59 protein-coding genes and 1 pseudogene (1 of these 60 only partly in view) are annotated in these 54,666 nt (G+C 74.9%); 44 read left to right on the top strand and 16 right to left on the bottom strand.

Translation table 11 applies throughout. From position 1 onward, the window contains the following. From LPA42_RS26870 to LPA42_RS26850, 5 genes are all read left to right on the top strand, one after another. A protein-coding gene (locus LPA42_RS26870) for a primosomal protein N' (protein WP_077939416.1) crosses the window boundary here: on the top strand, positions 1-368 show its 3' portion. The gene continues 1,606 nt to the left of window position 1, outside the view; the window shows 368 of its 1,974 coding nt (coding positions 1,607-1,974); the start codon falls outside the window, past its left edge; the stop codon is at positions 366-368. Positions 369-505: 137 nt separating this feature from the next. Next, positions 506-1,489: an AAA family ATPase gene (locus LPA42_RS26865; protein WP_077939417.1), complete on the top strand. Its 984-nt coding sequence runs from the start codon at positions 506-508 to the stop codon at positions 1,487-1,489. Between the two features lie 87 nt (positions 1,490-1,576). Next, complete coding sequence (gene def, locus LPA42_RS26860) at positions 1,577-2,134, top strand: peptide deformylase (RefSeq protein WP_077939418.1); 558 nt, start codon at positions 1,577-1,579, stop codon at positions 2,132-2,134. 4 nt (positions 2,135-2,138) lie between these two features. Further along, positions 2,139-3,065, top strand: coding sequence for a methionyl-tRNA formyltransferase (fmt, locus tag LPA42_RS26855; RefSeq protein WP_077939419.1), 927 nt, complete (start codon positions 2,139-2,141; stop codon positions 3,063-3,065). Further along, positions 3,062-4,585 carry an RsmB/NOP family class I SAM-dependent RNA methyltransferase gene (locus tag LPA42_RS26850; RefSeq protein WP_077939420.1) on the top strand — a complete coding sequence of 508 codons (1,524 nt, stop codon included), beginning with the start codon at positions 3,062-3,064 and terminating at the stop codon, positions 4,583-4,585. Before fmt ends, LPA42_RS26850 begins: the two co-directional genes overlap by 4 nt. A 64-nt stretch (positions 4,586-4,649) precedes the next feature. Here LPA42_RS26850 and LPA42_RS26845 read toward each other — a convergent pair whose 3' ends face one another. Together LPA42_RS26845 and LPA42_RS26840 are read right to left on the bottom strand one after the other, a co-directional pair. Next, the gene (locus LPA42_RS26845; protein ID WP_077939429.1) at positions 4,650-5,537 is read right to left on the bottom strand and encodes a septum formation family protein; all 888 of its coding nucleotides are present in this window, start codon (positions 5,535-5,537) and stop codon (positions 4,650-4,652) included. Positions 5,538-5,624: 87 nt separating this feature from the next. After that, positions 5,625-6,515: a septum formation family protein gene (locus LPA42_RS26840; RefSeq protein WP_077939421.1), complete on the bottom strand. Its 891-nt coding sequence runs from the start codon at positions 6,513-6,515 to the stop codon at positions 5,625-5,627. Between the two features lie 257 nt (positions 6,516-6,772). Between LPA42_RS26840 and rpe the strand changes: the two genes are divergently transcribed. The 7 genes from rpe (at position 6,773) to ribH (ending at position 12,999) form a co-directional block, all read left to right on the top strand. Then, complete coding sequence (rpe, locus tag LPA42_RS26835) at positions 6,773-7,453, top strand: ribulose-phosphate 3-epimerase (RefSeq protein ID WP_043967995.1); 681 nt, start codon at positions 6,773-6,775, stop codon at positions 7,451-7,453. A gap of 1 nt (position 7,454) precedes the next feature. Continuing rightward, on the top strand, positions 7,455-8,411 hold the full coding sequence (locus LPA42_RS26830) for a response regulator (RefSeq protein WP_077939422.1): 957 nt from the start codon (positions 7,455-7,457) through the stop codon (positions 8,409-8,411). A gap of 403 nt (positions 8,412-8,814) precedes the next feature. Beyond that, complete coding sequence (gene ribD / locus LPA42_RS26825; RefSeq protein WP_077939423.1) at positions 8,815-9,876, top strand: bifunctional diaminohydroxyphosphoribosylaminopyrimidine deaminase/5-amino-6-(5-phosphoribosylamino)uracil reductase RibD; 1,062 nt, start codon at positions 8,815-8,817, stop codon at positions 9,874-9,876. A 1-nt stretch (position 9,877) separates the two neighbouring features. Next, on the top strand, positions 9,878-10,534 hold the full coding sequence (locus LPA42_RS26820; RefSeq protein WP_077939424.1) for a riboflavin synthase: 657 nt from the start codon (positions 9,878-9,880) through the stop codon (positions 10,532-10,534). Further along, a complete protein-coding gene (gene pnuC / locus LPA42_RS26815) occupies positions 10,531-11,232 on the top strand; it encodes a nicotinamide riboside transporter PnuC (RefSeq protein WP_077939425.1) in 702 nt (233 codons plus the stop codon). Before LPA42_RS26820 ends, pnuC begins: the two co-directional genes overlap by 4 nt. Further along, on the top strand, positions 11,229-12,494 hold the full coding sequence (locus LPA42_RS26810) for a bifunctional 3,4-dihydroxy-2-butanone-4-phosphate synthase/GTP cyclohydrolase II (RefSeq protein WP_077939426.1): 1,266 nt from the start codon (positions 11,229-11,231) through the stop codon (positions 12,492-12,494). Before pnuC ends, LPA42_RS26810 begins: the two co-directional genes overlap by 4 nt. Positions 12,495-12,498: 4 nt before the next feature. Further along, positions 12,499-12,999 (top strand): 6,7-dimethyl-8-ribityllumazine synthase, encoded by a 501-nt coding sequence (ribH, locus tag LPA42_RS26805; RefSeq protein WP_074478643.1) that lies wholly within the window; start codon positions 12,499-12,501, stop codon positions 12,997-12,999. 267 nt (positions 13,000-13,266) lie between these two features. Here the strand turns inward: ribH and LPA42_RS26800 are convergent. Together LPA42_RS26800 and LPA42_RS26795 are read right to left on the bottom strand one after the other, a co-directional pair. Continuing rightward, a pseudogene (locus tag LPA42_RS26800) lies at positions 13,267-13,476 on the bottom strand (helix-turn-helix domain-containing protein); the annotation flags it as partial. Positions 13,477-13,480: 4 nt separating this feature from the next. Continuing rightward, a complete protein-coding gene (locus LPA42_RS26795) occupies positions 13,481-13,648 on the bottom strand; it encodes a hypothetical protein (protein ID WP_228986936.1) in 168 nt (55 codons plus the stop codon). Between the two features lie 143 nt (positions 13,649-13,791). On the opposite strand from LPA42_RS26795, the gene LPA42_RS26790 reads away from it, so the two are divergent. Both LPA42_RS26790 and LPA42_RS26785 read left to right on the top strand, forming a co-directional pair. Next, complete coding sequence (locus LPA42_RS26790; protein WP_077936854.1) at positions 13,792-14,541, top strand: DNA-binding transcriptional regulator; 750 nt, start codon at positions 13,792-13,794, stop codon at positions 14,539-14,541. A 68-nt stretch (positions 14,542-14,609) separates the two neighbouring features. Further along, the gene (locus tag LPA42_RS26785) at positions 14,610-15,188 is read left to right on the top strand and encodes an HD family hydrolase (RefSeq protein ID WP_077936855.1); all 579 of its coding nucleotides are present in this window, start codon (positions 14,610-14,612) and stop codon (positions 15,186-15,188) included. Between the two features lie 96 nt (positions 15,189-15,284). Here the strand turns inward: LPA42_RS26785 and LPA42_RS26780 are convergent, their stop codons facing one another. Then, positions 15,285-15,617, bottom strand: a complete 333-nt coding sequence (locus tag LPA42_RS26780) for a hypothetical protein (RefSeq protein WP_144082583.1) — start codon at positions 15,615-15,617, stop codon at positions 15,285-15,287. A gap of 284 nt (positions 15,618-15,901) precedes the next feature. Here LPA42_RS26780 and LPA42_RS26775 point away from each other — a divergent pair, with 284 nt between their 5' ends. Then, entirely contained in the window at positions 15,902-16,243 is a 342-nt protein-coding gene (locus LPA42_RS26775) for a hypothetical protein (RefSeq protein ID WP_077936857.1), read from the top strand. Positions 16,244-16,434: 191 nt separating this feature from the next. Here the strand turns inward: LPA42_RS26775 and LPA42_RS26770 are convergent, their stop codons facing one another. The 3 genes from LPA42_RS26770 to LPA42_RS26760 are packed head-to-tail and all read right to left on the bottom strand — an operon-like array spanning position 16,435 to position 18,898. Then, complete coding sequence (locus LPA42_RS26770; RefSeq protein ID WP_077936858.1) at positions 16,435-17,178, bottom strand: amino acid ABC transporter ATP-binding protein; 744 nt, start codon at positions 17,176-17,178, stop codon at positions 16,435-16,437. 5 nt (positions 17,179-17,183) lie between these two features. Then, complete coding sequence (locus tag LPA42_RS26765) at positions 17,184-18,026, bottom strand: amino acid ABC transporter permease (RefSeq protein ID WP_077936859.1); 843 nt, start codon at positions 18,024-18,026, stop codon at positions 17,184-17,186. After that, on the bottom strand, positions 18,023-18,898 hold the full coding sequence (locus LPA42_RS26760) for an ABC transporter substrate-binding protein (RefSeq protein ID WP_077936860.1): 876 nt from the start codon (positions 18,896-18,898) through the stop codon (positions 18,023-18,025). The genes LPA42_RS26765 and LPA42_RS26760 overlap by 4 nt, the downstream gene beginning before the upstream one ends. A 131-nt stretch (positions 18,899-19,029) precedes the next feature. Between LPA42_RS26760 and LPA42_RS26755 the strand changes: the two genes are divergently transcribed. The 10 genes from LPA42_RS26755 to pheT all read left to right on the top strand — a co-directional run bounded on the left by LPA42_RS26755 (position 19,030) and on the right by pheT (position 28,031). Then, positions 19,030-19,293, top strand: coding sequence for a phosphoribosyl-ATP diphosphatase (locus tag LPA42_RS26755; RefSeq protein ID WP_036375234.1), 264 nt, complete (start codon positions 19,030-19,032; stop codon positions 19,291-19,293). 47 nt (positions 19,294-19,340) lie between these two features. Further along, on the top strand, positions 19,341-20,186 hold the full coding sequence (hisG, locus tag LPA42_RS26750; RefSeq protein ID WP_043968014.1) for an ATP phosphoribosyltransferase: 846 nt from the start codon (positions 19,341-19,343) through the stop codon (positions 20,184-20,186). Beyond that, positions 20,183-21,160: a DMT family transporter gene (locus LPA42_RS26745; protein ID WP_077936861.1), complete on the top strand. Its 978-nt coding sequence runs from the start codon at positions 20,183-20,185 to the stop codon at positions 21,158-21,160. Before hisG ends, LPA42_RS26745 begins: the two co-directional genes overlap by 4 nt. Further along, positions 21,157-21,630, top strand: coding sequence for a PH domain-containing protein (locus tag LPA42_RS26740; protein WP_077936862.1), 474 nt, complete (start codon positions 21,157-21,159; stop codon positions 21,628-21,630). Before LPA42_RS26745 ends, LPA42_RS26740 begins: the two co-directional genes overlap by 4 nt. 343 nt (positions 21,631-21,973) lie before the next feature. Then, positions 21,974-22,621, top strand: a complete 648-nt coding sequence (gene infC, locus LPA42_RS26735) for a translation initiation factor IF-3 (RefSeq protein WP_077936863.1) — start codon at positions 21,974-21,976, stop codon at positions 22,619-22,621. Positions 22,622-22,640: 19 nt separating this feature from the next. After that, the gene (gene rpmI, locus LPA42_RS26730) at positions 22,641-22,835 is read left to right on the top strand and encodes a 50S ribosomal protein L35 (RefSeq protein WP_043968020.1); all 195 of its coding nucleotides are present in this window, start codon (positions 22,641-22,643) and stop codon (positions 22,833-22,835) included. 32 nt (positions 22,836-22,867) lie between these two features. Further along, positions 22,868-23,260 (top strand): 50S ribosomal protein L20, encoded by a 393-nt coding sequence (gene rplT / locus LPA42_RS26725; protein WP_007075852.1) that lies wholly within the window; start codon positions 22,868-22,870, stop codon positions 23,258-23,260. Between the two features lie 83 nt (positions 23,261-23,343). Further along, positions 23,344-24,150: an RNA methyltransferase gene (locus tag LPA42_RS26720; protein WP_077936878.1), complete on the top strand. Its 807-nt coding sequence runs from the start codon at positions 23,344-23,346 to the stop codon at positions 24,148-24,150. A 213-nt stretch (positions 24,151-24,363) separates the two neighbouring features. Beyond that, positions 24,364-25,443 carry a phenylalanine--tRNA ligase subunit alpha gene (gene pheS / locus LPA42_RS26715; protein WP_077936864.1) on the top strand — a complete coding sequence of 360 codons (1,080 nt, stop codon included), beginning with the start codon at positions 24,364-24,366 and terminating at the stop codon, positions 25,441-25,443. Positions 25,444-25,484: 41 nt separating this feature from the next. Continuing rightward, entirely contained in the window at positions 25,485-28,031 is a 2,547-nt protein-coding gene (pheT, locus tag LPA42_RS26710) for a phenylalanine--tRNA ligase subunit beta (RefSeq protein WP_077936865.1), read from the top strand. An 83-nt stretch (positions 28,032-28,114) separates the two neighbouring features. Here the strand turns inward: pheT and LPA42_RS26705 are convergent, their stop codons facing one another. After that, positions 28,115-28,999: a Crp/Fnr family transcriptional regulator gene (locus tag LPA42_RS26705; RefSeq protein ID WP_228986935.1), complete on the bottom strand. Its 885-nt coding sequence runs from the start codon at positions 28,997-28,999 to the stop codon at positions 28,115-28,117. Positions 29,000-29,174: 175 nt separating this feature from the next. On the opposite strand from LPA42_RS26705, the gene LPA42_RS26700 reads away from it, so the two are divergent. The 12 genes from LPA42_RS26700 (at position 29,175) to LPA42_RS26645 (ending at position 42,257) form a co-directional block, all read left to right on the top strand. Next, complete coding sequence (locus LPA42_RS26700; RefSeq protein WP_077936880.1) at positions 29,175-29,990, top strand: hypothetical protein; 816 nt, start codon at positions 29,175-29,177, stop codon at positions 29,988-29,990. Between the two features lie 188 nt (positions 29,991-30,178). Further along, positions 30,179-32,392: a hypothetical protein gene (locus LPA42_RS26695; protein WP_077936866.1), complete on the top strand. Its 2,214-nt coding sequence runs from the start codon at positions 30,179-30,181 to the stop codon at positions 32,390-32,392. Continuing rightward, the gene (locus LPA42_RS26690; RefSeq protein ID WP_077936867.1) at positions 32,389-33,207 is read left to right on the top strand and encodes a hypothetical protein; all 819 of its coding nucleotides are present in this window, start codon (positions 32,389-32,391) and stop codon (positions 33,205-33,207) included. The genes LPA42_RS26695 and LPA42_RS26690 overlap by 4 nt, the downstream gene beginning before the upstream one ends. 148 nt (positions 33,208-33,355) lie before the next feature. Beyond that, a complete protein-coding gene (argC, locus tag LPA42_RS26685) occupies positions 33,356-34,357 on the top strand; it encodes an N-acetyl-gamma-glutamyl-phosphate reductase (RefSeq protein ID WP_077936868.1) in 1,002 nt (333 codons plus the stop codon). Beyond that, positions 34,354-35,526, top strand: coding sequence for a bifunctional glutamate N-acetyltransferase/amino-acid acetyltransferase ArgJ (gene argJ, locus LPA42_RS26680; RefSeq protein ID WP_043968034.1), 1,173 nt, complete (start codon positions 34,354-34,356; stop codon positions 35,524-35,526). Before argC ends, argJ begins: the two co-directional genes overlap by 4 nt. Next, the gene (argB, locus tag LPA42_RS26675; protein WP_077936869.1) at positions 35,523-36,410 is read left to right on the top strand and encodes an acetylglutamate kinase; all 888 of its coding nucleotides are present in this window, start codon (positions 35,523-35,525) and stop codon (positions 36,408-36,410) included. Before argJ ends, argB begins: the two co-directional genes overlap by 4 nt. Beyond that, a complete protein-coding gene (locus LPA42_RS26670; RefSeq protein ID WP_077936870.1) occupies positions 36,407-37,588 on the top strand; it encodes an acetylornithine transaminase in 1,182 nt (393 codons plus the stop codon). The genes argB and LPA42_RS26670 overlap by 4 nt, the downstream gene beginning before the upstream one ends. Continuing rightward, complete coding sequence (gene argF / locus LPA42_RS26665) at positions 37,585-38,511, top strand: ornithine carbamoyltransferase (RefSeq protein ID WP_077936871.1); 927 nt, start codon at positions 37,585-37,587, stop codon at positions 38,509-38,511. Before LPA42_RS26670 ends, argF begins: the two co-directional genes overlap by 4 nt. Beyond that, entirely contained in the window at positions 38,508-39,023 is a 516-nt protein-coding gene (locus LPA42_RS26660) for an arginine repressor (RefSeq protein ID WP_043968040.1), read from the top strand. Before argF ends, LPA42_RS26660 begins: the two co-directional genes overlap by 4 nt. Next, positions 39,020-40,225, top strand: a complete 1,206-nt coding sequence (locus LPA42_RS26655) for an argininosuccinate synthase (protein ID WP_077936872.1) — start codon at positions 39,020-39,022, stop codon at positions 40,223-40,225. The genes LPA42_RS26660 and LPA42_RS26655 overlap by 4 nt, the downstream gene beginning before the upstream one ends. Positions 40,226-40,239: 14 nt before the next feature. After that, complete coding sequence (gene argH, locus LPA42_RS26650; RefSeq protein ID WP_077936873.1) at positions 40,240-41,703, top strand: argininosuccinate lyase; 1,464 nt, start codon at positions 40,240-40,242, stop codon at positions 41,701-41,703. 389 nt (positions 41,704-42,092) lie between these two features. Next, a complete protein-coding gene (locus LPA42_RS26645) occupies positions 42,093-42,257 on the top strand; it encodes a hypothetical protein (protein WP_158229463.1) in 165 nt (54 codons plus the stop codon). Positions 42,258-42,276: 19 nt separating this feature from the next. On the opposite strand, the gene LPA42_RS26640 is transcribed toward LPA42_RS26645, so the two are convergent. Next, positions 42,277-42,633: an MmcQ/YjbR family DNA-binding protein gene (locus LPA42_RS26640; RefSeq protein ID WP_077939430.1), complete on the bottom strand. Its 357-nt coding sequence runs from the start codon at positions 42,631-42,633 to the stop codon at positions 42,277-42,279. Beyond that, a complete protein-coding gene (locus LPA42_RS26635) occupies positions 42,633-43,091 on the bottom strand; it encodes a DNA-binding protein (protein ID WP_077939431.1) in 459 nt (152 codons plus the stop codon). The genes LPA42_RS26640 and LPA42_RS26635 overlap by 1 nt, the downstream gene beginning before the upstream one ends. A gap of 211 nt (positions 43,092-43,302) precedes the next feature. Here LPA42_RS26635 and LPA42_RS26630 point away from each other — a divergent pair, with 211 nt between their 5' ends. The 5 genes from LPA42_RS26630 to LPA42_RS26610 all read left to right on the top strand — a co-directional run bounded on the left by LPA42_RS26630 (position 43,303) and on the right by LPA42_RS26610 (position 47,369). After that, the gene (locus tag LPA42_RS26630; RefSeq protein ID WP_077939432.1) at positions 43,303-43,926 is read left to right on the top strand and encodes a DNA-3-methyladenine glycosylase; all 624 of its coding nucleotides are present in this window, start codon (positions 43,303-43,305) and stop codon (positions 43,924-43,926) included. 124 nt (positions 43,927-44,050) lie between these two features. Next, entirely contained in the window at positions 44,051-45,136 is a 1,086-nt protein-coding gene (locus LPA42_RS26625; protein ID WP_077939433.1) for a glycosyl hydrolase, read from the top strand. After that, the gene (locus LPA42_RS26620) at positions 45,137-45,412 is read left to right on the top strand and encodes a ubiquitin-like small modifier protein 1 (protein WP_198956703.1); all 276 of its coding nucleotides are present in this window, start codon (positions 45,137-45,139) and stop codon (positions 45,410-45,412) included. It abuts the gene before it with no gap. 185 nt (positions 45,413-45,597) lie between these two features. Then, positions 45,598-46,749 carry an LLM class flavin-dependent oxidoreductase gene (locus LPA42_RS26615; RefSeq protein ID WP_077939435.1) on the top strand — a complete coding sequence of 384 codons (1,152 nt, stop codon included), beginning with the start codon at positions 45,598-45,600 and terminating at the stop codon, positions 46,747-46,749. Continuing rightward, positions 46,746-47,369, top strand: a complete 624-nt coding sequence (locus LPA42_RS26610) for an FMN reductase (RefSeq protein ID WP_077939436.1) — start codon at positions 46,746-46,748, stop codon at positions 47,367-47,369. Before LPA42_RS26615 ends, LPA42_RS26610 begins: the two co-directional genes overlap by 4 nt. A gap of 39 nt (positions 47,370-47,408) precedes the next feature. On the opposite strand, the gene LPA42_RS26605 is transcribed toward LPA42_RS26610, so the two are convergent. The 3 genes from LPA42_RS26605 to LPA42_RS26595 all read right to left on the bottom strand — a co-directional run bounded on the left by LPA42_RS26605 (position 47,409) and on the right by LPA42_RS26595 (position 51,990). Beyond that, on the bottom strand, positions 47,409-48,293 hold the full coding sequence (locus tag LPA42_RS26605; RefSeq protein ID WP_077939437.1) for a universal stress protein: 885 nt from the start codon (positions 48,291-48,293) through the stop codon (positions 47,409-47,411). Between the two features lie 102 nt (positions 48,294-48,395). Beyond that, positions 48,396-49,277, bottom strand: coding sequence for a universal stress protein (locus LPA42_RS26600; RefSeq protein ID WP_077939438.1), 882 nt, complete (start codon positions 49,275-49,277; stop codon positions 48,396-48,398). Between the two features lie 49 nt (positions 49,278-49,326). After that, complete coding sequence (locus tag LPA42_RS26595; RefSeq protein WP_077939439.1) at positions 49,327-51,990, bottom strand: cation-transporting P-type ATPase; 2,664 nt, start codon at positions 51,988-51,990, stop codon at positions 49,327-49,329. A gap of 210 nt (positions 51,991-52,200) precedes the next feature. Here LPA42_RS26595 and LPA42_RS26590 point away from each other — a divergent pair, with 210 nt between their 5' ends. Together LPA42_RS26590 and LPA42_RS26585 are read left to right on the top strand one after the other, a co-directional pair. Beyond that, positions 52,201-52,620, top strand: coding sequence for an Hsp20/alpha crystallin family protein (locus LPA42_RS26590; RefSeq protein ID WP_091283338.1), 420 nt, complete (start codon positions 52,201-52,203; stop codon positions 52,618-52,620). Between the two features lie 57 nt (positions 52,621-52,677). Beyond that, positions 52,678-53,154: a cyclic nucleotide-binding domain-containing protein gene (locus tag LPA42_RS26585; RefSeq protein ID WP_043968061.1), complete on the top strand. Its 477-nt coding sequence runs from the start codon at positions 52,678-52,680 to the stop codon at positions 53,152-53,154. A 352-nt stretch (positions 53,155-53,506) separates the two neighbouring features. Here the strand turns inward: LPA42_RS26585 and LPA42_RS26580 are convergent, their stop codons facing one another. Further along, positions 53,507-53,812 (bottom strand): hypothetical protein, encoded by a 306-nt coding sequence (locus LPA42_RS26580; protein WP_082106624.1) that lies wholly within the window; start codon positions 53,810-53,812, stop codon positions 53,507-53,509. A gap of 62 nt (positions 53,813-53,874) precedes the next feature. Beyond that, positions 53,875-54,648, bottom strand: a complete 774-nt coding sequence (gene pflA / locus LPA42_RS26575) for a pyruvate formate-lyase-activating protein (protein WP_198956704.1) — start codon at positions 54,646-54,648, stop codon at positions 53,875-53,877. Positions 54,649-54,666 lie beyond the last annotated feature (18 nt).

Raw genomic sequence — 54,666 nt, 5'->3', positions numbered from 1 at the left:
TGGTGGTGGTCGCCGACGGCGCCCTCGCGCCGGTGCAGGCGCTGCTGCGCTGGGACGCCGCCTGGTTCGCCGCCCGGGAGCTGGCCGAGCGCCGCGAGCTGGGGTTCCCGCCGGCGGTGCGGATGGCCAGCGTCACCGGCCCGCCCGACGCGGTGGCCGACCTGCTGGCCGCCGCCCGGCTGCCCGAGGCGGCCGAGGTGCTGGGCCCGGTCCCCGCCGACGGCGAGAAGGAGCGGATGCTCGTCCGGGTGCCCCGGGCCCGGGCGGCGGCCCTCGCCGAGGCGCTGCACGCAGCCGCCGGGGCGCGCACTCTCCGTAAGGCCGCCGATCCGGTCCGCGTCCAGATCGACCCTCTTTCGCTGTTCTAGTCGATCGGAGTGGCGGTCACGATCCGTGGTCGCCGCTGCGTGATAGCATCGCCCGTCATGCCCGGGCGCACGACGGCGTGTCGGTACGACGCCACGTCGACGACGCCAGTCAGCCGGTGATCAGGGGTGGACCAGTCGTGACCGTTCGTCAATCGATCGTCTTCAACGGTGACCTCGGCAGCGGCAAGAGCACCGTGTCCGTCGAGATCGCCAAGCGGCTCGGGCTGCGCCGGGTCAGCGTCGGCGACCTCTACCGCCAGATGGCGCAGGAGCGGCAGATGACCGCGCTCCAGCTCAACCTGCACGCCGAGCTGGACCAGGCCGTCGACGGCTACGTCGACCAGCTCCAGCAGGACATCGCGGCCTCCGGCGAGAGCCTGGTCATGGACTCCCGGCTCGCCTGGCACTTCTTCACCGACGCGCTCAAGGTGCACATGATCACCGAGCCGACCGAGGCGGCCCGCCGGGTCCTGGCCCGCCCCTCCGGCCCGGCCGAGAGCTACACCTCGCTGGAGGAGGCCAGGGCCAAGCTGCGCGAGCGCAGCGAGAGCGAGCGGGGCCGGTTCATCGTCCGCTACGGCGTCGACAAGGCCCGGCTGCGCAACTACGACCTGATCTGCGACTCCACCCGGGCCAACCCGGAGCAGGTGATCGGCCACATCATCGACGTCTACGAGGGGCGGCTCGGCGCGGACGTGCTGCGCGACGCCCCGCCGCTGCTGCTGCTCGACCCGACCCGGGTCTACCCGACCGAGGACATCGGTGCCCTGCGCGGCCTGTGGGACGCGGGCTTCGTCGACGAGGTCGCCGCCGCCGGCGACGAGGCGCTGGAGCCCCTGACCATCGGCTTCACCGGGGAATACTTCTTCGTCGTCGACGGCCACCGGCGGCTCAGCGCGGCCATCCGCAACGGCTTCCCGCTGGTGCCCGCCCGCCTGGTCGCCGAGGTCGACGAGCCGGTGGTGGGCGGGACGAGCGCGGCGGACTACTTCGCCGCCCAGGTCCGCCCCGGCACCGTGTACGACTGGGAGGCCGCCCACGGCATCACCCTGCCGTTGCCGGCGCACTGCCTGCTGGCCGGCGACGCCGTGCTCGCCGGCGATCCGGCGCCCGGCGCCTGACCCGTCCCGGTCGCGGGCGGGGGAGGCCCCCGGGCAGTCCGTAGACTGGTACGGCCCTGACCCGCCCGACCGAAGGAGCCATCCCGCGTGACCGTCCAGCCCATCCGTCTGTTCGGGGATCCGGTGTTGCGCACGCCGGCCGATCCGGTGGTCGACTTCGACGCCGAGCTGCGCAGGCTCGTTGCCGACCTCACCGACACGATGCGTGAGCAGAGCGGCGCGGGTCTCGCCGCGCCGCAGCTCGGAGTGGGCCTGCGGGTGTTCACCTTCGACGTCGACGACGTGCTCGGCCACCTGGTCAACCCGGTGCTGGAGTTCCCCGACGCCGAGGAGCAGGACGGCCCCGAGGGCTGCCTGTCCATCCCCGGGCTCTACTTCGACACCAAGCGCCGGCAGAACGTCGTCGCCAAGGGCTTCAACAGCTACGGCGACCCGGTCCAGATCGTCGGCACGGGCCTGATGGCCCGCTGCGTGCAGCACGAGACCGACCACCTCGACGGCGTGCTCTTCGTCGACCGGCTGGACCCGGCCGGCCGCAAGGAGGCGATGAAGGCGATCCGCCAGGCCGAGTGGTATGACGCGGCGGCCCCGCCGACGGTCAAGCTCGACCCGCACGCCGGCAGCCCCTTCGGCCTGGGGCGGTGACCCGGTGCGCCTGATCTTCGCCGGCACGCCGGCCGTCGCCCTGCCCGCCCTGGACGCCATCGCGGCCTCCGGCCACGACCTCGTCGCCGTCGTCACCCGCCCCGACGCCCCCGCCGGCCGGGGCCGGGGCCTGGTCCGCTCGCCCGTCGGGGCCTGGGCCGACGAGCGCGGCGTCGAGGTGCTCACCCCGGCCCGCCCGCGCGAGCCGGAGTTCCTCGACCGGCTGCGCGCGCTGGCCCCCGACTGCGTCCCGGTGGTCGCCTACGGCGCGCTGGTGCCCCCGGTCGCGCTGGAGATCCCCCGGCACGGCTGGATCAACCTGCACTTCTCGCTGCTGCCCGCGTGGCGGGGCGCGGCCCCCGTCCAGCAGGCCGTGCTGCACGGCGACGAGCTGACCGGGGCGAGCGTCTTCGCGCTGGAGGAGGGGCTGGACACCGGCCCGGTCTACGGCACTGTCACCGACGAGATCCGCCCCACCGACACCTCCGGCGACCTGCTGGAGCGGCTCGCCCACTCCGGTTCCGGCCTGCTGGTGGCCGTCCTCGACGCGCTCGACGCGGGCACCGCCCGCGCCGAGCCGCAGCCGGCCGACGGGGTGTCGCTCGCGCCGAAGCTGACCGTCGACGACGCCCGGGTGCGCTGGGGCGACCCCGCGTTCGCGGTGGACCGGCGGATCCGGGCGTGCACCCCCGCGCCCGGCCCGTGGACCACGTTCCGGGGCGAGCGGGTCAAGCTCGGCCCGGTCGTCCCGGTGCCCGACGGCCCCGACCTGAAGCCCGGCGAGCTGCTGGCGGAGAAGTCCCGCGTGCTGGCCGGCACGGCCACCACCCCGGTGGCCCTCGGCGAGGTGCGGGCCGCGGGCAAGAAGGCCATGGCGGCGAGCGACTGGGCGCGCGGCGCCCGGGTCGGCGCGGGGGAGGAGCTCGCGTGACCGGGCCCACGGAGCGACGGTACGACGAGCAGCGCGCCCCCCGCACCGACCGGCGGCCCGACCGGTCGACCGGCGGCCCCCGGGGCGACCGCCCGGCCTTCGGCGACCGCCCGGCCCGGGGCGGCCGGGGCGACGACCGGCGCGGCGCGCGGCCGGCGCGGCCCGCCGTCGACCTGCCCCGGCACGTCGCCTACCAGGCGGTCGCGGCGGTGCACCGCGACGACGCGTACGCCAACCTGGTGCTGCCGGCGTTGCTGCGGCAGGAGCGGCTGACCGGCCGGGACGCCGCCTTCGCCACCGAGCTGACGTACGGCACGCTGCGCCACATCGGCACCCTCGACGCGATCCTCACCGACGCGGCCGGCCGGGACGTGGCCCGGATCGACCCGCCCGTGCGCGACGCGCTGCGGCTGGGCGCCTACCAGCTGCTGCACACGCGGGTGCCGGCGCACGCGGCGGTCTCCTCGACCGTCGACCTGGTGCGCGCGGTCGGCATCGGGGCGACGGGCTTCGCCAACGCGGTGCTGCGCGAGGTGGCGGGGCGCGACGCCGACGCCTGGGTGGCGAAGCTCGCCCCGGCCTTCGAGACGGACCCGATCGGGCACCTGGCCCTGGCGTACAGCCACCCCCAGTGGATCGTGCGGTCCTTCGCCGAGGCGCTCGGCGGCGACCTCGGCGAGACCACCCGGCTGCTGCTCGAGGACAACGAGCGCCCGCCGGTGCACCTGTGTGCCCGGCCCGGCCTGGCCGACCCGGTCGTCCTGGCCGACGAGGTGGGCGGCGCACCGGGGGCGTTCTCCCCGTACGCGGTCTATCTCGCCGGCGGTGCCCCGGGCGACCTGCCGGCGCTGGCCGAGGGGCGGGCGCACGTGCAGGACGAGGGCTCCCAGCTGGTGGCCAACGCCCTCGCGGTCGCCCCGCTCGACGGCCCGGACGCCCACTGGCTGGACCTGTGCGCCGGGCCGGGCGGCAAGTCCGGCCTGCTCGGGGCGATCGCCGCCCAGCGGGGGGCCCGGCTGACCGCGGTGGAGGTCTCCGAGCACCGGGCCCGGCTCGTCGGCCAGGCCACGCGGGGACTGCCGGTGACGGTGCTGCACACCGACGGCCGCACCGTGGGGGCCGACCCGGAGCTGCCGGAGGGGCACTTCGACCGGGTCCTGGTCGACGCCCCGTGCACCGGGCTGGGCGCGCTGCGTCGCCGGCCGGAGGCCCGCTGGCGCAAGCAGCCGTCGGACCTGCCGCCGCTGACCCGCCTGCAGCGGGAGCTGCTGTCGGCGGCGCTGCGGGCGGCCCGGCCGGGCGGCCTGGTGGCCTACGTGACGTGTTCCCCGCACACCGTGGAGACGCACGTGACGGTGACCGAGGCGGCGCGGCGGGCCGGGGTGCCGGCGGACTTCGTCGACGCCCGGCCGCTGCTGCCGGCCGGCATGCCGGGGCTGGGCGACGGGCCGTCGGTGCAGTTGTGGCCGCACCGGCACGGCACCGACGCCATGTTCCTGGCGGTCCTGCGCCGGGGCTGAGCCGAAACCGCGGTGGGGCGGCCCTTCCGGGCCGCCCCACCGCGTCAGCCGTCCGCCGGGTGGGTCACTGCACCGGCAGGCCCTTGGTGCCGACGCCCTTCACCGAGCGGGTGAGGTCGCGGTCGACCCAGAGGAAGCACTGCACGCCCCGGTTGCCGTCCTTCCACTCCTGCTCGAAGGGGTGGTAGAAGATGGTGCCCGCCCGATACTCCAGGTCGCCGTTGTTCGGCACCTTCGCGTACGAGGCGATCAGCGTCCGGCAGCCCTTGTGGATGCGCATCCGGTTCTTGTCGACCTGGGCGAAGGAGATGTCGGGGGCCTGGTAGACGCCGACGAACTCGACGCGGTGCTTCCTGGTGCAGGCGACGGGGGTCATCTCCTGCACGTCGTCCTTCTTGATCTTCGGGTTGAAGCAGCGGTGGGCCAGCGCCGAGGCGCCCTTCAACGCGCCGGCGAGGCTGCCGGTGCGGGGCACGGCGCTGGGGTCGTCGACGCTCTCCACCTCGCTCACGTCGCAGCGGAACCAGCGGGCCCCGCCCGACCAGGCCTGCCGGGACGGGAAGACCGGGGACAGGAACAGCCGCCCCGCGCGCCAGTCGGCCCCGAGGGCCTTGTTGACCTCCCGGTCGCACTCGGCGCGGACGGCCTTCATCCCGGCCGAGCCGGCGGCCGGTGGCGCGCTCAGCTCGGCGGCGGCGCCGGTCAGCGTGCCGACGTGCAGGGTCTCCACCCGGTGCGACGTCGCGCAGTCCACGGGGTTGTAGCCGCTGAGGTAGCCGACGTCGGCGAAGACGGTGTGGCATGTTCCGGCGGCGGGCACGAACTGCGTCGGCGCCGCCATCGTCCGCCAGTCGTCGGCGAGGTCACCGTCCAGCCCGGCCGGCGTGCCGCAGCCGGCCAGCGCAAGCGCCGCCCCCGCCGACACGGCGACCGCCGTCCACCATCGCCGCATCAGTCCGACCTCCCCGTCGCCGGTGGTCGCGAACACCAGCCTCCGTCGCCGGGCGCGCCACGGAGCGGCACTTTACGCCACCGGCGCTCAGCTCGCGGGTAGTCCCTTCGGCCCAGCGCCGCGCATCGACCGGGTGAGCTTGCGGTCGTCGCTCCACAGGAAACACCGCACCCCGCGGTCGCCCTCGTCCCACTCCCGCTGCGACGGGGGATAGAAGATCGACCCCGCCCGGTACGGCAACTCGCTGTTGTTGGGCACCTTGGCGAACTCGGCGATCAGCCCCATGCAGCGGCGGTGCACCTTCTGGTTGGACCGGATGAACTCGGCCCAGGTCATGTCGCGTTCGGTGTAGACCCCGACGAACTCGGCGCGGTGCGGCTCGGTGCACAGCACGGGCGCCATGTAGTTCAGGTTCGCCCCGATCAGCTTCGGGTCGAAGCAGCGGTGGGTCAGCGGCGAGTCGCCGACCATCGCGCCGCGCAGGCTGCCGACGCGGTTGACCGGCCGGGTGTTGTCGATGCTGTCGGTCTCGCTGAGGTCGCAGCGGTACCAGCGGGCCCCGCTCGCCCAGGCCGACGTCGACGGCAGGGCGATGGTGAGGCTCAGCCGGGCCGAGTGCCAGTCGCCGCCGAGCACCTCCCGGGCCCGCTGGTCGCACTCGGCGCGGGCGACACGCAGGACGGGCGTGCCCGCCTCGGGGCGCGGGCCCGCGTCGATGGCCGGGTCGGTGAAGATGCCGACGTGGATCGTCTCGGCCAGGTGGCTGCGGGCGCAGTCCACCGTCTCGTACGTGCCGGCCTGCACGACCGCCGTGATCCGGGGCAGGCACGCGTCGGTGGCCGGGATGAACATCTTCGGTTCCCGCAGCGTCGGCCAGTCGTCGGTGAGGTCGCCGTCTGCCCCGTGCGGGCGGGCGCAGCCGCCCAGCAGCATCACCACCGTGCCGGCCAGCGCCAGCGCCACAAGCCACCGTCGCATCGTCCGCCCTTTCCGGGAGCTGACGGTCGGGCGCCACGGCCCGTGGGGCGTTTCCGCCACCGGGCGTGCAGCTTACGTGACCGTCCTGCATGGAGTCTTGCCGCGTTTCCCTCGATCGGCCAGTCGCGGCTGACTTTTCGTCCGGGATTCCCATCCGGACCGGTTTATCTTGCACCACCGGTCACGGCTGGGTCACAGCGCGTCCGGGAAGGTGCCGCGATGCGGGCGGCTGATGGCCGCATTCGTACACTGACCTCGTGACCGTACCGCCGCCGATCATCGCGCCCAGCATCCTCGCCGCCGACTTCGCCCGCCTCGCCGAGGAGGTCCGTGCCGTCGAGGGCGCCGCGGACTGGTTGCACGTGGACGTCATGGACAACCACTTCGTGCCGAACCTGACCATCGGGCTGCCCGTCGTGCAGAGCCTGCGCGCCGCGACCGAGCTGCCGTTCGACGTACACCTGATGATCACCGACCCGCGCCGGTGGGCCCCCGGGTACGCCGACGCCGGGGCGCACAACGTCACCTTCCACGCCGAGGCGTGCGACAACCCGGTGTCACTGGCCAAGGACCTGCGGGCGGCCGGGGCGAAGGCCGGGCTGGCGATCGACCGGGACACCCCGATCGAGCCCTACCTGGAGCTGCTGCCCAGCTTCGACACGCTGCTGATCATGACGATCAAGGCCGGCTTCGGCGGGCAGCGGTTCATCCCCGAGCTGCTCGACAAGGTGCGCGCCGCCCGCCGGCACGTCGACGCCGGCCACCTGGAGCTGCGCATCGAGGTCGACGGCGGGATCGCCGCCGACACCATCGAGCAGGCGGCCGCCGCGGGCGCGGACGCGTTCGTGGCCGGCACCGCCGTCTACGGCGCCGAGGACCCCGCCGAGGCGGTCCGCCGCCTGCGGGGCCTGGCGGAGCGCGCGACCGCCGGGGCCTGAGGTGGACCCGGCCGACGAGCGACCCGACCTCATCCTCGTCGTCGACGACGACGCCGACATCGCCCGGTTCGTCGAGTTCAACCTGCGGCTGCACGGCTTCGAGGTGATCCACGCCGGCGACGGCCAGGAGGCCCTCGAGATGATCGAGCGGCAGCGGCCCGACCTGGCGGTCGTCGACCTGATGATGCCGCGCGTCGACGGGCTGGAGCTGACCCGGCGGCTGCGCGCCAACCCGATGACCTCCGCCCTGCCGGTGATCATGCTGACGGCCAAGGGGATGACCGTGGACAAGGTCCACGGGCTCAGCGCCGGCGCGGACGACTACCTGGTCAAGCCCTTCGACACCGCCGAGCTGGTCGCCCGGGTCAGCTCCACGCTGCGCCGCAACAAGGAGTTCCGGGAGGTCTCCCCGCTGACCGGCCTGCCCGGCAACTCCCGCATCCGGCGGGAGATCAGCGACCGGGTCCGCAGCGGCGTCGACTACGCCGTCGGCTACGTCGACATCGACCGGTTCAAGAGCGTCAACGACCGGTACGGCTTCGTCCGGGGCGACGAGTTCATCTCCGCCCTGGCCCGCAGCCTGCACCGGGCGGTCGTGGCGATCGGGCTGCCGCCGGCCTTCCTCGGCCACGTCGGCGGCGACGACTTCGTCATCGTCTGCGCCCCCGACCAGGTGCGCCCGCTCACCTCCCGGGCCGTGGTCGACTTCGAGACCGCCGCCGACAAGCTCTACGACCCCTCCGACGCCGCGCGCGGCTACGTCGAGCTGAAGGACCGGCGGGGCAACATCCGGCGGGCCGCCCTGGTCACCCTGTCGATCGGGGTGTCCGTCTCCGACGCCGGCAAGCGCCTGACCAACCCGCTGGACGCGATCGCGGTCGCCTCGGAGATGAAATCCGTGGCCAAGAGCCAACCCGGCTCGTACGTGGCGGTCGACCGGCGACGCAGCCTTTCTTGAATCTTGCCCACCTGTGTGAGGTAGCTCCCCGAGGGCAGACGCGCGGCGGGTGCCGTGCCACACTTCTCGCAGTACCCACCACGCGCTGGCGGGACTCGGTGTAATTCCGAACCGGCGGTGATCCACGGCTGCGGCCGTGGTAAGCCCGCGACCCGGACGGCCCTGCCGCCCGGTGGACCTGGTGAGACTCCGGGGCCGACGGTTGGGGGCGGGCCAACCCACCCCCAGACAGTCCGGATGGGAGACAGCGCGCGGGACGGGGCGGGCCCTGTGCCGACGGCTGTCCTCGGCCGCCGCGTGGGCTCCCCGGGGTCGGCTCTGCCGTCCCCGGACCGCCGCCGCCTGCCCGCGGCCTCCCGTGTTCGCCCGCGCGGACCGGCGAGTGAGAGGGCAGGACAGGGCGATGGCCAGCGTCTCCGTGGACGACGCGATGCGTCGGGCGATCGCGCTCGCGGCCCGTGGCCTCGGCACCACCAGCCCCAACCCCGTGGTCGGCTGCGTGCTGCTCGACCCGGACGGCGAGGTCGTCGGTGAGGGATTCCACGCGTACGCGGGCGGACCGCACGCCGAGATCGTCGCGCTCGCCCAGGCCGGCCGGCGGGCCCGGGGCGGCACCGCCGTCGTCACCCTGGAGCCCTGCGACCACACCGGCCGCACCGGCCCCTGCAGCCACGCCCTCCTCGCCGCCGGCGTCGCCCGGGTGGTGATCGCCGTGCCCGACCCGAACCCGGTCGCCTCCGGCGGCGCCGCCACCCTGCGGGCCGGCGGCGTCGACGTCGAGCTGGGGGTGCGCGCCGCCGAGGCCGAGGCGGGCAACGTCGCCTGGCTGACCTCGATGCGCCGGGGCTGGCCGTACGTCGTCTGGAAGTACGCCGCCACCCTCGACGGGCGCTCCGCCGCCGCCGACGGCACCAGCATGTGGATCACCTCCGAGGCCGCCCGGACCGACGTGCACGCCCTGCGCGGCACCGTCGACGCGGTCATCGCCGGGGTCGGCACCGTGCTCGCCGACGACCCCCGGCTCACCGCCCGCAACCTGCGCGACGGCACCCTGGCCATCCGGCAGCCGCTGCGGGTGGTCGTGGACACGTTCGGGCGTACCCCCGCCGACGCCCGGGTCCGCGACGGCGCCGCCCGGACGTGGGTCGCCACCGCCGCCGAGGTCGGCACCGGCCCGGACGGCCGGGTCGACCTGCCGGCGCTGCTCGCGGAGCTGCACCACCGGGGGGTCCGGGCCGCGCTGCTGGAGGGCGGCCCGAAGCTGGCCGGCGCGTTCCTCGCCGCCGGCCTGGTCGACCGGGTCGTCGGCTACGTCGCGCCGAAGCTGCTCGGCGCCGGGCCGACCGCGCTGACCGACGCCGGCGTGGGCACCATCGCCGACGCCATCGACCTGGAGATCACCGACGTTACGCAGGTCGGTCCGGACCTGCGCATCACCGCGCTGCCCCGGAAGAGGGAGGGCTGACATGTTCACCGGCATCGTCGAAGAGCTGGGCGAGGTCGTCCGGACGGCCGAGACCGGGGGCGACTCCGCGCTGGTCGCCATCCGGGGGCCGCTGGTCACCAGCGACGCCCGGCACGGCGACTCCATCGCCGTCAACGGGGTCTGCCTCACCGTGGTCGACGTCGACGGCGACGTCTTCACCGCCGACGTGATGGGCGAGACGCTGCGCCGCTCCGCCCTCGGCGCGCTGCGCCCCGGCGCGCCGGTCAACCTGGAACGCGCCGCCGCGCTGGGCAGCCGCCTCGGCGGGCACCTCGTGCAGGGCCACGTCGACGGCGTCGGCGCGGTGCTGTCCCGCCAGCCGGCGCAGCAGTGGGAGACGGTCCGCTTCCGGCTCCCCGCCGCCCTGTCCCGGTACGTGGTGGAGAAGGGCTCGATCACCGTCGACGGGGTGTCGCTGACCGTGGCCGACGTCGGGCCCGACTGGTTCAGCGTCGGGCTGATCCCCACCACCCTCAAGCTGACCACCCTCGGCGAGCGCGCGGTCGGCGACGCGGTCAACCTGGAGGTCGACGTGCTCGCCAAGTACGTCGAGCGGCTCCTCGGCGACCGGCTGCCCGGTGGAAGCGACCTGCCGCCCGGTGAAGGCGGGCACACTCCCGGCGGGGGCGGGCGGTGAGCGGCCCGCTCGGCTGGCTGCTGGAGGCCCAGGTGCACGTCGCCGGCTCGCCCGTGCTGGTCCGCGAGATCGTCGGCAACGCCTTCGGCCTCGCCTCCGCCCTGCTCGGGCTGCGCCGGCTGGTCTGGGCCTGGCCCGTCGGCATGGTCGGCAACGCGCTGCTGCTCACCGTCTTCCTCGGCGGGGCGTTCGCCACCCCGCAGGCCCACGACCTCTACGGCCAGGCCGGCCGGCAGGTGTTCTTCTTCGCCGTGAGCGTCTACGGCTGGTGGCGCTGGACGCGCAACCGCCGCGCGGGCTCCGGCGGCGACGACGCGGCGGTCGCCCCGCGCTGGGCCACCCGGCGGGAGCGCCTCGGCCTGCTGCTGGCCGCCGGGGCGGGCACCGCCGCCGCGTACCCCGTGCTGGCCGCGCTCGGCTCGTGGGGGCCGCTCCCCGACGCGTGGATCCTCACCGGCAGCCTGCTGGCCACCTACGGCATGGCCCGCGGCTGGGTCGAGTTCTGGCTGGTCTGGATCGCCGTGGACGCCGTCGGCGTGCCGCTGCTGCTGCGCGGCGGGTTCTACCCGTCGGCGGCCATGTACCTCGTCTACGGGGCGCTCTGCGTCTGGGGCTTCGTCTCCTGGTGGCGCACCTCGCGCGCCGCCCGCCCGGCCCCCGCCACCCTGTCACCCACCTACTCGGAGGTCGTGGCATGACCACCTTCGCCAGCATCGAGCAGGCCGTCGCGGACATCGCCGCCGGCCGGCCCGTCGTCGTGGTTGACGACGCCGACCGGGAGAACGAGGGAGACCTGATCTTCGCGGCCGAGCTGGCCACCCCGGAACTGGTCGCGTTCATGGTCCGCTACACCTCCGGCTACGTCTGCGTGCCGCTGACCGAGGACGAGTGCGACCGGCTGGACCTGCCGCCCATGCACCACACCAACCAGGACCGCCGGGGCACCGCGTACACGGTGACGGTGGACGCCCGGGAGGGCGTCGACACCGGCATCTCGGCGGCCGACCGGGCGCACACCATCCGGCTGCTCGCCGCCGCCTCCACCGACCCCACCGACCTGGCCCGGCCGGGGCACGTGGTGCCGCTGCGCGCCCGCGCCGGCGGGGTGCTGCGCCGCCCCGGGCACACCGAGGCGGCCGTCGACCTGACCCGGCTGGCCGGCCTGCGCCCGGCCGGCGTGCTCTGCGAGCTGGTCAACGACGACGGCACCATGATGCGCCTGCCGGACCTGGAGAAGTTCTGCGCCGAGCACGGCCTGACCCTGGTCACCATCGCCGACCTGATCACCTACCGGCGGCGCACCGAGAAGCAGGTCGAGCAGGTCGCGGCAGCCCGGATGCCCACCCCGCACGGCGTGTTCACGGCCTTCGGCTACCGCGCCGAGCACGACCCGGCCGAGCACGTCGCCCTGGTCATGGGCGACCTCGGCGACGGGCAGGACGTGCTGGTGCGGGTGCACTCCGAGTGCCTCACCGGCGACACGTTCGGCTCGCTGCGCTGCGACTGCGGCCCGCAGTTGCAGGCCGCGCTGGCCCGCGTCGCCGCAGAGGGGCGCGGGGTGGTGCTCTACGTGCGCGGGCACGAGGGGCGGGGGATCGGCCTGCTGCACAAGCTGCGGGCGTACCAGCTGCAGGACCTCGGCCGCGACACCGTGGACGCGAACCTCGACCTGGGGCTGCCGGCCGACGCCCGCGACTACGGCACCGGCGCGCAGATCCTGCACGACCTGGGCGTGCGGTCGATGCGGCTGCTGACGAACAACCCGGCCAAGCGGGCCGGGCTGGAGGGGTACGGCCTGACCGTCACCGGCCGCGAGTCGCTGCCGATCCGGCCGCACCCGGAGAACGTGCGCTACCTGCGCACCAAGCGGGACCGCATGGGCCACCTGCTGGACGAGTTGGACGAGACGCCCGAGGCGCCGCTGGGCCGCCCGGTGGCGAACGACGAGATCGGAGCGTAGGGCGATGGCGGGTTTCGGTGAGCCGGGGGTGGCGGCGGTCGACGCCGCCGGGATGACGGTCGGCGTCGTCGCCGCCCGCTGGCACGGGGAGCTGACCGACCACATGCTCGACCGGGCGGTGGCCGCCGCGCAGGCGTGCGGGGCGCGGGCCGTGGTCGCCCGGGTCGCCGGCTCGGTGGAGCTGCCGGTGGTGGCGCAGGCGATGGCCCGCCGCTTCGACGTGGTCGTCGCCCTCGGCGTGGTGGTGCGCGGGGCCACCGCCCACTTCGACTACGTGTGCAAGTCGGTCACGGAGGGGCTGACCCGGGTCGCCCTCGACGAGGGCAAGCCGGTCGCGCACGGGGTGCTCACGGTGGACACGATCGAGCAGGCCCGGGACCGGGCCGGGCTGCCCGGCTCCGCCGAGGACAAGGGCTGGTCGGCGACGGTGGCGGCGCTGGACGCGGCGCTGGCGGTACGCGGCCTGGACGCGGCGGCGGCTCACCGGGTCGGCTTCGGCCACTGACCCGCCTCGGCCCGGCCCGCCCGTCCCGCCCGCTGGCTGGGCTGGGCGGGGGCAGCCTGGCTGGGCTGGGCTGGGCGGGCGTTTGGGCGTCGGGCTGGGCGGGCGTTTGGGCGTCGCCATGTCGGCGACATGGCGGTATCCCGGGCCGGCTGATACCGCCATGTCGCCGACATGACGCGGGCGTCGGGCGGCGCGGGGCGGCCCGGCGGGTGGCCGGGGTCGTTTGAGCGGCTGGCGGCCCCGAGATGTGCCCGCTCGATCACGCCGGCGGGCTTGGACGTCGCGACCGATCAGCACCGCCGCGTCGATCCGCAGGACCGTGGCGATCTCCTGGAGGGTCGACACCCGGTCCAGCGCGCGGACGCCCCGCTCGACCTTGTCCACCCAGCTCTTCGACTTCCCCAACCGGTCGGCGAACACCTGCTGAGACAGCCTTCGTCGCCCCCGCCAGTACGCCACCCGCCGCCCGACCGGCAGCCGATCACCGTCCACGCCGCCACCGCCGGTCCGGCACCGCCCGGGTCGTCTCCTCGACCGGTATCCGATCCGCCTCGGCCTGGGCGAGGATCCGCCGCCTCGCCGCCTCCCGCTCGGCGGCCTCCGCCTGCTCTCCTCGACTCGTTGTCGGCTCGTCGTCGTGACTGCGCATCGCCACCTCCGTCGGTGCGGCGGCAACATGCCGGCGCGCCATCAACGATGACGCCGCAAGGTCGCCGGACGCGACGGCACACGCCGCGACAATCCAGACACATGAGGGGCGACATTCTGGCGACATGCCGCTATCGTGGCGTCATGACCACCCCGAACACCGCGCTCCGCGCCGTTCGCACCGGGATGCGCATGAGCCAGGACGACTTCGCCCGCGCGCTCCAGGGCGCCGGCCACCGCGTCGGCGAGCCCAACGACGCCAACAAGCGACTCGTCCAACGCTGGGAATCCGGCGCGATCGCCGCACCACGCCCCGTCTACGCCCGCGCGCTGGAGGTCGTCACCGGCCTGCCCATCTCGCTGCTCGGCTTTGCGGCGGTGCCGGGCGAACATGTCGCCCAGGACCAGCACGGCGGCCACGACCTGACCTCACCCATGTCCAGCCTGGCCACGCCGACGCCGAGGTCCAGCCCAGCCGCAGCCCACAGGTCGTACGAGGGTGTGTGGCTCAGCCGCTACCAGTACCACTCCAGCGGTCGCGGCGACTCCTTCGCCGGGCAGCACTTCGTCGTGGTCCTCCAGCACGGCGACCGGTTGACCGCGCGCAGCCTGCCCGGCTCGGCGGCATCGTCGCTCTCCCTGGACCTCACCGTGGACGGTGCCGTCGTCACCGGCACGTGGGTGGAGCAGCCCGACCCGACGGGCTACTACCGGGGCGCCCGATACCACGGCGCGATCCAGTTGCTGGCCGAGCCCACGGGGCGTCGGATGGCCGGAAAGTGGGTCGGGTTCGGCAAGGACATGGACGTCAACACCGGCCCGTGGGAACTCGTCTTCCGCGATGCCTCGACATCCAAGGCGACGCTCGAGCGCTACAACACGTCACCGGCGTAGCGCATCGAATGCTTGTTTGTCGTCTATGCCCTGAAGAGGCAGGGCATCACCGGCACGGGGAGGGACAGATGAGCGAGGACCAGCACGCCGCCGCGATGAGGTTCGTCTTCGAGGCCGGCGTCCTCAAACGCGCCGCCCGGACCGGCTGGTGGTTCGCCGGGGTCAAGCACCCCGAGACCATCGCCGAACACTCCCACCGCACCGCCCTCATCGGCATGATCCTCGCCGCCATGGAAGGCGCCGACCCCGCCCGCGTCACCATGCTCTGCGTCCTGCACGACACCCAGGAAACCCGCACCACCGACCTGCCCCACATCGCCAAGCGCTACCTCACCGCCGCCCCCAACACCACCATCACCGCAGACCAGGTCGCCGGCTGCCCGCCCGCCGTCACCGACACCATCACCGCCGCCGTCACCGAATACGAAGCCGGCGAAACCCTCGAGGCCATCGTCGCCCGCGACGCCGACAAACTCGAGTGCCTTGTCCAAGCCGTCGAATACCGCCACCAGGGCATCGACAACGTCCAACGCTGGATCGACAGCAGCCGCGCCGCACTCCGGACCAACTCCGCCCACCGCCTCGCAGACGCCGCGCTCGCAGGTCAGCCCTTGGCCTGGCTCACACCGCCCCCGAAGCCGGCGTAGCTGACCCGCGCCCATCTGGCGTCCCGCCGCGGTGTCGAGCTCGTCCAGCCTGGCTTGATGCCGACCACCCACATGACGAACCCATGGCGGGCACCGCTATCGGGCAGCCTCGTCGCGGATGGACCCCCTGTACGGGAAGGCAACCAGTAGGGCGGTGACGAGGCTGACCGCGAGCAGGATGCGTATCACGTTGAACAGCACCGTGTCGCCGGTGGACTGGGGTGGGAAGATGTCCTTGACGAGCCAGCCGACGCCCAACCCCAGCCCCAGACAGGCGTGCATCGCGGCCCGCAGGCGCGGGGAGGGCTGCGGGCGGCCGAAGATCCGGGGCACTGCCGTGCCGCCACGGCTTCTGGCGAGCAGTGCGGCGGCGACGGCCAGGTTGGCCACGGCGACCGCGAGGGCCATGACCGGGTCCACGAATCGCATGGCCAGACGCTAGCGCTAGCGTCTGGCTGCCTGCGGCCTGGGACCAGCAGCGTCGTACGGGTGCCAACGCGCAGCCACGCATGCCAGATGTGCCGGGGCCGGGATGTCTACCGCTTCGGCTCCCGCGGTGACTGCGGACGCAGTGGCCGCCCTACGCTGCTCACGCTGGGTTACCAGAAGAGTTGCGCGGTGGTGTTCGTGGCCATGCTGCTACCTCGCCTTCATGAGGAGTTGGTGAGCAACGGCCGTGGTGAATCGAACTAACAAGGTGCCATGATCGACTTATGCCGCTGTGGGAGGCCATCTGGCGCATCGGGGTACCGATGATCGTCGTCATCGGCGCCGCAGTCGCTGTCACCCTCGCCTTCTCCGAGCCGCCGGGCAGGTTCTCCCGGCCACGCGGCTGGCAGTGGGCGTGGGCGGGGCTATGGCTGATGACGGCCGGTGATGCGGCCTTTGGCGACGCCAGATCGCCCTTCGAGCGCGCCTGGAAGGGTGCCACCGCGCTGCTCGTTGCCGTGGCCGTCATCGTCGCTGCGTGGCGCCACTACCGGTGGCGGAAGCGTGCCCGGCTTGCGGACGGATCGCCTCCGCTCGTCGGTCGGCCACCTCGGTCGGCTTCGTAGCCTTCGGCGCAACTGTCTGCTGGTACCGCAGCACCGCGAACGGCCTGGCATTCGCCTGCGCCTTCGTGCCCGATCTCCCGAGGACGCGGGGTCTCGCGTCGTCGAGGAAGTACGGGGATGGCCACGTCATCTCGCTGTGGAACGAGGAGGACGCCGCGAAGCCGCGATAGGAGAGCGTGTCTCTGCAACCGTCAGAGTCGTCCCGCTTCGATGATGCGGCGCAGGAACTGTCGGGTGCGGGGCTCGGTCGGGTCACCGAGCACCCGTTCCGGCGGCCCCGACTCGACGACCCGCCCGCCGTCGAGGAAGCACACCTGGTCGGCGACCTCGCGGGCGAAGCCCATCTCGTGGGTGGCCAGCACCATCGTCATCCCGTCGGCCTTCAGCTCGCGGATCAGGGCCAGCACCTCGCCGACCAGCTCCGGGTCCAGCGCCGAGGTGACCTCGTCGAGCAGCATCAGCCGGGGCGAGTTGGCCAGCGCCCGTACGATCGCCACCCGCTGCTGCTGCCCGCCGGAGAGTCGGTCGGGGTAGGCGTTCGCCTTGGCCCCCAGCCCGACCCGGTCGAGCAGCTCCCGGGCCTGCGCCTCGGCCTCGGCGCGGGGCCGCCGGTGCACCCGCACCGGGGCGAGGGTGACGTTGTCCAGCACGCTCAGGTGCGGGAACAGGTTGTACGCCTGGAAGACCATCCCGATGCGCCGGCGCACCCGGTCGGGGTCGACCCGGGGGTCGGAGATGTCCTGGCCGTCCAGCTCGATCGTGCCGTCGTCCAGCTCTTCGAGCAGGTTGACGCAGCGCAGCAGCGTGGACTTGCCCGACCCGGACGCGCCGATCAGCGCCACCACCCGGTGCTCGTCGACGCTGAGGTCGAGCCCGTCGAGCACCACGTGACCGCCGAAGGTCTTGCGCAGCCCCCGGCACCGCAGCAGGCTCATCGTCGTCACCTTTCCTGCCGGCGGGCCGCGCGCAGCGTCACCCAGTCGGTGACGGCGATCAGCGGGATCGCGAGCAGCACGAACAGCGCCCCGGCCACGATGTACGGGGTGTAGTTGAACGTCTCGGCGGTGGCGATCTGCGCGGCGCGTACCGCGTCGATCGGCCCGGCGAGGGAGACCAGCCCGACGTCCTTCTGCAGCGCGACCACGTCGTTGAGCAGGGGCGGGGCCACCCGGCGGACGGCCTGCGGCAGCACCACGTGCCGCATCGTCTGCCGGTAGGTCAGCCCGAGCGACCGGGCCGCCGCGAGCTGGCTGGGGTGCACGGATTCGATGCCGGCCCGGAACACCTCGGCCAGGTAGCCGCCGTAGGTGAACACCAGCGCCAGCCCGCCGAGCACCAGCACCGGCGGCATGCCCTGCAACCGCAGGCCGGGCACGCCGAGGGTGAGCACGTACAGCACGATGATCAGGGGCAGGCCCCGGAACGTGTACGTGTAGCCCGCCGCGAGGGCCCGGACCGGGAAGAAGACCGGGCCCCGCAGCGTGCGCAGGATCGCCACGAGCAGACCGAGCAGCAGCGCGCCGGCCGCGCAGCAGACCAGCAGCCGCACGTTGAGCCAGAGCCCGGCGAGCACCTCGGGCAGCGCGTCCCGGGCGATCGCCGGGTCGGCGAAGGAGGCGCGGACCCGGTCCCAGCCGGGCGCGCCGGTGACCGCGACGACGAGCAGCGTGCCGAGCGCGGCCGTGGAGGCGGCGGCGACCAGCACGCTGGTGACGGTCTGCCGGCGGCGGTACGCCTGCCGCCGCCGCTGCGCCGCGGAGGGTTCGTGCGGTGCGAGGATCACTTCAGCTCGTACGCCCCCGCGACCTGGGTCAGCCACTTCTGCTCCAGCTTCTTGAGCGTGCCGTCGGCGGTGAGCTGGCCGACCGCGCCGCTGAGGCAGGGGGTGAGGGGCGAGTTGTGGTCCAGCAGCAGCCCGAACACCTCGGGCGTGCCGACCTGCGGCAGCTGCCCGACGACCGTCGCGTCGGTGATCTCCGCGCCGGTGATGTAGAAGGCGGTCGGCAGGTCCACCACGAGGCCGTCGATCTGCCCGTTCTGCAGCGCCTTCTTGGCGTCGTCGTTGCTGTTGTAGACCTGCGGCTTGGTCTTCGGCTTGATGACGTCGGTGATCGCCTGGTAGCTGGTGGTGCCGACCTGCGCGCCGAGCTTCGCGTCCCGCAGGTCGGCCAGCGTCGTCTTCCCGGCGATCTTCGCGGACTTCCGCGCGATCACGGCCTGCCGGACCAGGTAGTACGGCCCGGTGAAGTCGACGGCCTTCTTGCGCTCCTCGGTGATGGAGAACTGGTTGATGTCGAAGTCGAACTCCTTGGGGCCGGGGGCGACGGCGACGTCGAACTTCACCCGGGTCCAGGTGACGTCGGCGCGGGCGTACCCGAGCTTCTCGGCCACCGCATAGGCCACCGCGGCCTCGAAGCCCTCGCCGGTCTCCGGCTTGTTGCCGACGAACCACGGCGCGTACGCCGGCTCGTCGGTGGCGATGGTGAGCTTGCCCTGGGTCCGGGTGGGCAGCTTGTCCTTCAGGCAGTCCGGGCCGGCGGTGGCGGCGGGGGTGAGTGCGGTGACGGGGGTGGCGTCGTCCTGGGGCGCGCAGGCGGCCACCGCGACGAGGACGGTGCCGGCGGCGGCGAGCGCGACGGTACGGGAGCTGAGCATGGCGGACAGCGTAGAGCCATCGACGCCCGTCGCGCAGGTGCGTCCCGCCGCCGTGCTGCCGGATCCGGGCCGGTGGGACCGGCGGACCCGCCGCGCGCCGGGCCGGGCGGGTGCTGGAAGAATCGCACCCCGTGAAGACGTTCGAGGAGTTGTTCGCCGAGCTGCAGGCCAAGGCCGCTGCCGGCACCCCCGGCTCGGGCACGGTGGCCGCGCTGGAGAAGGGGGTGCACTTCATCGGCAAGAAGGTCGTCGAGGAGGCGGCCGAGTCGTGGATGGCGGCCGAGCACGAGGGCCCGGAGCGGGCGGCCGAGGAGATCTCCCAGCTGCTCTACCAGGCGCAGGTGCTGATGCTGGCCACCGGGCTGGAGCTGAAGGACGTCTACCGACATCTGTGAGTGCGCCGTCCGCTGATCATCTCCACCGATCGAGGGAGCACTCCGTCATGCTGCGTGTCGCCGTACCCAACAAGGGCGCCCTGGCCGAGAAGGCCGCCCAGATGCTGCGCGAGGCGGGCTACCGCCAGCGCACCGACCCCAAGGACCTGGTCTGCCCGGACGAGGCCAACGACATCGAGTTCTTCTACCTGCGGCCGAAGGACATCGCGACCTACGTCGGCTCGGGTGACCTCGACGTCGGCATCACCGGCCGGGACCTGCTGATCGACTCCGGCGCGCCCGCCGAGGAGGTGGTCGACCTGGCGTTCGGCCGGGCCACCTTCCGGTTCGCCGCCCGGCCGCAGGACGTCGCGGGCGTCCAGGAGCTGGGCGGGCACCGGATCGCCACCGCGTACCCGGGGCTGGTCGAGCGGTACCTCGCGGAACTCGGCATCAAGGCCGAGGTGATCCGGCTCGACGGCGCGGTGGAGAACGCCATCCGGCTCGGCGTCGCCGACGTCGTCGCCGACGTGGTGGAGACCGGCGCCACGCTGCGCCAGGCCGGGCTGGTCGTCTTCGGTGACCCGCTGCTGCGCTCCTCGGCGGTGCTGGTGCGCCGGGTCGACGCCCCCGAGCACCCGCAGGCCGCGCAGCTGCTGCGCCGGCTGCACGGGGTGCTGGTCGCCCGCCGCTACGTGATGCTCGCCTACGACGTGCCGGCCGGGCTGCTGGACCGGGCCAGCTCGCTGACCCCCGGCATCGAGTCGCCGACCGTCTCGCCCCTGCACCGCGAGGGCTGGGTGGCGGTGCAGGCGATGGTCCAGCGCGACGACGTGCACCGGATCATGGACGAGTTGTACGAGCTGGGCGCCCGCGCCATCCTGGTCACCAACATCCACGCCTGTCGGCTGTGAGGCCGCTGCCGCCGGCCGCCGCCCTCGCGACCGTGGTGCTGGGCGGGGCGGCGTCGGCGGCTCAGGCGGCGGGTAACGCGGTGCTGGGGGAGCGGGCCGGCGACCCGATCCTCGGCGCGCTGGCGAACAACCTCGGCGGCTGCCTGGTGGTCCTCGTCGGCCTGTCGGGCCTGCCGTCGACCCGGGCCGGGCTGGACGCGCTGCGCCGGGCCCGGCTGCCGTGGTGGTCGTACCTGGGCGGGCTCGGCGGGGCGGCGATCGTCACCGTCGCCACGTACGTCGTCCCGGTGCTCGGGATCGCGGTCTTCACCATCGCCCAGGTGGCCGGGGGCAGCCTCGGCGGGCTCGCGGCGGACCGGGCGGGCCTGGCCCCGCTGGGCCGGCTGCGGCTGACCGGGCCCCGGGTGGCCGGCGCGCTGCTCGGCGTCCTCGCCGTGGCCCTGGCCCAGCTCGGCCGGCCGGTCGGCGGCGTCGCGGTCGGCGGGGTGCTGATCGCCGTCGCGGGCGGGGCGGCGGTGGCCGTGCAGTCGGCCCTCAACGGGCGGGTGTCGGCGGCGGGCACCACCACCGCCGCGATCGCGGTCAACTTCGCCGTCGGCACCCCCGTCGTCGTGCTGGTGGCCGCGTTCGTCGGGGCCTTCTCCGGCCCGGCGCCGACCTGGCCGCACGAGTGGTTCCTCTATCTCGGCGGCCTGTACGGCGTCGGCATCGTCCTCGCCCTGATGCTCGGCGTGCGCGCCGTGGGGGTGCTGCGCACCGGGCTGGCCCTGGTCGCCGGGCAGCTCGGCGGCGCACTGCTGCTGGACGTGCTCCTGCCCGGCGGGGCCGGGCTGCGCTGGCCGGTGCTGGTCGGCGCGTTGCTGACCCTGCTGGCGGTGGTCGTCGCCGGCCGTGGCCCCGGCTTGCGGCGGGTCGGCGACACGGTGGGACCGCGCACCGGCCCCGCGCCGGTGGGTGGCAGACTGGGCGGGTGAGCGAAACCGCACCGGTGACCCTGCGTCCCCGCCGGATCCGGCTGGTCTGCTGGGCGTCGGCCGCCGCGCTGCTGGTCGTGTTCAGCCTGGTGGCCACGTCGCTGGCCGGCCCCACCGGCAACGGCTACGGCACCTTCCAGCGTGGCGACCAGCTCGCCATGGTCGGCCTGGGCGTCCTCGGGGCGCTCGGCATCCTGCTGTTCACCCGGCCCCGCGTCGAGGCCGATGCGCTGGGCGTGCGGGTGCGCAACGTGCTCGGCTCGTACGAGCTGCCCTGGGAGGTCGTGCGGGGGGTGCGCTTCGACCGGGGCGCGCCGTGGGCGAGCCTGGAGCTGCACGACGACGACCTGGTGCCGATGGTGGCGCTCCAGGCGGCCGACAAAGAGCTGGCGGTGGACGGCGTGCGCGCCCTGCGCCGGCTGCACCAGGCCCACCTCGCGGCGCTGGCCGAGGGCGCGGCCGGGCGCTGACCCGCCGCGCCGGGCCCGACGCCCGGTTTGGGGGCCGGCCCGGTGACGGTGTAGTGTTGCTGAGTCGACCAGACTGCCCCCGTGTCCCACGTGTGGGTGGTCCTGAAGCGGAGCGCCCTGCTCCCACCCGAGTCGCCCCAGTTGGTGGCCGGGTCCCGGTCACCGGTTCCGGGCACGTCCCGGTTTCGGATGCGCGATCCTGTGATCGTGCCGACCGGTCGAGCGGGCCCTGGCATGCGCCGGGGCCTTCTGCTTTCCGGGTCGGCCCCCGCCACGGGGGCCGCGGGAGTCGGCCACCGCAGAGCACTCGACTCGAGGAGGCCCCATCAGCGTCGAACCACGCGTGAACGAGCAGATCCGGGCACGTGAGGTCCGACTGGTCGGTCCCGAGGGTGAGCAGGTGGGCATCGTCCCGCTTGAGCGCGCCCTTCAGCTGGCCGCGGACGTCGACCTGGACCTGGTCGAGGTTGCGCCGATGGCGCGCCCGCCGGTGTGCAAGCTCATGGACTTCGGCAAGTTCAAGTACGAGAGCGCACTCAAGGCGCGCGAAGCGCGGCGTAACCAGCAGCAGACCGTCATCAAGGAAATGAAGCTCCGACCGAAGATCGACCCGCACGACTACGAGACCAAGAAGGGTCACGTGGTGCGGTTCCTCAAGGCCGGCGACAAGGTCAAGGTGACGATCATGTTCCGCGGTCGGGAGCAGAGCCGCCCGGAGCTGGGTTACCGGCTCCTGCGTCGCCTCGAGTCCGAGATCACGGAGCTGGGCTACGTGGAGGCCGCCCCGAAGCAGGACGGCCGAAACATGATCATGGTTCTCGCTCCGCACCGGGCCGTCAAGGCCTCCGCGGTCGCCGCCACGGCGTCCCGCGGCGCCGGCCGGGAGCGTCCCGCGGAGGAGTCCGCGGCGCCGGCGGTGGGCGAGACCCCGGCGGGCGAGACCGCAGCAGCCGGTGAGACCGGCACGACCGCCGACACCGGCGGTCAGTAACAGGGGAGAGACGTTCCACATGCCGAAGATGAAGAGCCACACGGGTATGGGCAAGCGGGTCAAGGTGACCGGCAAGGGCAAGATCGTCGCCGAGCAGGCCGGCAAGCGCCACCTGCTGGAGAAGAAGTCCTCCACCCGGACCCGTCGGCTGACCGGCACGGTCGAGCTGGCCAAGGCCGACACCAAGCGCATCAAGAAGCTGCTCGGCCGCTGACGCGCGCCACCTGAACCGAAGAAGGAGTTGAGATGGCACGCGTCAAGCGGGCTGTGAACGCCCAGAAGAAGCGTCGTACCCTGCTGGAGACCGCGAGCGGCTACCGCGGTCAGCGCTCCCGGCTCTACCGCAAGGCCAAGGAGCAGGTGCTGCACTCGATGCAGTACGCCTACCGGGACCGTCGCGACCGCAAGGGCGACTTCCGGCAGCTGTGGATCACCCGGATCAACGCGGGCGCCCGCGCCAACGGGATGACCTACAACCGGCTGATCCAGGGCCTGCGCCTGGCCGGCGTCGAGGTCGACCGCAAGATCCTCGCCGACCTGGCCGTCAACGACGCGGCGGCCTTCGCCGCGATCGTCGAGGTCGCCCGCGCCGCCGTGGCGGCCGAGGGCACCGGTGGCGCGGCGGCCCAGGCCGCCTGATCCGCCAGCACCCGACCGAGGCGCCTCCCGTGTCGTCCACGACGCGCGGCGGGCGCCTCGGTCGCGCTGTGGAGCCGCACACCATGCCCTTCACCCCGCGTACGCCCCGGGTCGTCGCCGCCCGCCGGCTGCACCGCCGCCGTGACCGCGACGCCACCGGCCGGTTCCTCGCCGAGGGCCCGCAGGCCGTCCGGGAGGCTTTGGCCCGCCCCGGCACGGTCGCCGAGCTGTTCGGCACCCCGGCCGCCCTCGACCGGCACGCCGACCTGGCCGCCCGCGCCGCCGCCGCCGACGTGCCGGTCTCCGACGTCACCGACGACGCCCTCGCCGCGCTCGCCGAGACCGTCGCGCCGCAGGGCCTCGTCGCCGTCTGCCGGCACCTCGACGTGCCGCTGTCCGAGGCCCTCGCCGCCGGCCCGCGCCTCGTGGCGGTGCTCGCCGAGATCCGCGACCCGGGCAACGCCGGCACGGTGCTGCGCACCGCCGACGCCGCCGGGGCCGGGGCGGTCGTCTTCGCCGGCGACGCCGTCGACCCGTACAACGGCAAGTGCGTGCGGGCCTCCGCCGGCAGCCTCTTCCACGTCGACGTGGTCCGGGCCGGCGATCCCCTCGCGGTCGTCGCCGCGTTGCGCGCCGCCGGGCTGGCGGTCCTCGCCACCACGGGGTACGGCGACCGCGACCTCGACGACCTCGCCGACGCCGGGGCGCTGGCGACGCCGACCGCCTGGCTGTTCGGCTCCGAGGCGCACGGGCTGCCCGACGGGCTGACCGCCGCCGCCGACGCCCGGGTCCGGGTGCCCCTGCACGGGCGCGCCGAGAGCCTCAACCTGGCTGCGGCCGCCGCCGTGTGCCTGTACGCTTCAGCCAGAGCACTGCGCCGCCGCCCCTGACGGGTGCGGTGCGGCCGTCCAGCAGGGAGTCGCCCGAGATGATGAACGCGCCACGGCGTTCGTTTAGCCAGCCCGCCGGTGTCGGCGGGCGGCGGGCCTGACCCTTCCCCTGCACGAACTCCCCACCGGCGGGCTGCGGCGAAGCCGCGCGTCCGTAGACTCGCCTCGCCGCCCGCGCAGGGCCGGCGCCGCCGTGAGGAGTGCCCGTACGCCATGACCTACCGCAACGATCCGTACGACCCGAAGCAGGTCGCCCTGCTCGACCCGGACGCCCTGGCCGGTGCCGTGGCCGACGCCGAGCAGGCGTTCGCCGCCGCCGCCGACCCGGACGCGCTGACCGCGCTGCGCCCCGCGCACCTCGGTGACCGGTCCCCGGTCGCCCTGGCCCGCCGGGAGATCGGCGCCCTGCCGCCGGCCGCGAAGGCCGACGCCGGCAAGCGGGTCAACGAGGCCCGCCGCGCGATCGAGGCCGCCTACGCCGCCCGCGCCGAGATCCTCGACCGCGAGCAGGCGCAGCGGGTGCTGGCCACCGAGCGGGTCGACGTCACCCTGCCCTACGACCGCCGCCCGCGCGGCGCCCGGCACCCGCTGAGCACCCTGATGGAGCAGATCAGCGACCTGTTCGTCGGGATGGGCTACGAGGTGGCCGAGGGGCCCGAGGTCGAGCTGGAGTGGACCAACTTCGACGCCCTCAACATCCCCGTCGACCACCCGGCGCGGGGTCTGATGGACACCTTCCACATCGCCCCGCCGGCCGGCGCGGACAGCTCCGGGCTGGTGCTGCGCACCCACACCTCCCCGGTGCAGGCGCGCACCATGCTGGCCCGCAAGCCGCCGATCTACGTCGTCGTGCCCGGCCGGGTCTACCGCACCGACGAGCTGGACGCCACCCACGCGCCCGTCTTCCACCAGGTCGAGGGCCTCGTGGTCGACAAGGGCATCACGATGGCCCACCTGCGCGGCACCCTCGACCACTTCGCCCGCGCCATGTTCGGCGAGGGCGCGAAGACCCGCTGGCGGCCGCACTACTTCCCGTTCACCGAGCCGTCGGCCGAGTTCGACGTGTGGTTCCCCGAGCACCGCGACGGGCCGCGCTGGGTCGAGTGGGGCGGCTGCGGCATGGTCAACCCCCGGGTGCTGCGCGCCTGCGGGATCGACCCGGAGGTCTACTCCGGATTCGCGTTCGGCATGGGCATCGACCGCACCGTGATGTTCCGCCACGGGGTCAGCGACATGCGGGACATGGCCGAGGGCGACGTGCGGTTCACCCGCGCGTTCGGGGCCGGGGCGTAGACGGTGCGGGCACGAGACAACGAGACGGTGGTCTGAGAGTCATGCGAGTTTCTGTCAGCTGGCTGCGGGAGTACCTCGACCTCCCCGCCGACCTGCCCGCCGCCGACCTGGAGCAGGCGCTGGTCGACCTCGGCATCGAGGTCGAGTCGATCGTGGACCTGCGGTCGACGGTCACCGGCGCGCTCGTCGTCGGCGAGGTCCTCGACATCGAGGAACTGACCGGCTTCAAGAAGCCGATCCGGTTCTGCCGGGTCGACGTGGGCGCCGCCAACGGCACCGGCGAGCCGCAGGAGATCGTCTGCGGGGCGCGCAACTTCGCCCCCGGCGACCGGGTCGTGGTGATCCTCCCCGGCGGCGTGCTGCCCGGCGGCTTCGCCATCGGCGCGCGCAAGACGTACGGGCGCAACTCCCACGGCATGATCTGCTCCGCCAAGGAGCTGGGCCTGGGCGACGACCACTCGGGCATCATCGTGCTGCCCGAGGACACCCCCGCCAAGCCCGGCGACGACGCCCGCCCGGTCGTCGGCCTCGACGACGTGGTCGTCGAGGTGGAGATCACCCCCGACCGGGGGTACGCGCTCAGCGTCCGGGGCATCGCCCGGGAGTTGGCCCACGCCCTCGGCGTGCCGTTCCGCGACCCGGGTCTGGCCCCGGCCCCCGGCGCGACGGCCGAGCCGGCGTACCCGGTGGAGGTCCGCGACACCGTCGGCTGCGACCGGTTCGCCGCCCGGATGGTGCGCGGCATCGACCCGACCGCGCAGACGCCCGGCTGGATGCGGCAGCGGCTCACCGTCGCCGGGGTGCGCAGCATCTCGCTGCCGGTCGACATCACCAACTACGTGATGCTCGAACTGGGCCAGCCGATGCACGCCTTCGACGCCGCCCGGATCACCGGCACCCTCGTGGTGCGCCGCGCCGCGGCGGGGGAGAAGGTCACCACCCTGGACGGGGTGGCCCGCACCCTCACCGCCGAGGACATGGTCATCTGCGACGACACCGGCCCGGTCTCGCTCGCCGCCGTGATGGGCGGCGAGACCAGCGAGGTCGTCGCGTCCACCACCGACGTGCTCTTCGAGGCCGCCCACTGGGACCCGGTGATGGTGGGCCGCACCGCCCGCCGGCACAAGCTGTTCAGCGAGGCGGCGAAGCGCTGGGAGCGGGGCGTCGACCCCGCCCTGCCGCTGGTCGCCATCGAGCGGGCCGTCGGGCTGCTCACCGCCCACGCGGGCGGCACCGCCGGGGCCGAGATCCTCGACCTCGACCACGTCCGGCCGCGTACCCCGGTCAGCCTGCCGGTGGACCTGCCGGGCCGGCGGGTCGGCGTCGCCTACTCCCCGGAGCGGGTGGTCTCCCTGCTGGAGCAGGTCGGCTGCCACGTCACCCGGGGCGTCGACCGGCTCGGCGAGGACCCGGGCACGGCCGGCGTGCCGGCCGGCGGCGCGGACGTGCTCACCGTCGTCCCGCCGAGCTGGCGTCCGGACCTCACCGACCCGGCCGACCTGGTCGAGGAGGTGGTCCGCCTCGACGGGTACGACCGGGTGCCGTCGGTGCTGCCCACCGCGCCCCCCGGGCGGGGCCTGACCTGGCAGCAGCGCCGCCGCCGGGCGGTGGCCCGCTCGCTGGCCGAACGCGGCTACGTGGAGGTGCTGGCCCACCCGTTCGTCGCCGGTTCGCTGGCCGACCTGCTCGGGTTGCCCGCCGACGACCCGCGCCGGGCGGCGGTGCGGGTGGCCAACCCGCTGTCGGAGGAGGAGCCGCTGCTGCGCACCACGCTGCTCGGCCCGCTGCTCGGCATCCTCAGGCGCAACCTCGGCCGGGGCCACCGCGACCTGGCCCTCTACGAGATCGGTGCGGTCTTCCACCCGCGCCCGGGCGTCGGCGCCCCGCCCGCCATGGGCGTGGACCGGCGGCCCACCGACGCCGAGTTCGCCGCCGCCGACGCGGTCGTGCCCGACCAGCCCCGGCACGTCGCCGTGGTGCTGACCGGGGACGTCGAGCCGGCCGGCTGGTGGGGCGCGGGTCGCCCGGCCGGCTGGGCGGACGCCGTCGAGGCCGGCCGGGCGGTGCTCGCCGCGGCCGACCTGCCCGCCGACCGGATCGAGGTGCGCGCCGCCGAGCACGCCCCCTGGCACCCCGGCCGCTGCGCCGAGCTGCTCGTGGACGGGGTCGTGGTCGGGCACGCCGGTGAGCTGCACCCGGCGGTGCTGGCCGCGCTGGAGCTGCCGAAGCGCACCAGCGCCATGGAGCTGGACCTCGACGCGCTCCCGGCCGCCCCGGTCGCCCCGGCCCCGACGATCTCCGGCTTCCCGCCGGCCCTGATCGACGTGGCCCTCGTGGTCGACGAGCGGGTGCCGGCGGCGCAGGTGCAGCAGGCCCTCGTCGAGGGCGCGGGCGAGCTGCTGGAGGGCGTGCGGCTGTTCGACGTCTACGCCTCCGAGCAGCTCGGGGCGGGGCGGCGGTCGCTGGCGTACAAGCTGACGTTCCGTGCCCCCGACCGCACCCTGACGGTCGAGGAGGCGGTGGCGGCCCGTGACGCGGCGGTGGCCCGCGCGGCCGAACGCTTCGGCGCCACCCTCCGCGGCGCCTGAGGTGCAAGCAGGGGCCCCCTCTTAACGCTTTCCGTATAGGAAGGGGCCCCTGCCAACCGCCGCTGCCCGGGCCCGGTGGGCCGTCAGTGCTCCTCGGCGTCCAGTCCGCCGAGGGCGCGCAGCCGGGGCAGGTCGCGTACGGTGATGCGCCGGTAGTCGGTGTCCACCAGGCCGTCGGCCCGCAGCTCGCGCAGCGTCTTCTGGATGGACGTCTCCGCCGCCCCGCAGATCGTGGCCAGCTCCGGCTGGGTGAGCCGGACGTCGATGACCACCCCGTCGCGGCTGCGCCGGCCGTGCGTGCGGCACAGCTCGGCGATCACCCGGGCCACCCGGATCTTCACCGCGTACGAGGTGAAGTCGATCCGGCGGCGGTTGGACCAGCGCAGCCGGTCGGACACCATCGCCGCCAGTTCGAGGGCGGCCTGCGGGTGCGCCCGCAGGAACTGGTTGAACCGGTCCCGGGAGATGACGCTGTAGACGGTGGGCCCGCAGGTGGTGACCGTCGCCGAGCGGGGCTTGTCGTTGAGGGCCGACATCTCGCCCATCAGGTCCCCGCCGACGCGCAGCGACAGCAGCGCGGCCCGCCCGTCGGGCACACTGGCCGTCACCTTCGTCAGCCCCTCCTCCAGCAGCACCAGGTGCGACTCGCGGACCCCCTCGTGGATCAGGATCTGTCCGGCCGGCACCTGGCGTCGTACGCCCAGGTCGAGCAGCGCGGTGCGGGCCGGCGGCTCCAGCCGCCGCAGGAAGGTGCCGTACGGCCACTCGGCCCGGGGCGGTTCGTGGTGTCGCATCGACGACCTCGCACTCCTTGTCCGACGGAAACCGTCGAAGCGTAGCCGCCCCTGCGCGTAGCGCGAGGCCCTCGCGCGGATCAGGGCGACCGCCACGGTCTGGAGGGCCACCACCACGAGTGCCTCGACCGGCGACCAGCCGGCGGCCAGCAGGAGTTCGGTCACGTCCGTCATGCGTCCAGCACACCCGACCCGGCCCGCCCGGATACCGGATCCGAGAGGGATGACCGGTGCCGGACAGATTCCGCGGAAGCCGTACTTATACGGGGTCCCGGCCGGCCGCCGCCGTTTCGATGTTCCGGGCGGCCCGCCCGACGGGGGCGGGCCGGTGACGAAGGGCGGCACGGCGATGGACCATCCCGAGCGACGACTGCTGATCTCCGTGGACATGGAGAGTTACAGCCGGCGCGGGAACATCCTGCAGTACGAGGCGCAGCAGGCGTTCCGCGAACTGCTGCAGGCCGCCGCCGGGGCCGTCGGGCTGGACCGGGTGACCTGGAGCACCCAGCGGGCCGGCGACGGGGAACTCGCGATCCTGCCGCGCGACGTCTCGGAGTCGCGGGTGATCGGCCGGTTCGTGCCCGAGCTGAACCGGCGGCTGCGGGCGTACAACAGCAGTCGGCTGCCGGCGGCGCGGGTGCGGCTGCGGATCGCCGTCCACCAGGGACTCGTGCACCTCGACGGGGCGAACGGCTTTCCCGGCAACGCCGTGGTGTTCGTCAGCCGGCTGTGCGACGCCGACCCCGTCCGGCGGGCGCTGGCGGCGTTTCCCGACGCGGGCGTCGCCCTGGTGGTCTCCACCGACATCTACCGCGACGTGGTGTCCGAATACCCGGAGGAGATGCGGCCCGAGCGCTTCCGCCGGGTGCGGATCAGCAAGCCCGACAAGGGCTTCGACGAGTACGCCTGGCTCTGCGTCGTGGACGAGGACCTGTCGACGGTGCCGGCGCCGACCGGGGAGGAGCCGGACGGTCCCGAGGGTGGCGCCGGAAGTCCGGCGGTCCCATCGCGGGGTCCGGTCCGCCCCGACTTCGGCCAGGCGCACCCGGGCGGCGGCATCAGCGTCGGCGACGTCCGGGTGCGCGGGCAGAACGCGATCGGCCCGGGGGCCACGGCGATCGGCTCGGTCGGCCGGGACGCGATCCTCGGCGGGGGCGACCGGTGAGCGGGCCGCCGGCCTGGTCCGTGCCCCGGCACGGCGGGCACGACGCCGATCCGGGCGGTTCGGTGGCGGACCCCGAGGGGGTCCCGGGGGAGCCGCCCGGCGGCGCGACCCCTCCGGACGCCGACGGTGGGTGGGCGGGTCCCGGCGGCCCGGTGAGCCCACAGCAGGCAGAGCCGGCGGAACCACCCGTGGATCGGGTGCCGGACGAGGAGCCCGACGACGTGCTGGCCGACGAGCCGGAGGAGACGCCGGACCCCGGGGAGATCCTCGCCCGGCTCGCGTCCCTGCTCGGGCCCTCGTCGGCGATCGGCGTCGGCGACGTGTGGGTGCGGGGCCAGAACGCCACCGGGCCCGGGTCGGCGGCCATCGGCACGCTCAACATCACGACGACGCGGACGGACGGCAGCGGCCGGACCTGGGCCGAGACCCTCACCGGGACCTGGGTGCGGCAGTTGGCCGACGGCTATGCCCCCACGCCGAGCGACCCGCAGCTCGACCGGTATCTCAAGCAGCATCACCTGGTCTGCCTGTCGGGTGCCGCCGGCACCGGTCGACACGCCGCCGCGTGCCTGTCCTCGGCCCGCCGGCACGGTTTCGACCGGGTGGCGGTGCTGCACGCGGAGCAGCCGGGCGACCTGCTGCTGCCGGAAGCCCCGTGGCGCGACGGACACGGCCACGTGTGGCGGCTCACCGGGACGGCCGCGCGGGACCTGGACGGGATGGCCCTGGTCGGGCTGGCCGCCCGGGCCGCGGCGAGGGGCGCCACGCTGGTGCTAGTCGGCGACTTCGACCACCGCGACCAGGAGCTGGCCGGCCACCTGGTGGAGCACCGGCCGGCCGCCCCCGTCGACGTGTTCCGGGCCCAGCTGCGCCGCCAGTTGCGGGGCCGCTGCGTCGGCTGGTGCGCCACCGGCTGCGTCGGTGACTGCGTCGACGGCTACGTCGAGGACGAGTGCGTCGGCAACCCGCTGCTGGCGGCGCACCTGGCCGCCGGTCCCCGGACCGGTGAGGTGGTCCGCCTGGCGGAGCTGCTGGCCCGCACCGCGCCCCGGGGCGCGCAGCTCACCGAGCGGCTGGAGCGCCTGCTTCCGCGCCAGCTCCGGGAGCGGGCGGCCCGCGTCCTCGCCGCCGCCGACGGCGGCGACACGCCCGCCTGGGGCGTCGACCGGCGGCGCGCGTTCCGGCTGGCCTGCGCGGTGCTGGCCGGGCAGCCGGTGGCCGAGATCCACGCCGCGGCCGGGGCGCTGGCCGCGCCGGGGCTGGCCGGTGTCGGGCTGGAGCCGGCCCCGGACCCGGGCGGCGTCCCGGGCCCGCCGGGCGCGGGCGCGGTGCCGGGCTTCCCGTTCGCCGGTGCCCCGCTCGCACCACCCACCGGCCGGTCGGGCGGGGCGCTCGACGCGCTGCTCGGCCCGGTCCTGCGGGAGGCGGTGCTGGTGGTCGACGACGACCGGGTGCCGGGCGGGCGGCGCATCGAGTTCGCCCCGGGCAACGAACCGCTGCGGCGCAGCCTGCTGGAGGTCGCCTGGGCGGACTGGTGGCTGCCGGAGCAGCTGCTCGGCTGGCTGGGCGGCCTCGTGCGGGACGGCACGCCCGGGGTCCGGCAGGCCGCCGCCGGGGCGGTCGGCTGGTCGGCGGCGCACGGGGTGCACGCCGCGCTGCGCGTGGTGGACCAGCTCGCCCGGGAGCGCCGGGCCGGGGTCCGGCAGGCCGCCGCCATCGCGCTGGTCGGCATGGCCATGCAGCCGGAGCTGCGCCAGCGGGTCCGGATCGAACTGGACCGGTGGGCGGCCGGCGGGGCGGCGCACCTGCGCGACACCGTCGCGCGGGCGTACGCGCTGGGCCTGGCCCGGCTCTGGCCGGAGACCGCCCTGGCGCAGCTGCGCCGGGTCGCCGAGGCGCGCATGCAGCGGCGGAACAACTCGGTGGTACGCGGCCTGGTCGAGGTGTACGCCTGCGGCCATGCGGCCAGCGTGCTGCCGGCGCTGGCGCAGTGGGCCGTCGACGAGGACGAGCCGGAGGTGCGGCTGCACGCCGGGCGGGCGCTGCGGGTGCTCGCCGACCGGTGGGCCCCCGCCCCCCGGGAACGCTGGCCGGAGCTGCTCGACCTGGCCCGCGTCGGCACGGTGCGGATGGCGGACCTGGCCACCTGCTGGGCGACGGCGCTCAGCTTGCCGGGGACCGCGTACCGCGCGTGGCGGACGCTCGGCTTCTGGCTCAGCCGGGCCGAGGGACACCCCGAGGTGGCCGCCGGCTGCCTGCGCCTGATCGGCCTGGTGGTGCAGGGGCGGGAGCCGCTGCGCCGCCGGCTGGACCACCAGCTCCGGCACGTCTGGGGCCCTCTGATGCGCGACAACACCCTGCTGCACGACGTACGACGCCTGATCGACGAGGACCACGCATGAGCACTCGGTACATTCCCCGCCCGTCGCAGCGGCGGCGCTGGTGGCAGATCCTGCTCTCGCTGTTCGGGCCGGCGCCCGTGAGCCCCCCGCCCGCGCCGCCCCTACCGCCGCCGGCACCCCCGCAGGCGGCCACCTACCGCCTGGACGCGCCGCAGCCGATCCTGGTGCCGGCGCGCGGGGACGCGTTCGACTTCCGCCTGTTCGCCGTCTACAGCTGGCGGGCGCAAAGCATGAGCCCCGCAGCGTTGCGCCAGCGCGCGGAGAGCTACCTCGCCTGGGCCGACGGGATCGTCCGGGAGCGGGCCGTCGACCTGGCCCGGGCGCACGAGCCGCACCGTTCGCACGAGCTGGAGCGGGCCCTGAACAACCTGCTGCTGGGCCAGCGTTGGCCCCGGGACGAGAGCCAGCCGTACTTCACCGTGCAGGTGCGGGTGAGCCCGGACGAGCGGGTGCGCGAGCGGCTGCGCCCGTACTGGGAGGAGCGGATCAGGCTGGAGTGCGACCACGAGCTGCAGCAGCTGCGGGCCCGCCACACCGACGAGCTGACCCGCCGGTGGTGCGAGGTGCTGCGGGCGCTGGAGGACGACCCGGTCACCGCGCACGCCGCCCGCCTGGCGGGGGAGCAGTTCGCCGAGGTCTTCCGCCGTTACGTCACCGAGCGCCGGGAGGCGGTGCCGGAGCTGCTGGACCTGCTGCGGGAGGCGGTACGCGGGCACACCGACCTCGGTCTGGGCCCGTCGGAGTACACCGAGGCGTGGGACGCTGCGCTGCGTACGTACCAGCGGCAGCACGGCATCGACCAGCGGGCCAACTGACCGGCTCCCTTCCCGGCGCTCCCCCGTCGGGAAGGGAGCCCCCGGGCCGTGGCGGTCGCCCTCTCATGCCCATGCAGTGGGGTGTATGACCTTGCGATGCGGCGTAATGAGCGGGTAACCTTCTCTGCATAGTCATGCGGAGGTTAGAATGGGTATCCGAGTTGCGGTCGCCGGGGCGAGCGGCTACGCCGGGGGCGAGCTGCTGCGCCTGATCGCCGGCCACCCCGAGCTCGACCTGGTCACCGCCACCGCGCACAGCCAGGCCGGCGCGCCGGTCACCGCCGTACACCCGCAGCTCGCCGGGCTGGACCTGGTGTTCGCGGTGACCGAACCGGCGGCCCTGGCCGACGCGGACCTGGTCTTCCTGGCCCTGCCGCACGGCGAGTCGGCGGCCCTGGCCGCCGCCCTGCCGGAGTCGGTCCGGGTCGTCGACCTGGGCGCGGACCACCGGCTGCGCGACGCCGCCGCCTGGTCACGGTACTACGGCGGCGAGCACGCGGGGGCCTGGGTCTACGGCCTGCCCGAGCTGCCCGGCCAGCGCGCGCGCATCGCCGCCGCGACCCGGGTCGCCAACACCGGCTGCTACGCCGCGGCCATCACCCTCGCGCTCGCCCCGCTGGTCGCCGCCGGCGCGGTCGCCCCCGCCGACGTGGTGGTGGTCGCCGCCTCCGGCACCTCCGGCGCGGGCCGGGCCGCCAAGGCGCACCTGCTCGGCAGCGAGGTGATGGGCGACCTGTCGCCGTACAAGGTCGGCGCGCACCAGCACGTGCCGGAGATCAGGCAGGCCACCGGCGCGACCAGCCTGTCCCTCACCCCCGTGCTCGCGCCGATGCCGCGCGGCATCCTCGCCACGGTCACCGCCGTGCCGACCGGCGACGCCGACCCCCGGGCGGTCCTTGCGGCGGCGTACGCGGACTCGGCGTTCGTGCACGTGCTGCCCGAGGGGACGTGGCCGCACACCGCCGCCACCCTCGGCGCCAACTCCTGCCACCTCCAGGCGACCGTCGACGTCGACTCCGGCCGGGTGATCGTGGTCAGTGCCATCGACAACCTCGGCAAGGGCGCCGCCGGCCAGGCCGTGCAGTGCGCCAACCTGATGCTCGGGCTCCCCGAGACCACCGGCCTGTCCACCTACGGAGTAACCCCATGACCGTCACCACCCCCCGGGGGTTCCGGGCGGCCGGCGTGGCCGCCGGCCTCAAGAGCGGCGCCGCCGCCGACGTCGCCCTCGTCGTCAACGACGGCCCCGACGCCGGGATCGCCGGGGTCTTCACCGCCAACCGGGTCAAGGCCGCCCCCGTGCTCTGGACCCGGCAGGTCGTCCGGGGCGGGGTGGCCCGGGCCGTGATCCTCAACTCCGGCGGCGCGAACGCCTGCACCGGCCCGGCCGGCTTCCAGGACACCCACGCCACCGCCGAGCACACCGCCGCCGCGCTCACCTCGGCCAGCCCCCGGCTGCGGCTCGGGGCCGGCGACGTGGCCGTCTGCTCCACCGGCCTGATCGGCGAGCGGCTGCCGATGGACAAGCTGCTGCCCGGCGTACGCGCGGCGATCCGCGCCCTGTCCCGCGACGGCGGCGCGGCGGCGGCCGAGGCGATCATGACCACCGACACCCGGCCGAAGACCACCGTGGCGGCCGGCGGCGGCTGGACCGTCGGCGGGATGGCCAAGGGCGCCGGCATGCTGGCCCCGGCCATGGCGACCATGCTGTGCGTGCTCACCACCGACGCGGTGGCCGGGCCGGCGGCGCTCGACGCCGCGCTGCGCGCCGCCTGCCGGGTCACCTTCGACCGGGTCGACTCCGACGGCTGCATGTCCACCAACGACACGGTGCTGCTGCTGTCCAGCGGCGCGTCCGGCGTCGAGCCCACCGAGGCCGAGCTGACGGCGGCGGTCACCGCCGCCTGCCACGACCTGGCCCAGCAGCTGGTCGCCGACGCGGAGGGCGCCACCAAGCAGATCGCCATCGAGGTCGTCGGCGCGGCCGACGAGGACGACGCCGTCGAGGTGGGCCGGTCGGTGGCCCGCAACAACCTGGTCAAGACGGCGCTGTTCGGCAACGACCCGAACTGGGGCCGCATCCTCGCCGCCGTCGGCACCACCGCCGCCGCATTCGAGCCGGACGCCCTCGACGTCGCCGTCAACGGCGTCTGGGTGTGCCGCTCCGGCGCCGCCGCCGAGGACCGGTCCAAGGTGGACCTCACCGGGCGCGACGTCACCATCCGCATCGACCTGCACGCCGGAGGGGCCCAGGCCACCGTGTGGACCAACGACCTGTCGCACGCGTACGTGCACGAGAACTCGGCGTACTCGACGTGAGCGCCGTCGACGACCTCGCCCGGGCCCAGGCCCGGGCCGAGACGCTGATCGAGGCGCTGCCCTGGCTGGCCCGCCTGTCCGGGGCCACCCTCGTGGTCAAGTACGGCGGCAACGCCATGATCGACCCCGAGCTGCAGCGGGCCTTCGCCGCCGACATGGTCTTCCTGCGCTACGTCGGCATCAAGCCGGTCGTCGTGCACGGCGGCGGCCCGCAGATCTCGGCCATGCTCGGCCGGCTCGGCATCGACAGCGAGTTCCGCGGCGGCCTGCGCGTCACCACCCCCGAGGCGATGGACGTGGTCCGCATGGTGCTCGTCGGCCAGGTCGGCCGGGAACTGGTCGGGCTGATCAACGCGCACGGCCCGTTCGCCGTCGGCCTCTCCGGCGAGGACGCCGGCCTGTTCACCGCCGTGCGCCGCCCCGCATACGTGGACGGGGAGCCCGTCGACGTCGGCCAGGTCGGCGACGTCGAGTCGGTGAACACGTCGGCGGTGACCGACCTGATCGCGGCCGGCCGCATCCCGGTGATCTCGACCGTCGCGCCGGACGCCGACGGGGTGCTGCACAACCTCAACGCCGACACGGCCGCCGCCGCCCTGGCGATCGCCCTCGGGGCCCGCAAGCTGGTCGTCCTCACCGACGTGCCGGGCCTCTACGCCAACTGGCCGGACACCGACAGCCTGGTCAGCGAGATCACCGCCGACGAGCTGGCGGAGCTGCTGCCGTCCCTGCAGTCGGGGATGGTCCCCAAGATGGAGGCGTGCCTGCGGGCGGTGCGCGGCGGGGTGCCCGCCGCGCACGTCGTCGACGGCCGGGTCGCCCACTCCACACTGCTTGAGGTCTTCACCTCGGAAGGATTCGGCACAATGGTGATCCCGTCGTGAGCACGCTGGTGGAGCGCTGGCGGCAGTCGCTGATGGACAACTACGGCACGCCGCCGCTGGCGCTGGTCTCCGGCTCCGGCGCGGTCGTGGTCGACGACGCCGGCCGTGAGTACGTCGACCTGCTCGGCGGCATCGCCGTCAACGCCCTCGGCCACGCCCACCCGGCCGTGGTGGCCGCCGTCTCCAGGCAGGTCGCCACCCTCGGGCACGTGTCCAACCTGTTCGTCGCCGAGCCGCCGGTGGCCCTCGCCGAGCTGCTGCTGGCCCTCGCCGGCCGTCCCGGACGGGTGTTCTTCGCCAACTCCGGCGCGGAGGCCAACGAGACCGCGTTCAAGCTGTCCCGGCTCACCGGCCGCTCGCACGTGGTCGCCACGGTCGGCGGGTTCCACGGCCGCACCATGGGCGCGCTCGCGCTCACCGGGCAGCCCGCCAAGGCGGATCCGTTCCGCCCGCTGCCCGGCGACGTCACCCACGTCCCGTACGGTGACGCGGCCGCCCTCGCCGACGCGGTGACCGACGCGACGGCCATGGTCATCCTGGAGCCGGTGCAGGGCGAGAACGGCGTCGTCGTCCCGCCCCCCGGCTATCTCGCGGAGGCCCGGCGGATCACCGCCCGGCACGGCGCGCTGCTGGTGCTCGACGAGGTGCAGACCGGCGTCGGCCGCACCGGGCACTGGTTCGCCCACCAGGCCGAGGGCGTCGAACCCGACATCGTCACCCTCGCCAAGGGCCTCGGCGGCGGCCTGCCGATCGGCGCCTGCCTGGCCTTCGGCCCCGCCGCCGACCTGCTGCGCCCCGGCTCCCACGGCACCACCTTCGGCGGTAACCCGGTCAGCTGCGCCGCCGCCCTCGCGGTGGTGTCCACCATCGCCAGCGAGGGGCTGCTCGACCACGTCAAGCGGGTCGGCGAGCGGCTGCGCCGGGGCGTCGAGGCGCTCGGCCACCCCCTCGTCGCGCAGGTGCGCGGCGCGGGCCTGCTGCTCGGCATCGTGCTCACCGCCGACGCCGCCGGCCCCCTCGCGGCGGCCCTGCGTGACGCCGGGTTCCTGGTCAACCCGGTGCAGCCGGGCGTGATCCGGCTCGCCCCGCCGCTCATCCTCACCGTCGAGCAGGCCGACGCGTTCCTGGCCGCCCTCCCCGCCGCCCTCGACACCGCCACCCCGGAGGCCACCCCATGACCCGCCACCTGCTGCGCGACGACGACCTCTCGCCCGCCGAGCAGGCCACCGTGCTCGACCTCGCCGCCCGGATGAAGGCCGAACGGTTCGCCCACAAGCCGCTGGCCGGGCCGAGGTCGGTGGCGGTGCTGTTCGACAAGCAGAGCCTGCGCACCCGGATCTCCTTCGACGCCGGCATCGCCGAGCTGGGCGGCCACCCCCTCGTGGTGGACACGCAGGTCACCCACTTCGGCCGGGGTGAGACCCTCGCCGACGCCGGCCGGGTGCTGTCCCGCTACGTGGCCGCGATCGTGCTGCGCACCCACGGCGACGACCGGATCGCCGAGGTCGCCGCCGGGGCCAGCGTCCCGGTGATCAACGCCCTCACCGACGGCTTCCACCCCTGCCAGCTCCTCGCCGACCTGCTCACCGTCCGCGAGCGGTGCGGCGGCACCCACGGCCGGACCCTGGCGTACGTGGGGGACGCGGCGAACAACATGGCCCAGTCGTACCTGCTGGCCGGGGCGACCGCCGGCATGCACGTGCGCGTCGCCGGCCCCGACGGGTTCGACCCCGACCCCGAGGTGGTGGCCCGCGCGGAGAAGATCGCCGCCGGCACCGGCGGGTCGGTGCGCGTGCTGCGCGACCCCGTCGCCGCCGCCCGCGACGCCGACGTGCTGGCCACCGACACGTGGACCTCGATGGGGCAGGAGGACGACGGGCTGGACCGGATCACCCCGTTCCTGCCGTACCAGGTCAACGCGGAGCTGCTCGCGCACGCCGCGCCGGGCGCGATCGTGCTGCACTGCCTGCCGGCGCACCGGGGCGAGGAGATCACCGACGAGGTGCTCGACGGCCCCGCCAGCGCCGTGTTCGACCAGGCGGAGAACCGGCTGCACGCGCAGAAGGCCGTGCTGACCTACCTGCTGGAGCAGTCGGCATGACCGCGCCGCTGACCCGCGCCGCCCGGCACGCCCGCATCGTCGAGCTGATCCGCGACAAGGCGGTCCGCTCGCAGACCGAGCTGGCCGACCTGCTCGCCGGCGACGGCGTCGCCGTCACCCAGGCCACCCTGTCGCGGGACCTCAAGGAACTCGGCGCGGTCACCGCCCGCGGCGGCGACGGACGCCCCGTGTACGTCATCCCGGAGGACGGCCACCGGCCCCTGCGTGACGCCGAGGCCGCCCCGGCGCGGCTGATCCGGCTGCTGCGGGAGCTGCTCAACGAGGTCGACTCCAGCGGCAACATCGCCGTGCTGCGCACCCCGCCGGGCGCAGCCCAATACCTGGCCAGCGCGTTGGACCGGGCGGGCCTGCCCGAGGTCGTCGGCACCATCGCCGGCGACGACACGATCCTCGTGGTGGCCCGCGAGGCCGTCGGCGGGGCCGCGCTGGGCGAGAAGCTCGCCGCGTGGTCCCGCCGCGAGGAGAGCGCGGAAGGGAACACCACACCATGACCGAGCGGATCGTCCTCGCGTACTCCGGAGGGTTGGACACCTCCGTCGCGATCCCCTACCTGGCCGAGCAGACCGGCGCCGAGATCGTCGCCGTCGCGGTGGACGTCGGGCAGGGCGGCGAGAACCTCGACGTGATCCGGCAGCGCGCCCTGGACTGCGGGGCCGTCGAGTCGGAGGTGGTCGACGCGCGCGACGAGTTCGCCGCCGACTACTGCCTGCCGGCGCTGCGCGCCAACGCCCTCTACATGGACCGCTACCCGCTGGTCTCCGCGCTGTCCCGGCCGCTGATCGTCAAGCACCTCGTCGCCGCCGCCCGCCGGCACGGCGGGACGATCGTGTCGCACGGCTGCACCGGCAAGGGCAACGACCAGGTGCGCTTCGAGGTCGGGCTCGGCGCGCTCGCCCCCGACCTGAAGATCATCGCCCCGGCCCGGGACTTCGCGTGGACCAGGGACAAGGCGATCGCCTTCGCCGAGGAGAAGGGCCTGCCGATCGACGTGTCGGCGAAGTCGCCGTACTCCGTCGACCAGAACCTGTGGGGCCGGGCCGTGGAGACCGGGTTTCTGGAGGACATCTGGACCGCTCCGGTCGAGGACCTGTACGCGTACACGGCCGACCCGGCGCAGGAGCGCGACCCCGACGAGGTCGTCGTCACGTTCGACGCCGGCGTGCCGGTGGCGATCGACGGCGAGACCGTCACCCCGTACCAGGCGATCCTGGAGTTGAACCGGCGGGCCGGCGCGCAGGGCGTCGGCCGGCTCGACATGGTCGAGGACCGCCTCGTCGGCATCAAGAGCCGCGAGGTGTACGAGGCCCCCGGCGCGATCGCGCTGATCACCGCCCACCAGGAGCTGGAGGCGGTCACCGTCGAACGCGACCTCGCCCGGTTCAAGCGGGGCGTCGACCAGCGCTGGGGGGAACTGGTCTACGACGGCCTGTGGTTCTCCCCGCTCAAGGGGGCCCTGGACGCGTTCATCGACGACGCCCAGCGGCAGGTCAGCGGCGAGGTGCGGCTCGTGCTGCACGGCGGCCGGGCCACCGTCACCGGCCGGCGCTCCGAGGCCAGCCTGTACGACTTCGGCATGGCCACCTACGACACCGGCGACACCTTCGACCAGTCCCTGGCGAAGGGATTCGTGCAGCTGTGGGGCCTGCCGAGCAAGCTGGCCGCCGCGCGGGACGCCCGATTGGGAGGGTGCTGACCGTGGGAACGACAATGGGCGGCGTGGACGACAAGAGCCTCACCGAGAACAGCGCCGCGACCAACCGTACGAGCCTGTGGGGTGGCCGCTTCGCCGGCGGCCCCTCCGAGGCGCTGGCCCGGCTGTCCGTCAGCGTGCAGTTCGACTGGCGCCTCGCCCCGTACGACATCGCCGGGTCCCGCGCGCACGCCCGGGTCCTCGCGGGCGCGGGCCTGCTCGACCCCGAGGAACTGGGCAGGATGCTGGCGGCCCTCGACGACCTGGAGGCCGCCTGCGCCTCCGGGGCGTTCCGGCCCACCGTCGACGACGAGGACGTGCACACCGCCCTGGAACGGGGGCTGCTGGAACGCCTCGGCAGCCTCGGCGGCAAGCTGCGCGCCGGCCGGTCCCGCAACGACCAGGTCGCCACCGACCTGCGGCTCTACCTGCGCGACCACGCCCGGGGCGTGGCCGGTCGCCTCGTCGAGCTGGCCGAGGCCCTGGTCGAGCAGGCCGCCCGGCACGTCGACACGGCCGCGCCGGGGATGACCCACCTCCAGCACGCCCAGCCGGTCACCTTCGGGCACTGGCTGCTGGCCCACGTGCAGCCGCTGCTGCGCGACCTGGAGCGGCTGCGCGACTGGGACCACCGCACGGCGGTCAGCCCGCTCGGCGCGGGCGCGCTCGCCGGCTCCGGCCTGCCGCTGGACCCGGTGGCCGTCTCCAAGGAGCTGGGCTTCCGCACGTCCTTCGCCAACTCGATGGACGCCGTCGCCGACCGCGACTTCGTCGCCGAGTTCCTCTTCGTCACCGCGCTGGTCGGGGTGCACCTGTCGCGCCTCGGCGAGGAGGTGGTTCTCTGGACGTCGCAGGAGTTCGGCTGGGTCGAGCTGGACGACGCGTTCGCCACCGGGTCGTCGATCATGCCGCAGAAGAAGAACGCCGACATCGCCGAGTTGGCCCGGGGCAAGTCCGGCCGGCTCGTCGGCGGGCTGATGGCCGTGCTCACCATGCTCAAGGGCCTGCCCATGACGTACGACCGGGACATGCAGGAGGACAAGGAGCCGGCCTTCGACGCCGTCGACACCCTGGAACTGCTGCTGCCGGCCCTCGCGGGGATGATCTCCACCATGACGGTACGCGTCGACCGCCTCGTCGCCGCCGCCCCCGTCGGCTTCTCCCTGGCCACCGAGGTCGCCGACTGGCTGGTCCGGCGCAACGTGCCGTTCCGCGACGCGCACGAGATCACCGGCAAGCTGGTGGCGCTCTGCGCCGTCCGCGAGTGCGCGCTCGACGAGGTCTCCGACGCCGACCTGGCGGCGGTCAGCGAGCACCTCGACCCGTCGGTGCGGGACGTGCTGTCGGTGCGGTCGGCCCTGGCCGCCCGGATCACCCCCGGCTCCACCGGCCCGGGGCCGGTCGCCGACCAGCTCGCCACCGCAGCCGACAAGCTGGCGGGCTGGCGGGAGTGGGCGGCCGAGACCGTCGTACCCCGCTGACGTCCCGCATCCCGCCGAAGGCCCTCCGGCAGCACGCCGGGGGGCCTCCGGCGTCTTGCCCACCGCCTGCGCCGTGCGGCCCCTCTGCCTGCCCCGCCGGCCGGCTCGCCCCGCCGCCCCGCTGCCTGCCCCACCCCGCGGCGATCTTGCACTTTGGGCCCGGGTAAAAGGGGTGAATCGCCCTTCTGTGGGGCCGCAAGTGCAAGATCGGCGCGTGGTGGGGGAGCGGGCCGGGCGGGGCGGGGCTGGATGTGGTGCGGCTGCCGGGGGAGCGCGCTCGATCAGGGAAAGAGTGGGATCGGTGCGACGCCGATGCCACTCTTTCCGGGACTGAGCACGATCTTGGGTCCATCCTTGGGTGCTTCGCCCGGAGGCGTGCCCGTAGCAGTGTGCCCGCGGCAGTGTGCCACCTGGCCCAGCTCATGGTCGAGGCCCGCGCCCAGCTCGCCCAGCTCCACCCCGAGCACGCCCCCGACCTGCACGAACGGTTCCTCAGCTGGGCCCGGGCCCGGGGCGACGCCGGGCCTGGCCCCGACGGCGACCCGGCCCGCTGACCACGCCCCGACGCCGGGGTCAGGCCGGCGTCGTCGGGCGCTCGCGGCGCGGCAGCTTCGCCACCACCGCCTCGTACGACGTGTCCACCGCCTCGAGCAGCTCGTCGTCGTCGATCGCCCCGGCCAGCCGGAGGCTGTTCCAGCCGAACCGCCCGACGTGTGAGGACGCGACCGCGTCGCCGGGGAACCGGTGCAGCCACTCGTCGGCCAGCTCCCGGGTCGGGGCGCACTTGAGGCCCACCCGGTCGTCGGACTCGGGGCCGAGGAAGGCGAAGATCTTGTTCCCGACCTTCACCACGACCTCGGCGTCCCACGGCTGGTCGAGCCACGCGCCGGGCTTGCCCAGGCAGTACGCCATCAGCTCCGCGCGGTCCATCACGCCTCCCCGTCGTTGTCGGTGCCGGTGTGCGGGTCGCCGCCGACCCGGCCGGTGAGTCGTTCGTGGCGCTGCCGGGCGGCCTGCGCCGAGCCGAGCCCCAGCCCGTGGCCGATCGCCTGCCAGGTCAGCCCCCGGTCGCGGGCGAGCCGCAGCAGGCCGGCCTCCAGCGCGTCCACCTCGGCGCGCAGGTGTGGCACGAGGGTGAGCGCGGCGACCAGGTCGGCCTGGTCGACCGGCTCCTCGCCGTCGGCCAGCTCCGCGCCACCGGCGGCGAGTGCGGTCACCAGGGCCACCGCCTCGTACGGGTCCAGCACGTGCGGGTGGGCGTAGCGGCGGCGGCGCGCGTCGTCGCCCGCGTGCCGCCCGGCGATCCGGGTCAGCGCTGCGTAGGTGCGGTGCGCCCGAGCCCGCCCCGGATCGGGCGCGGCGAACGGTTCCTGCTGCTCCAGGCTCATGCCCCGATACCACCACTTAAACGACACGTTGTCAACGTCTCGTTCACAGATGGCGTCGATGATCGACTCCATGTCGGCGACACGGGGTGGTCCCCCGGTCGGGGAGGCCCCCATGTCGCCGACATGGCGACGCCCCGCCCGCGCCCCGCCCTACCCAGCCCTGCGCCGCCCAGAGCGGCAGGGCGGGTCGGGGCTGGGTAGGGTCGGGCTCATGTCGTACCCCGACGTGGGTGTCGCCGGGCTGGCCGAGCTGCTCGCCGGGCCCGTCGTGCCGGCCGCGCGCGGGCTGCTCGGCTGCCGGCTCTCGGCTGGCGGGGTCACCGTCCGGATCACCGAGGTCGAGGCGTACGCGGGCACGGCCGGCGATCCCGCCTCGCACGCGCATCGCGGGCGCACTCCGCGCAACGCCGTGATGTTTGGCCCGGCCGGGCACGCCTACGTCTACTTCACCTACGGCATGCACTGGTGCGTGAACGTGGTGACCGGGCCGGAGGGGGAGGCCTCGGCGGTGCTGCTGAGGGCCGGCGAGGTGGTCGAGGGCGTCGAGGTGGCGCGGTCCCGGCGCATCGCCGTACGCCGGGATGCCGACCTGGCGCGCGGCCCGGCGCGCCTCTGCGCCGCCCTCGGCATCGACCGCACGGCGTACGGGCGCCATCTGCTCGGCGACGGGCCGGTGCGGCTGCGGCCGGCGGCCGAGCCGGTGCCCGACGCGGCGATCGCCGCTGGCCCCCGGGTCGGGGTGACCGGCGCGCACGACGTGCCGTGGCGGTTCTGGGTCGACGGCGAGCCGACCGTGAGCCAGTACCGCCGGCACGTGCCCCGCACCCGCCGCTGACCGATCCCGCCCCGCCGCTGACCTGCGGTTGGGCCCCTCTGCTCCCGGTGGGTCGCCCGGTTTCTGTCGGACCCGGTGGTGATAATCACGCCATCCGGCTCCCGGCTCGGCGAAGGACGCACCCATGACGACCCTGCTCGCGATCGGCACCGGCAAGGGCCTCTTCCTCGCCACCAGCACCGACGGCCGCCGCACCTGGCAGCTCAGCGGCCCCCACCACCCCATGACCGGGGTGTACGCGGTGGCGGTCGACACCCGGCGCGAGGTGCCCCGGCTGCTCGCCGGGATGACCAGTTCGCACTTCGGGCCGAGCGTGGCCACCAGCGACGACCTGGGCGCGTCCTGGCAGGAACCGGAGCAGGCCCCGGTCGCGTTCCCGGCCGACACCGGCGCGAGCCTCGGCCGGGTCTGGCAGCTCACGCCCGCCGGGCCCGCGGAGCCGGACGTGGTCTGGGCCGGCACTGAGCCGTCGGCGCTGTTCCGCTCCACCGATGCGGGGCGCACCTTCGAGCTGGTCCGCGCGCTGTGGGAGCACCCCCACCGGGAGCAGTGGGGCGCGGGCTTCGGCGGCCAGGCGGTGCACACCGTCCTGCCGCACCCGCACGACCCGACCCGGATCGCGGTGGCCATGTCGACGGGCGGGGTCTACCACTCCGCCGACGCCGGCGCGAGCTGGGCGCCGGGCAACACGGGCATCCGGGCCTACTTCCTGCCCGACGAGTGGCCCGAGTTCGGCCAGTGCGTGCACAAGGTCGCCCGGGACGCCGGCGACCCGGAGCGGCTCTACGCGCAGAACCACCACGGCGTCTACCGTTCCGACGACGGGGGCCATACGTGGGTGTCGATCGCCGCCGGCCTGCCCAGCGACTTCGGCTTCCCGATGGTGGCGCACCCCACCCGCCCGGGGATGATCTGGTCGTTCCCCCTCGCCGCCGACTCCCGGCGTTTCCCGGTCGACGAGCGCTGCCGGGTCTACCGCTCGGCCGACGCGGGCGGGACGTGGGAGGCGCTCTCGGCGGGCCTGCCCGCCGGGCCCTACTATCCGGCGGTGCTGCGCGACGCGATGTGCGCCGACGACGCCGACCCGACCGGCGTCTACTTCGGCACCCGCTCCGGCGAGGTCTACGCGAGCCGCGACGAGGGCGACTCCTGGGCCCTGGTCGCCGCCCACCTGCCCGACGTGCTCTGCGTCCGCGCCGCGGAGGTCTGAGTGGTCACCGTCCTGGTGCCGGGGCCGCTGCGCGGCGAGGTCGGGGGCGCGGCGCGGCTCACCGTCGCCGCGGCCGGCACGCTGCGCGACGTCCTCGACGAGCTGGCGGGGGAGTGGCCCCGGCTGGCCCGGCGGCTGCGCGACGAGCGCGGCGAGGTGCGCCGGCACGTCAACGTCTACGTCGACGGCGAGGACTGCCGCCACCTGGGCGGGCTGGACGCGCCGGTTCCGCCGGGCGCCGAGGTGCAGGTGCTCCCGTCGGTGGCCGGCGGCTGACCCGCGCCCTCACCCGCGCGCCCTGCCCGGCCCCGCCCAACTGCCCCGCCCGGCCCGGCCCCGGCCCGCCGCCGCGTCCGGCCACCGGGACCGTAGCCCCCGACCGACGGAATAGTTGACTCGTCAAATATGTTGTGCGCTGCGTCCGGGGCCGGAACGGTCCGGCAGCCACACGAGGAGTCGTCATGCAGTTCGGGGTCTTCACCGTCGGAGACGTGACCGTCGACCCGACCACCGGGCGGGAGCCGTCGGAGCACGAGCGGATCAAGGCGATGGTGACCATCGCGCGCAAGGTCGAGGAGGTCGGTCTCGACGTCTTCGCCACCGGCGAGCACCACAACCCGCCGTTCGTGCCGTCGTCGCCCACCACCATGCTGGGCTGGATCGCGGCCCGCACCGAGCGGCTGCTGCTCTCCACCGCCACCACCCTGATCACCACCAACGACCCGGTGAAGATCGCCGAGGACTACGCGATGCTCCAGCACCTCGCCGACGGCCGCGTCGACCTCATGCTCGGCCGGGGCAACACCGGCCCGGTCTACCCGTGGTTCGGCAAGGACATCCGGGCCGGCATCCCGCTGACCATCGAGAACTACGACCTGCTGCGGCGGCTCTGGCGCGAGGACGTGGTCGACTGGTCGGGCAAGTACCGCACCCCGTTGCAGTCGTTCACCTCGACGCCGCGCCCCCTGGACGGGGTGCCGCCGTTCGTCTGGCACGGCTCGATCCGCAGCCCGGAGATCGCCGAGCAGGCCGCCTACTACGGCGACGGCTTCTTCGCCAACCACATCTTCTGGCCCAAGGAGCACACCCAGCGGATGGTCGGCCTCTACCGGGAGCGCTTCGCCCACTACGGGCACGGCTCGCCGGACCAGGCGATCGTCGGCCTCGGCGGCCAGGTGTTCATGCGGCGCAACTCGCAGGACGCGGTGCGCGAGTTCCGTCCGTACTTCGACAACGCACCGGTCTACGGCCACGGGCCGGCGCTGGAGGACTTCATGGCGCAGACCCCGCTGACCGTCGGCAGCCCGCAGCAGGTCATCGACCGTACCCTCGGCTTCCGCGACTACGTCGGCGACTACCAGCGGCAGCTCTTCCTGATCGACCACGCGGGCCTGCCGCTGAAGACCGTGCTGGAGCAGCTCGACCTCCTCGGCGAGGAGGTGGTCCCCGTGCTGCGCCGGGAGTTCGCCGCGCTGCGGCCCGCGCACGTGCCCGAAGCCCCGACGCACGCGTCGCTGAAGGCCGCCCGGGACGCCGCCGTAGCCGAGGCCGCCGCCGACCCGGCTGCCGACCCCGCCGACGCCGTCGGTGCCGCCGCGGAGGTGGGGCGATGAGCCGCCGTACCCTCGCCGTGGTCTCCGCCGGGCTCTCCCAGCCCTCGTCGACCCGACTGCTCGCCGACCAGCTCGCCGCGGCCACCCGCGACGAGCTGGCCCGGCGCGGCGTCGAGGTCGAGCTGCGCCCGATCGACCTGCGCGACCACGCCCACGACGTGGTCAACCACCTGCTCACCGGCTTCCCGCCACCGGCCCTGCGCGACGCGCTGGACACGCTCGCCGCGGCCGACGGCGTCGTGGCGGTCACGCCGATCTTCAACGCGTCCTACAGCGGCCTGTTCAAGTCGTTCTTCGACCTGTTCGACGCCACGACGCTGGCGGACCGGCCCGTGCTGATCGCCGCCACCGGCGGCACCGCCCGGCACTCCCTCGCCCTGGAACACGCCGTCCGGCCGATGTTCGCGTACCTCAGGGCGGTGGTCGTGCCCACCGCGGTCTTCGCCGCCACGGAGGACTGGTCGCAGGCGGCGGCCGACGGCGCCCTGCGCTCCCGGATCGTGCGCGCGGCCGGCGAACTGGCCGACCAGGTGGCGCGCCGGCCCCCCGCCGCGCCGCCCGACCCGTTCGCGCTCACCGCCGGCTTCGACGAGCTGCTCGCCGGCCGCGACCCCTCCTGACCGCCCGGGGCCGCGGGGCCGGCGGGGCGGCCGTCGAGGTCACGCCGCGTCGGCCGGCTGCGGGTGGGCGACCAGCACCGGACAGTGCGCATGCTGTACGAGCGCCTGGCTGACCGAGCCGAGCACGAGGCCGACGAAGCCGCCGCGCCCGCGCGAGCCGATCACCACCAGGGCCGCGTCCCCGCTCAACTCGATCAGGGCGCGCTCGGGCTTGGCCGCCCGTACCGGCCGCCGCTCGACGGTCAGGCCCGGGTGGGCGGCCGTCACCTCGGCGGCGGTGGCGTCGAGCAGGTCCGCCGACTCCGCCCGGGCCGCCGCCCCGGACTCCGCCACCGCGTCGGGCACCGGGCGGGCGTCGTCGGCGCTCGCCACGTGCACCAGCACCAGGCCGGTGCCCCGGCGGGCCGCCTCGTCGGCCGCGAGCAGGGCGGCGAGCCGCCCCGGCTCCGACCCGTCCACCCCGGCGACCACCGGGCCGCCGACCGGGATCGGCTGCTCCTCGGGCCGCACCACGAGCACCGGGCAGTGCCCGTGCCCGGCCACCTGCGCACCGACCGAGCCGAGCAGCAGGCCGGCGAAGCCGCCCAGCCCTCGGCTGCCGACCACCACCAGCTCCGCCCGGCGGGACTCCGCCACCAGGGTCGCGGCGGGACCGCCGGCCACCTGGCGCGCCTCGACGGCGACGCCGGGCCAGCGTCCGCGCAGCTCCTCCGCCGTCCGGTCCAGCATCCGCCGGGCCTCCTCGGTGGGCGCGGGCAACCCCATGTCGTACGGGTTGAGCGGCACGCCGTAGCCGAGCGGGTGCAGGTAGCCGTGCACCAGCAGCAGCGGCCGGGACCGCCAGGCGGCCTGCTGCGCCGCGTGCTCGGCGGCGACCAGGCTCGACGGGGATCCGTCCACCCCCACCACGACAGGTCGGTTCATCAGCTCTCCCGGTGCTCGATCACAGGCCATTGTCGGCGCGAAGACGTTAGGAAGGGCCCCTTCCTATACAGAATGCGTTAAGAAGGGGCCCTTCCTTGCACCTCAGCGGTGGTGGCGGACGATCGCCAGCGGGGAGTCGGCGTGGTGCAGCACGGCGTGGCTGACCGAGCCGAGGAGCAGCCCGCCCCACGCGCCCCGGCCGTGCGCGCCGACGACCGTGAGCTGCGCGGTCCGCGACGCCTCGACCAGCACCCGGGCCGGCGTGCCCCGGACCAGGCGCCGGTGCACCGTCACCTCCGGGTACCGCTGCGACCAGCCGGCGACGGACTCGGCGAGCACCCGCTCCTCCTCCTCGGCCAGTGCATCGAGGTCGTACACCAGGGGCAGCACCGCGCCGGGGGCGGCCGGGGTGGGGAAGAGCCACGCGTGCACGACCACCAGGTCGGTGTCGCGGTGCGCCGCCTCCTCGAAGGCGAACCCGATCGCCTCGTCGGACAGCGCCGAACCGTCGACGCCCACCACCACGGGCCCGTCGGCGCGGGCCTCGCCGCGCACCACGAGCACCGGGCAGTCGGCGCGCGCGGACACCCCGATCGCCGCCGAGCCGACCAGCAGCTCGGCGAAGCCGCCCAGGCCCCGCGAGCCCAGCACCAGCAGGGCCGCGTCGCGGGACTCGCGCAGCAGCACCGGGACGGGGGAGCCGTCGACGAGTTCGCCGGTCACGTCCACCTCGGTGGAGACCTTCTTCGCCTCGGCGACGGCGTCGGCGACGATCCGCTCCGCGTAGTTGCGCAGCCCTGCGTCGGGCGGCCCGCCGGGGGCGGGCCCGAGCGGGGTGCCGAGCAGCGGCCAGATGAAGGCGTGCACCACCCGCAGCGGGCGGTGCCGCGCCTCGGCCTCCCGGGTCGCCACCCGCACCGCGTTCAGCGCGGAGTCGGAACCGTCCACGCCCACCACGACGGGGGCACCGGATCTGATGGTCATCACGTCCTCCTTCTTCCGCTTCCAGCCTGCCCCGACCGGGCCGCGCCGGTCAGGGCCGCCGGACCCGGCCGACGGGCCGTTGGTCCCGGTCCGGGTGCCCCGGCCCGTCGGTCGCCGGGTCGTGCGGGCCCTCCGAGGCGCCCCGGGGCCGCAGCAGGCGCAGCGCCACGCCGGGGAGCACGGCCACGGCCGCGCAGGCGAGCAGGTCCGCCGCGCCGAGCGGGTCGGTGCCGAGCAGCACCCGCAGCGGCTCGACCAGCACGCCGGCCACCTGCAGCAGCGCCGAGACGGCCACCGCGACCAGCAGCGCCGGGTTGCCCGCCCGCCCGGCCGCGAGGACGCTGCCGCGCCGCGCCGGCCGAGGGGCCCGCACCGCCAGCGCCACCCCGAGCTGGGCCAGCCCGAGGACCACGAAGACGACCGACTGCCAGGGCCGGTCCCACCGGGCGGCGAGCACCCCGGCGCCGAGCACCACGGCCGCGATCAGCGCCCCGGTGAACAGCACGTCGCGCCCCAGGCCCGCGCCCAGCACCGACTCCTGCGGCGAGCGCGGCGCCCGGCGCAGGGTGCCCGGCTCGGCCGGCTCCGCGCCGAGCGCCACCCCCGGCACCCCGTGGGTGAGCAGGTTGACCCAGAGGATCTGCGCCGGCAGCAGCGGCACGGCCAGCCCGCACAGCGGGCCGAGCAGCATCACCGCGATCTCGGCGACCCCGCCGGACAGCGCGTAGCGCAGGAACCGGCGGATGTTGTCGTAGCTGCGCCGCCCCTCGCCGATCGCGGCGGCCACCGTGGACAGGTCGTCGTCGACCAGCACCAGGTCGGCGGCCTGGCGGGCCACCTCCGTGCCGCCGCCCATCGCCACCCCGATGTCCGCGCGGCGCAGCGCGGGCGCGTCGTTGACGCCGTCGCCGGTCATCGCCACCACGTGCCCCTGCGCCTGCAACCCGGCGATGATGTCGAGCTTCTGCTCCGGCTGGGTGCGCGCGTACACCCGGGCCGCCGGGTGCGCGTCGGTCACGTCGCCGTCGTCGCCCCGCACCACCGGGTCGCCGTCGCGCCACAGCCCGAGCTGCCCGCCGATGGCGGCGGCCGTCGCCGGGTGGTCGCCGGTGACCAGCAGCAGCCGTACGCCGGCGGCGTCGAACCGGCGCGCGATCTCGGCGGCCCCGGCCCGCAGCGGGTCGCCGACCGCGACCAGCCCCACCGGGCGCAGCCCGGTCGGCGTGGCCGGGTCGGGGATCGTGTCCACCAGCGCCGCGGCGACCGCGAGCACCCGCAGCCCCGCCCCCGCCAGGTCGTGCGCCCGCGCGGTCAGCGCCGCGATCTCCGCGTCGTCCGCGTCGAGCAGGGGCGCGGCGAGCACGTTCTCCGGCGCGCCCTTGCACACCACCAGCCAGCGGCCGTCGCAGGACCGGTGCACCGTCGTCATCCGCCGGTTCGCCTGGTCGAACGGGTGCTCGGCGACCCGGGGCCACGCCGCCCGGGTCAGCGCCGGGTCCAGCCCGCACCGGGCGGCGAAGGCCACCAGCGCCGCCTCCAGCGGGTCACCGACCGCCGCCCACCCCGGCCGCTCCTGCGTGGGCGGGGCCAGCGCGGCGTCGTTGCAGAGCAGCCCGGCCCGCGCCAGGCGGCGCAGCTCGTCGGGTACGCCCACCGCCCCGCCCTCGCGGCGCACCGTCCCGCGCGGCTCGTAGCCGGAGCCGGTCACCTCGTAGCCGGAGCCGTCGGCGGTCACCGCCCGCTGCACCGCCATCCGGCCCTCGGTGAGCGTGCCCGTCTTGTCGGACGCGATGACGGTCACCGAGCCCAGCGTCTCCACCGCGTGCAGCTGCCGGGGAATCGCCCGCGCCGTGGCCATCCGTCGCGCCCCCAGCGCCAGGGCCAGGGTCACCACGGCCGGCAGCGACTCCGGCACCGCCGCGACGACCAGGCTCACCGCCGTGATCGCCATGTCCACCACGGGCCGGCCGCCGAGCACGCCGATGCCGAAGACCAGCGCCGACAGCCCCACCGCGACCAGCCCCAGCAGCCGGCCCAGGCCGGCGAGCCGGCGCTGCATCGGGGTGGCCCCGGGGCGGGTGGCCGACACCAGCGTGCTGATCCGGCCCAGGGCGCTCGCGGGGCCGGTGCGGACCACCGTGCCGGTGCCCCGGCCCACGGTCACCACCGTGCCGGCGGCGACCTCCTCGCCGACGTCCCGGCTCACCGGCACCGACTCGCCGGTCAGCGCCGACTCGTCCAGGTGCAGCCGGTTGGCCCGCTCCAGCCGCAGGTCGGCCGGGACGACGTCGCCGGCCTCGACGCGTACCAGATCGCCACGGACCACGGCGGAGGCCGGCACGATCAGGTCCGCGCCGTCGCGGACGACCCGGGCGGTCGGGGCGGCGAGCTGGTCCAGCGCGGCGATCGCGCGGTCCGCGCGGACCTCCTGCACCACCCCGATCGCGGTGTTCACCAGCACCACCAGGGCGATGACGGCGGTGTCCGGCCAGTCGCCGAGCACGCCGGTGACCACGGCCGCGGCCAGCAGGAGCGCCACCAGCGGGTCGGCGAGCTGACGCAGGACGCGGGTCGCCAGGTGCCGGCGCTGCGGCCGGGCGACGCTGTTGGGGCCCTCGTCGGCCAGCCGCGCGGCGGCCTCGGCGGCCCCCAGGCCCGTCGGCTCGGCGGGGCCGTCCGGCGTGGCCGTGCGGGGTCGGGTGTCAGCGAGCATCGGTCCGCTCCCGTCCGACGGGTACTGCCACCACTGACCTCCCTGTCCGCGCGGCGCGTCACCGGGCACGCCGTCCCCCTCCACCGTCGCGCCGCAGGCCGGCGCGGCGGCAGAGGCGTTTCTCCCGCGTGGCCCGGGACCAACGGCCCTGACGCCGCAGGCCGCACAGGAGTCGGATGGGAGGCAGGACGATCGACAAGGAGGTCGAAGATGTCCACCGTCACGAAGTTCAGGGGCGGCGGCACGCTCGCGCCGTTCGACTGGACCAACCTGTCCTGGCTGCCGATGCTGGCCCCGACCATCAGGGTCGAGGACTACCTCGACGGCGACCGGTACGTGGTGCGCGCCGAACTGCCGGGCGTCGACCCGGCCAAGGACGTGCGGATCACCCTGACCGGGGAGAACCTGCGGCTGGACGTGGTGCGCCGGGAGAGCCACGCCGACAAGGTCCGCACCGAGTTCCACTACGGCTCCTTCTCCCGGCTGGTCCCGCTGCCCGCGGGGCTGAAGCAGGAGACCCTCAGGGCCGCGTACGCCGACGGGATCCTGGAGATCACCGCCACGGTCGGCGAGACGGAGCCGACCGCCCGGGAGATCCCGATCACCGTCGAGCACGGCGGCGCCCACTGAGGTGACCACGGGGCCCGGCCGCGCGCCGGGCCCCTCCCACGACGAGGAGACCCGCCGATGACCCCGCTCGACATGCTCCGCGAACACCCGTTCCTGACCGGCGTGCCCGAGGAGTGGCTGCCCCGGCTCACCGGGTACGCCCGACCCGTCGTCTGGCACCCCGGGCACCGGCTGTTCCGGGCCGGTCAGCCCGCCGAGCGGTTCTGGCTGGTCCGGGGCGGTGAGGTGGCCCTGGACTTCCCGGTTCCCGGGCGCGGCGACGTGGGCATCGACACGATCGGCCCGGGCGGGGTGCTCGGCTGGTCCTGGCTGTTCCCGCCGTACCGGTGGCAGTTCGGCGCGGTCGCCGTGCGCCGCACCCCGGCCGTGGAGTTCACCGCCGCCGGGGTGCGCCGGATGATGGAGTACGACGACGCGTTCGGCCGGCAGCTCACCACCCGGTTCATGAGCGTGGTGGTGGACCGGCTCCAGTCGGCCCGCATCCGCCTGCTCGACCTCTACGGCTACCCGATGGCGCTGCCCCCGACGGGCTGACCCGGACCTCGGGCCGGGTTCTGGCCCGGTCGGCCCCTGGGCGCGCCGTCCGGTGGGGGCGGCTCCTGCCGGCGCATAGGGAGCTGAGTCGAAAACGACATCATGCACTCACGCCTCACGCGCGCCCGCGCGCCCGCCGGGTTGACCTCGGCGACGACGCGGACCTCTTGATCACCGTGAGCCGGGGCGGGGCGGGGCTGGGCTGGGCGGAGGGGTGGGTGATGACGTAGCTGACTCAGCTCCCTATGTGCCGTGCTCCCTATGTGCCGTCTCGCAGCATCGACGGCCCTGTCCCACGGCCTCGCCCGGTTGCCGGACCTTGGCCACGGCCGACCATCCCCGCGACCGGACGTCACCCGGCTTCGGTGGAGCCCCGGACGGCGTCGCCGTCGACGCGGCGGTGCACGATCAGCTCGTCGACCTCCAGCCGACCGATGCGCAGCTCCCGGATCACCGCCCGGCGGATCGCCAGCCGCCCGATCGCGACGACGGCCAGGGCGCTCGCCCCCACCGCCAGCGCCCCGACGGCCATCGCCCCCGCGGAGAGCGCGCCCACCGCCCGCGCCCCCGTCGCCTGGGCGCCGGTGGCCGCCGCGCCCGTTGCGCGCGCCGGGGCCAGCCGGCCCAGGACCCGATGAGACGTCCGTGATTCCCTCATGGCACCCGATCCTGTCATGATCCCGCGACCCGGCGGGCCGACGTCCCGGGACTGCCGGGTGCTCAATTGACGGTCAGGCCCCGGGCGGCGAACTGGCCGCGTACCCGGTCCAGCAGCTCCGGCGTGGGCGGCTCGGTGTCGGCGAGCGGGAACGTCAGGCCCAGCTCGGCGTACTTGTGTGCGCCGAGCCGGTGGAACGGCAGCACCTCCACCCGTTGCAGGCTGGGCAGCTCGGCGGCGAAGTCGGCGACCCCGGCCACGTTGTCGGGCGCGTCGGTGAGGCCGGGCACCAGCACGAACCGGATCCAGATCGGGGTGCCCCGGGCCGCCAGCCGGCGGCCGAAGCGCAGGGTCGGGGCGATCTCGCCGGTGCGGGTCACCCGCCGGTACGTCGCCGGGTCGCGCGACTTGACGTCCAGCAGCACCAGGTCGGTGGCGTCGAGCAGGGCGTCGTCGGCGCGCGCACCGAGGAAGCCGGAGGTGTCCAGGGCGGTGTGCAGGCCCAGGGCGTGGCAGCGGCGCAGCACCTCGCCGGTGAACCGGGGCTGCATCAGCGGCTCGCCGCCGCTGATCGTCACCCCGCCGCCGGCCACCGAGATGAACCGCCGGTACCGCTCCACCTGGGCCATCAGCTCGTCGACCGTCTGGTGCCGGCCGCTGCGCCGGTACCAGGTGTCCGGGCTGTGGCAGAACCGGCAGCGCAGCGGGCAGCCCGCCAGGAACGCCACGAACCGGGTCCCGGGGCCGTCCACCCCGATCGACAGGTCCCACGAGTGCACCGCGCCGGTCAGTTCCCGCCCGTCCCCGGCGGGCCCCCGCCCGGCCCGTGCCGGCAGCGGGGCGGCCCCGGCCGG

The sequence above is a fragment of the Micromonospora sp. DH13 genome (assembly GCF_020873825.1).
Taxonomy (GTDB): domain Bacteria; phylum Actinomycetota; class Actinomycetes; order Mycobacteriales; family Micromonosporaceae; genus Micromonospora; species Micromonospora haikouensis.
Note: the sequence above shows the minus strand (reverse complement) of the source record. Positions and strands in the feature narration are given on the sequence as shown.

Bases quoted from the DNA above. Each gene is read 5' to 3' on its own strand.
- argJ (WP_043968034.1), top strand. From the start codon at position 34,354: ATGACCGTCACCACCCCCCGGGGGTTCCGGGCGGCCGGCGTGGCCGCC.
- LPA42_RS26820 (WP_077939424.1), top strand. From the start codon at position 9,878: ATGTTCACCGGCATCGTCGAAGAGCTGGGCGAGGTCGTCCGGACGGCC.
- LPA42_RS26775 (WP_077936857.1), top strand. From the start codon at position 15,902: ATGCCGCTGTGGGAGGCCATCTGGCGCATCGGGGTACCGATGATCGTC.
- argF (WP_077936871.1), top strand. From the start codon at position 37,585: ATGACCCGCCACCTGCTGCGCGACGACGACCTCTCGCCCGCCGAGCAG.
- LPA42_RS26845 (WP_077939429.1), bottom strand. From the start codon at position 5,537: ATGCGGCGATGGTGGACGGCGGTCGCCGTGTCGGCGGGGGCGGCGCTT.
- LPA42_RS26625 (WP_077939433.1), top strand. From the start codon at position 44,051: ATGACGACCCTGCTCGCGATCGGCACCGGCAAGGGCCTCTTCCTCGCC.
- rplT (WP_007075852.1), top strand. From the start codon at position 22,868: ATGGCACGCGTCAAGCGGGCTGTGAACGCCCAGAAGAAGCGTCGTACC.
- LPA42_RS26840 (WP_077939421.1), bottom strand. From the start codon at position 6,515: ATGCGACGGTGGCTTGTGGCGCTGGCGCTGGCCGGCACGGTGGTGATG.
- hisG (WP_043968014.1), top strand. From the start codon at position 19,341: ATGCTGCGTGTCGCCGTACCCAACAAGGGCGCCCTGGCCGAGAAGGCC.
- LPA42_RS26640 (WP_077939430.1), bottom strand. From the start codon at position 42,633: ATGGACCGCGCGGAGCTGATGGCGTACTGCCTGGGCAAGCCCGGCGCG.
- LPA42_RS26615 (WP_077939435.1), top strand. From the start codon at position 45,598: ATGCAGTTCGGGGTCTTCACCGTCGGAGACGTGACCGTCGACCCGACC.
- LPA42_RS26590 (WP_091283338.1), top strand. From the start codon at position 52,201: ATGTCCACCGTCACGAAGTTCAGGGGCGGCGGCACGCTCGCGCCGTTC.
- LPA42_RS26605 (WP_077939437.1), bottom strand. From the start codon at position 48,293: ATGAACCGACCTGTCGTGGTGGGGGTGGACGGATCCCCGTCGAGCCTG.
- LPA42_RS26610 (WP_077939436.1), top strand. From the start codon at position 46,746: ATGAGCCGCCGTACCCTCGCCGTGGTCTCCGCCGGGCTCTCCCAGCCC.
- ribD (WP_077939423.1), top strand. From the start codon at position 8,815: ATGGCCAGCGTCTCCGTGGACGACGCGATGCGTCGGGCGATCGCGCTC.
- LPA42_RS26705 (WP_228986935.1), bottom strand. From the start codon at position 28,999: ATGACGGACGTGACCGAACTCCTGCTGGCCGCCGGCTGGTCGCCGGTC.
- LPA42_RS26810 (WP_077939426.1), top strand. From the start codon at position 11,229: ATGACCACCTTCGCCAGCATCGAGCAGGCCGTCGCGGACATCGCCGCC.
- pheT (WP_077936865.1), top strand. From the start codon at position 25,485: ATGCGAGTTTCTGTCAGCTGGCTGCGGGAGTACCTCGACCTCCCCGCC.
- LPA42_RS26635 (WP_077939431.1), bottom strand. From the start codon at position 43,091: ATGAGCCTGGAGCAGCAGGAACCGTTCGCCGCGCCCGATCCGGGGCGG.
- LPA42_RS26595 (WP_077939439.1), bottom strand. From the start codon at position 51,990: ATGCTCGCTGACACCCGACCCCGCACGGCCACGCCGGACGGCCCCGCC.
- LPA42_RS26630 (WP_077939432.1), top strand. From the start codon at position 43,303: ATGTCGTACCCCGACGTGGGTGTCGCCGGGCTGGCCGAGCTGCTCGCC.
- rpmI (WP_043968020.1), top strand. From the start codon at position 22,641: ATGCCGAAGATGAAGAGCCACACGGGTATGGGCAAGCGGGTCAAGGTG.
- argC (WP_077936868.1), top strand. From the start codon at position 33,356: ATGGGTATCCGAGTTGCGGTCGCCGGGGCGAGCGGCTACGCCGGGGGC.
- LPA42_RS26720 (WP_077936878.1), top strand. From the start codon at position 23,344: ATGCCCTTCACCCCGCGTACGCCCCGGGTCGTCGCCGCCCGCCGGCTG.
- LPA42_RS26770 (WP_077936858.1), bottom strand. From the start codon at position 17,178: ATGAGCCTGCTGCGGTGCCGGGGGCTGCGCAAGACCTTCGGCGGTCAC.
- argH (WP_077936873.1), top strand. From the start codon at position 40,240: ATGGGCGGCGTGGACGACAAGAGCCTCACCGAGAACAGCGCCGCGACC.
- LPA42_RS26785 (WP_077936855.1), top strand. From the start codon at position 14,610: ATGAGCGAGGACCAGCACGCCGCCGCGATGAGGTTCGTCTTCGAGGCC.
- LPA42_RS26795 (WP_228986936.1), bottom strand. From the start codon at position 13,648: ATGCGCAGTCACGACGACGAGCCGACAACGAGTCGAGGAGAGCAGGCG.
- LPA42_RS26700 (WP_077936880.1), top strand. From the start codon at position 29,175: ATGGACCATCCCGAGCGACGACTGCTGATCTCCGTGGACATGGAGAGT.
- pheS (WP_077936864.1), top strand. From the start codon at position 24,364: ATGACCTACCGCAACGATCCGTACGACCCGAAGCAGGTCGCCCTGCTC.
- LPA42_RS26660 (WP_043968040.1), top strand. From the start codon at position 38,508: ATGACCGCGCCGCTGACCCGCGCCGCCCGGCACGCCCGCATCGTCGAG.
- LPA42_RS26790 (WP_077936854.1), top strand. From the start codon at position 13,792: ATGACCACCCCGAACACCGCGCTCCGCGCCGTTCGCACCGGGATGCGC.
- LPA42_RS26760 (WP_077936860.1), bottom strand. From the start codon at position 18,898: ATGCTCAGCTCCCGTACCGTCGCGCTCGCCGCCGCCGGCACCGTCCTC.
- LPA42_RS26655 (WP_077936872.1), top strand. From the start codon at position 39,020: ATGACCGAGCGGATCGTCCTCGCGTACTCCGGAGGGTTGGACACCTCC.
- LPA42_RS26600 (WP_077939438.1), bottom strand. From the start codon at position 49,277: ATGACCATCAGATCCGGTGCCCCCGTCGTGGTGGGCGTGGACGGTTCC.
- LPA42_RS26585 (WP_043968061.1), top strand. From the start codon at position 52,678: ATGACCCCGCTCGACATGCTCCGCGAACACCCGTTCCTGACCGGCGTG.
- ribH (WP_074478643.1), top strand. From the start codon at position 12,499: ATGGCGGGTTTCGGTGAGCCGGGGGTGGCGGCGGTCGACGCCGCCGGG.
- LPA42_RS26580 (WP_082106624.1), bottom strand. From the start codon at position 53,812: ATGAGGGAATCACGGACGTCTCATCGGGTCCTGGGCCGGCTGGCCCCG.
- LPA42_RS26690 (WP_077936867.1), top strand. From the start codon at position 32,389: ATGAGCACTCGGTACATTCCCCGCCCGTCGCAGCGGCGGCGCTGGTGG.
- LPA42_RS26780 (WP_144082583.1), bottom strand. From the start codon at position 15,617: ATGCGATTCGTGGACCCGGTCATGGCCCTCGCGGTCGCCGTGGCCAAC.